This window comes from Amphritea japonica ATCC BAA-1530 (assembly GCF_016592435.1).
Classification (GTDB): Bacteria; Pseudomonadota; Gammaproteobacteria; order Pseudomonadales; family Balneatricaceae; genus Amphritea; species Amphritea japonica.
The window spans coordinates 2936742-2993273 of sequence record NZ_AP014545.1 but is presented as its reverse complement, the minus strand read 5'-3'; the positions used below and the strand labels follow the sequence as shown (position 1 = coordinate 2993273).

The 56532-nt window shown below is 48.7% G+C and carries 57 protein-coding genes and 1 tRNA gene (2 of these 58 running past the window's edge); 36 read left to right on the top strand and 22 right to left on the bottom strand.

Annotated features, from left to right (window positions below; genetic code table 11):
- Positions 1-1067 carry the end of a putative bifunctional diguanylate cyclase/phosphodiesterase gene (locus AMJAP_RS13810; protein WP_019619947.1) on the top strand. Its footprint begins 2461 nt before the window's first position, so 1067 of the gene's 3528 nt are visible here — the last part of the coding sequence; its start codon lies beyond the left edge, outside the window; its stop codon occupies positions 1065-1067.
- 186 nt (positions 1068-1253) lie between these two features.
- Here the strand turns inward: AMJAP_RS13810 and AMJAP_RS13805 are convergent, their stop codons facing one another.
- Positions 1254-1961, bottom strand: coding sequence for a DUF445 domain-containing protein (locus tag AMJAP_RS13805; protein ID WP_019619949.1), 708 nt, complete (start codon positions 1959-1961; stop codon positions 1254-1256).
- Between the two features lie 316 nt (positions 1962-2277).
- Between AMJAP_RS13805 and AMJAP_RS13800 the strand changes: the two genes are divergently transcribed.
- The gene (locus AMJAP_RS13800) at positions 2278-2643 is read left to right on the top strand and encodes a hypothetical protein (RefSeq protein WP_019619950.1); all 366 of its coding nucleotides are present in this window, start codon (positions 2278-2280) and stop codon (positions 2641-2643) included.
- A 213-nt stretch (positions 2644-2856) separates the two neighbouring features.
- Here the strand turns inward: AMJAP_RS13800 and nfsA are convergent, their stop codons facing one another.
- The 4 genes from nfsA to AMJAP_RS13780 are packed head-to-tail and all read right to left on the bottom strand — an operon-like array spanning position 2857 to position 6607.
- On the bottom strand, positions 2857-3594 hold the full coding sequence (gene nfsA, locus AMJAP_RS13795) for an oxygen-insensitive NADPH nitroreductase (protein ID WP_019619951.1): 738 nt from the start codon (positions 3592-3594) through the stop codon (positions 2857-2859).
- A 3-nt stretch (positions 3595-3597) separates the two neighbouring features.
- Positions 3598-4200: an alpha-ketoglutarate-dependent dioxygenase AlkB family protein gene (locus tag AMJAP_RS13790; protein ID WP_026339918.1), complete on the bottom strand. Its 603-nt coding sequence runs from the start codon at positions 4198-4200 to the stop codon at positions 3598-3600.
- Positions 4197-5081, bottom strand: coding sequence for a ribose-phosphate diphosphokinase (locus AMJAP_RS13785; RefSeq protein WP_019619954.1), 885 nt, complete (start codon positions 5079-5081; stop codon positions 4197-4199). Before AMJAP_RS13785 ends, AMJAP_RS13790 begins: the two co-directional genes overlap by 4 nt.
- Positions 5078-6607 carry a thymidine phosphorylase family protein gene (locus tag AMJAP_RS13780; RefSeq protein ID WP_019619955.1) on the bottom strand — a complete coding sequence of 510 codons (1530 nt, stop codon included), beginning with the start codon at positions 6605-6607 and terminating at the stop codon, positions 5078-5080. The genes AMJAP_RS13785 and AMJAP_RS13780 overlap by 4 nt, the downstream gene beginning before the upstream one ends.
- A gap of 216 nt (positions 6608-6823) precedes the next feature.
- Between AMJAP_RS13780 and purU the strand changes: the two genes are divergently transcribed.
- The 4 genes from purU to AMJAP_RS13760 all read left to right on the top strand — a co-directional run bounded on the left by purU (position 6824) and on the right by AMJAP_RS13760 (position 9987).
- On the top strand, positions 6824-7678 hold the full coding sequence (gene purU, locus AMJAP_RS13775; protein ID WP_019619956.1) for a formyltetrahydrofolate deformylase: 855 nt from the start codon (positions 6824-6826) through the stop codon (positions 7676-7678).
- Between the two features lie 125 nt (positions 7679-7803).
- Positions 7804-8211: a CBS domain-containing protein gene (locus AMJAP_RS13770; RefSeq protein WP_019619957.1), complete on the top strand. Its 408-nt coding sequence runs from the start codon at positions 7804-7806 to the stop codon at positions 8209-8211.
- 131 nt (positions 8212-8342) lie between these two features.
- Positions 8343-9266: a DnaT-like ssDNA-binding domain-containing protein gene (locus AMJAP_RS13765; RefSeq protein ID WP_019619958.1), complete on the top strand. Its 924-nt coding sequence runs from the start codon at positions 8343-8345 to the stop codon at positions 9264-9266.
- A complete protein-coding gene (locus tag AMJAP_RS13760) occupies positions 9184-9987 on the top strand; it encodes a replication protein P (RefSeq protein ID WP_169336931.1) in 804 nt (267 codons plus the stop codon). Before AMJAP_RS13765 ends, AMJAP_RS13760 begins: the two co-directional genes overlap by 83 nt.
- Before the next feature lie 48 nt (positions 9988-10035).
- Here the strand turns inward: AMJAP_RS13760 and AMJAP_RS13755 are convergent, their stop codons facing one another.
- Positions 10036-11118 (bottom strand): DUF3549 family protein, encoded by a 1083-nt coding sequence (locus tag AMJAP_RS13755; protein ID WP_019619960.1) that lies wholly within the window; start codon positions 11116-11118, stop codon positions 10036-10038.
- A 372-nt stretch (positions 11119-11490) separates the two neighbouring features.
- Here AMJAP_RS13755 and AMJAP_RS13750 point away from each other — a divergent pair, with 372 nt between their 5' ends.
- The 4 genes from AMJAP_RS13750 to AMJAP_RS13735 are packed head-to-tail and all read left to right on the top strand — an operon-like array spanning position 11491 to position 13756.
- Complete coding sequence (locus AMJAP_RS13750) at positions 11491-12192, top strand: DUF1538 domain-containing protein (protein ID WP_026339919.1); 702 nt, start codon at positions 11491-11493, stop codon at positions 12190-12192.
- A complete protein-coding gene (locus tag AMJAP_RS13745; RefSeq protein WP_019619962.1) occupies positions 12192-12998 on the top strand; it encodes a DUF1538 domain-containing protein in 807 nt (268 codons plus the stop codon). Before AMJAP_RS13750 ends, AMJAP_RS13745 begins: the two co-directional genes overlap by 1 nt.
- A gap of 9 nt (positions 12999-13007) precedes the next feature.
- The gene (locus AMJAP_RS13740; protein WP_019619963.1) at positions 13008-13358 is read left to right on the top strand and encodes a P-II family nitrogen regulator; all 351 of its coding nucleotides are present in this window, start codon (positions 13008-13010) and stop codon (positions 13356-13358) included.
- A complete protein-coding gene (locus AMJAP_RS13735; protein WP_019619964.1) occupies positions 13355-13756 on the top strand; it encodes a CBS domain-containing protein in 402 nt (133 codons plus the stop codon). The genes AMJAP_RS13740 and AMJAP_RS13735 overlap by 4 nt, the downstream gene beginning before the upstream one ends.
- A 21-nt stretch (positions 13757-13777) precedes the next feature.
- Here the strand turns inward: AMJAP_RS13735 and AMJAP_RS13730 are convergent, their stop codons facing one another.
- The gene (locus tag AMJAP_RS13730; protein WP_019619965.1) at positions 13778-14104 is read right to left on the bottom strand and encodes a YqcC family protein; all 327 of its coding nucleotides are present in this window, start codon (positions 14102-14104) and stop codon (positions 13778-13780) included.
- Complete coding sequence (locus tag AMJAP_RS13725) at positions 14104-15456, bottom strand: class II 3-deoxy-7-phosphoheptulonate synthase (protein WP_019619966.1); 1353 nt, start codon at positions 15454-15456, stop codon at positions 14104-14106. The genes AMJAP_RS13730 and AMJAP_RS13725 overlap by 1 nt, the downstream gene beginning before the upstream one ends.
- 216 nt (positions 15457-15672) lie before the next feature.
- Here AMJAP_RS13725 and AMJAP_RS13720 point away from each other — a divergent pair, with 216 nt between their 5' ends.
- A complete protein-coding gene (locus AMJAP_RS13720) occupies positions 15673-16050 on the top strand; it encodes a carboxymuconolactone decarboxylase family protein (RefSeq protein WP_019619967.1) in 378 nt (125 codons plus the stop codon).
- Here AMJAP_RS13720 and AMJAP_RS13715 read toward each other — a convergent pair.
- The 4 genes from AMJAP_RS13715 to AMJAP_RS13700 form a co-directional block, all read right to left on the bottom strand.
- Positions 16047-16493, bottom strand: coding sequence for a DUF6942 family protein (locus tag AMJAP_RS13715; protein ID WP_019619968.1), 447 nt, complete (start codon positions 16491-16493; stop codon positions 16047-16049). The two genes, AMJAP_RS13720 and AMJAP_RS13715, sit on opposite strands and share 4 nt — an antisense overlap.
- Positions 16493-17407, bottom strand: a complete 915-nt coding sequence (locus AMJAP_RS13710) for a LysR family transcriptional regulator (protein WP_019619969.1) — start codon at positions 17405-17407, stop codon at positions 16493-16495. Before AMJAP_RS13710 ends, AMJAP_RS13715 begins: the two co-directional genes overlap by 1 nt.
- A gap of 116 nt (positions 17408-17523) precedes the next feature.
- Positions 17524-18429 (bottom strand): ornithine carbamoyltransferase, encoded by a 906-nt coding sequence (gene argF / locus AMJAP_RS13705; RefSeq protein WP_019619970.1) that lies wholly within the window; start codon positions 18427-18429, stop codon positions 17524-17526.
- A gap of 41 nt (positions 18430-18470) precedes the next feature.
- On the bottom strand, positions 18471-19655 hold the full coding sequence (locus AMJAP_RS13700) for an aspartate aminotransferase family protein (RefSeq protein WP_019619971.1): 1185 nt from the start codon (positions 19653-19655) through the stop codon (positions 18471-18473).
- Between the two features lie 301 nt (positions 19656-19956).
- Here AMJAP_RS13700 and grxD point away from each other — a divergent pair, with 301 nt between their 5' ends.
- Together grxD and AMJAP_RS13690 are read left to right on the top strand one after the other, a co-directional pair.
- Positions 19957-20289: a Grx4 family monothiol glutaredoxin gene (grxD, locus tag AMJAP_RS13695; protein WP_040403932.1), complete on the top strand. Its 333-nt coding sequence runs from the start codon at positions 19957-19959 to the stop codon at positions 20287-20289.
- A 164-nt stretch (positions 20290-20453) separates the two neighbouring features.
- The gene (locus tag AMJAP_RS13690; protein ID WP_019619973.1) at positions 20454-21056 is read left to right on the top strand and encodes a peroxiredoxin; all 603 of its coding nucleotides are present in this window, start codon (positions 20454-20456) and stop codon (positions 21054-21056) included.
- A 310-nt stretch (positions 21057-21366) separates the two neighbouring features.
- Here AMJAP_RS13690 and rnt read toward each other — a convergent pair whose 3' ends face one another.
- Complete coding sequence (gene rnt, locus AMJAP_RS13685; protein WP_019619974.1) at positions 21367-21987, bottom strand: ribonuclease T; 621 nt, start codon at positions 21985-21987, stop codon at positions 21367-21369.
- A gap of 396 nt (positions 21988-22383) precedes the next feature.
- On the opposite strand from rnt, the gene AMJAP_RS13680 reads away from it, so the two are divergent.
- From AMJAP_RS13680 to AMJAP_RS13670, 3 genes are all read left to right on the top strand, one after another.
- Positions 22384-23232, top strand: a complete 849-nt coding sequence (locus AMJAP_RS13680) for a flagellar protein MotY (protein WP_019619975.1) — start codon at positions 22384-22386, stop codon at positions 23230-23232.
- A gap of 149 nt (positions 23233-23381) precedes the next feature.
- Complete coding sequence (locus tag AMJAP_RS13675) at positions 23382-24602, top strand: argininosuccinate synthase (protein ID WP_026339922.1); 1221 nt, start codon at positions 23382-23384, stop codon at positions 24600-24602.
- A gap of 145 nt (positions 24603-24747) precedes the next feature.
- A complete protein-coding gene (locus tag AMJAP_RS13670) occupies positions 24748-26337 on the top strand; it encodes a tetratricopeptide repeat protein (RefSeq protein WP_019619977.1) in 1590 nt (529 codons plus the stop codon).
- Positions 26338-26367: 30 nt separating this feature from the next.
- Here the strand turns inward: AMJAP_RS13670 and AMJAP_RS13665 are convergent, their stop codons facing one another.
- On the bottom strand, positions 26368-26721 hold the full coding sequence (locus tag AMJAP_RS13665) for a hypothetical protein (RefSeq protein ID WP_019619978.1): 354 nt from the start codon (positions 26719-26721) through the stop codon (positions 26368-26370).
- A 252-nt stretch (positions 26722-26973) separates the two neighbouring features.
- Here AMJAP_RS13665 and AMJAP_RS13660 point away from each other — a divergent pair, with 252 nt between their 5' ends.
- From AMJAP_RS13660 to AMJAP_RS13630, 7 genes are read left to right on the top strand one after another with little or no spacing between them, the layout of a single operon-like run.
- Positions 26974-28011, top strand: a complete 1038-nt coding sequence (locus tag AMJAP_RS13660; RefSeq protein ID WP_019619979.1) for a hydroxymethylglutaryl-CoA reductase — start codon at positions 26974-26976, stop codon at positions 28009-28011.
- Positions 28011-29042 carry a type 2 isopentenyl-diphosphate Delta-isomerase gene (gene fni, locus AMJAP_RS13655; protein ID WP_019619980.1) on the top strand — a complete coding sequence of 344 codons (1032 nt, stop codon included), beginning with the start codon at positions 28011-28013 and terminating at the stop codon, positions 29040-29042. The genes AMJAP_RS13660 and fni overlap by 1 nt, the downstream gene beginning before the upstream one ends.
- Before the next feature lie 15 nt (positions 29043-29057).
- The gene (locus AMJAP_RS13650) at positions 29058-30224 is read left to right on the top strand and encodes a hydroxymethylglutaryl-CoA synthase (RefSeq protein ID WP_019619981.1); all 1167 of its coding nucleotides are present in this window, start codon (positions 29058-29060) and stop codon (positions 30222-30224) included.
- Positions 30225-30236: 12 nt separating this feature from the next.
- A complete protein-coding gene (locus AMJAP_RS13645; RefSeq protein WP_019619982.1) occupies positions 30237-31238 on the top strand; it encodes a mevalonate kinase family protein in 1002 nt (333 codons plus the stop codon).
- The gene (gene mvk, locus AMJAP_RS13640) at positions 31228-32169 is read left to right on the top strand and encodes a mevalonate kinase (protein WP_019619983.1); all 942 of its coding nucleotides are present in this window, start codon (positions 31228-31230) and stop codon (positions 32167-32169) included. Before AMJAP_RS13645 ends, mvk begins: the two co-directional genes overlap by 11 nt.
- Positions 32156-33166, top strand: a complete 1011-nt coding sequence (mvaD, locus tag AMJAP_RS13635) for a diphosphomevalonate decarboxylase (protein ID WP_019619984.1) — start codon at positions 32156-32158, stop codon at positions 33164-33166. The genes mvk and mvaD overlap by 14 nt, the downstream gene beginning before the upstream one ends.
- A 4-nt stretch (positions 33167-33170) precedes the next feature.
- Positions 33171-35531 (top strand): DNA polymerase II, encoded by a 2361-nt coding sequence (locus AMJAP_RS13630; protein ID WP_026339923.1) that lies wholly within the window; start codon positions 33171-33173, stop codon positions 35529-35531.
- A gap of 665 nt (positions 35532-36196) precedes the next feature.
- On the opposite strand, the gene AMJAP_RS13625 is transcribed toward AMJAP_RS13630, so the two are convergent.
- Positions 36197-36586: a GFA family protein gene (locus AMJAP_RS13625; protein WP_019619987.1), complete on the bottom strand. Its 390-nt coding sequence runs from the start codon at positions 36584-36586 to the stop codon at positions 36197-36199.
- Positions 36587-36919: 333 nt separating this feature from the next.
- On the opposite strand from AMJAP_RS13625, the gene AMJAP_RS13620 reads away from it, so the two are divergent.
- On the top strand, positions 36920-37117 hold the full coding sequence (locus AMJAP_RS13620) for a putative motility protein (RefSeq protein WP_019619988.1): 198 nt from the start codon (positions 36920-36922) through the stop codon (positions 37115-37117).
- 49 nt (positions 37118-37166) lie between these two features.
- Here the strand turns inward: AMJAP_RS13620 and AMJAP_RS13615 are convergent, their stop codons facing one another.
- The 5 genes from AMJAP_RS13615 to AMJAP_RS13595 all read right to left on the bottom strand — a co-directional run bounded on the left by AMJAP_RS13615 (position 37167) and on the right by AMJAP_RS13595 (position 44456).
- Entirely contained in the window at positions 37167-40376 is a 3210-nt protein-coding gene (locus tag AMJAP_RS13615) for an EAL domain-containing protein (protein ID WP_019619989.1), read from the bottom strand.
- Positions 40373-41383 (bottom strand): cytochrome-c peroxidase, encoded by a 1011-nt coding sequence (locus tag AMJAP_RS13610; RefSeq protein ID WP_019619990.1) that lies wholly within the window; start codon positions 41381-41383, stop codon positions 40373-40375. The genes AMJAP_RS13615 and AMJAP_RS13610 overlap by 4 nt, the downstream gene beginning before the upstream one ends.
- Before the next feature lie 150 nt (positions 41384-41533).
- Positions 41534-42226, bottom strand: a complete 693-nt coding sequence (locus AMJAP_RS13605) for a LutC/YkgG family protein (RefSeq protein WP_019619991.1) — start codon at positions 42224-42226, stop codon at positions 41534-41536.
- On the bottom strand, positions 42223-43641 hold the full coding sequence (locus AMJAP_RS13600; RefSeq protein WP_019619992.1) for a LutB/LldF family L-lactate oxidation iron-sulfur protein: 1419 nt from the start codon (positions 43639-43641) through the stop codon (positions 42223-42225). Before AMJAP_RS13600 ends, AMJAP_RS13605 begins: the two co-directional genes overlap by 4 nt.
- Before the next feature lie 11 nt (positions 43642-43652).
- Positions 43653-44456 (bottom strand): (Fe-S)-binding protein, encoded by an 804-nt coding sequence (locus AMJAP_RS13595; protein WP_019619993.1) that lies wholly within the window; start codon positions 44454-44456, stop codon positions 43653-43655.
- 145 nt (positions 44457-44601) lie between these two features.
- On the opposite strand from AMJAP_RS13595, the gene AMJAP_RS13590 reads away from it, so the two are divergent.
- The 10 genes from AMJAP_RS13590 (at position 44602) to AMJAP_RS13545 (ending at position 53040) form a co-directional block, all read left to right on the top strand.
- Positions 44602-45297, top strand: a complete 696-nt coding sequence (locus AMJAP_RS13590) for a FadR/GntR family transcriptional regulator (RefSeq protein ID WP_019619994.1) — start codon at positions 44602-44604, stop codon at positions 45295-45297.
- Positions 45298-45459: 162 nt separating this feature from the next.
- Complete coding sequence (thrS, locus tag AMJAP_RS13585; RefSeq protein ID WP_019619995.1) at positions 45460-47379, top strand: threonine--tRNA ligase; 1920 nt, start codon at positions 45460-45462, stop codon at positions 47377-47379.
- A gap of 4 nt (positions 47380-47383) precedes the next feature.
- Entirely contained in the window at positions 47384-47941 is a 558-nt protein-coding gene (infC, locus tag AMJAP_RS13580) for a translation initiation factor IF-3 (protein ID WP_446680456.1), read from the top strand.
- Positions 47942-48044: 103 nt separating this feature from the next.
- On the top strand, positions 48045-48239 hold the full coding sequence (rpmI, locus tag AMJAP_RS13575) for a 50S ribosomal protein L35 (protein ID WP_026339926.1): 195 nt from the start codon (positions 48045-48047) through the stop codon (positions 48237-48239).
- 40 nt (positions 48240-48279) lie between these two features.
- Entirely contained in the window at positions 48280-48633 is a 354-nt protein-coding gene (gene rplT / locus AMJAP_RS13570) for a 50S ribosomal protein L20 (protein ID WP_019619998.1), read from the top strand.
- Between the two features lie 84 nt (positions 48634-48717).
- Positions 48718-49701: a phenylalanine--tRNA ligase subunit alpha gene (gene pheS, locus AMJAP_RS13565; protein WP_019619999.1), complete on the top strand. Its 984-nt coding sequence runs from the start codon at positions 48718-48720 to the stop codon at positions 49699-49701.
- A gap of 88 nt (positions 49702-49789) precedes the next feature.
- Positions 49790-52180, top strand: a complete 2391-nt coding sequence (pheT, locus tag AMJAP_RS13560; protein WP_019620000.1) for a phenylalanine--tRNA ligase subunit beta — start codon at positions 49790-49792, stop codon at positions 52178-52180.
- An 18-nt stretch (positions 52181-52198) separates the two neighbouring features.
- Positions 52199-52495 carry an integration host factor subunit alpha gene (gene ihfA, locus AMJAP_RS13555; RefSeq protein ID WP_019620001.1) on the top strand — a complete coding sequence of 99 codons (297 nt, stop codon included), beginning with the start codon at positions 52199-52201 and terminating at the stop codon, positions 52493-52495.
- The gene (locus AMJAP_RS13550) at positions 52482-52844 is read left to right on the top strand and encodes a MerR family transcriptional regulator (RefSeq protein ID WP_019620002.1); all 363 of its coding nucleotides are present in this window, start codon (positions 52482-52484) and stop codon (positions 52842-52844) included. Before ihfA ends, AMJAP_RS13550 begins: the two co-directional genes overlap by 14 nt.
- Before the next feature lie 119 nt (positions 52845-52963).
- Positions 52964-53040: transfer RNA gene (locus tag AMJAP_RS13545), tRNA-Pro, on the top strand.
- Positions 53041-53244: 204 nt separating this feature from the next.
- Here AMJAP_RS13545 and rarD read toward each other — a convergent pair.
- Positions 53245-54156 carry an EamA family transporter RarD gene (gene rarD, locus AMJAP_RS13540; RefSeq protein WP_019620003.1) on the bottom strand — a complete coding sequence of 304 codons (912 nt, stop codon included), beginning with the start codon at positions 54154-54156 and terminating at the stop codon, positions 53245-53247.
- Entirely contained in the window at positions 54146-55153 is a 1008-nt protein-coding gene (locus tag AMJAP_RS13535) for a hypothetical protein (RefSeq protein WP_019620004.1), read from the bottom strand. The genes rarD and AMJAP_RS13535 overlap by 11 nt, the downstream gene beginning before the upstream one ends.
- Positions 55154-55296: 143 nt before the next feature.
- Here AMJAP_RS13535 and AMJAP_RS13530 point away from each other — a divergent pair, with 143 nt between their 5' ends.
- Both AMJAP_RS13530 and AMJAP_RS13525 read left to right on the top strand, forming a co-directional pair.
- A complete protein-coding gene (locus tag AMJAP_RS13530; protein ID WP_019620005.1) occupies positions 55297-55761 on the top strand; it encodes an Lrp/AsnC family transcriptional regulator in 465 nt (154 codons plus the stop codon).
- A 160-nt stretch (positions 55762-55921) separates the two neighbouring features.
- Positions 55922-56532, top strand: the 5' portion of a protein-coding gene (locus AMJAP_RS13525; protein ID WP_019620006.1) for a YeeE/YedE family protein. It continues 541 nt past the right edge of the window; the window shows 611 of its 1152 coding nt (coding positions 1-611); its start codon is at positions 55922-55924; its stop codon lies beyond the right edge, outside the window.

Below are 56532 nucleotides of genomic sequence, written 5' to 3'. Positions count from 1 at the left end.
TCGGCGGCGATGAGTTTATTATCATGCTGACAGATCTGGACGTTAATTCAGAGGTTGCGATGAGCCAGATTAGTAATCTGAGTGAAAAAATACTTGAAGCGCAAAATCAATATTACACTTTTTCAGGTTTCAATCACCACAGTACTCTGAGTATTGGCGTTACAGTGTTTTCTGATAATAATAAGGTTGGCATTGATCAGCTTTTACAGCAGGCTGACCTGGCTATGTATCAGGCAAAGGCCGCAGGTAGAAATACGATTCGTTTCTTTAATCCGAAAATGCAGGAAGCGGCGAGCCGGCGAGCTCAACTTGAGACTGATCTGCATCTGGCGATTGAGAATAAGCAATTTCAGCTTTACTACCAACCGCAGGTGGATTCTGATGGTGCTGTGATTGGATCTGAAGCGTTGATACGCTGGAATCATCCGGAGCGCGGTATGGTCTCACCACTGGATTTTATATCTGTGGCTGAAGAGACGGGGCAGATTCTATCTATCGGTCTATGGGTTCTGGAAGAAGCTTGCCAACAGCTGAAACGATGGGAAGATGCTGGTTTTGGCGCTTTAACCGTTGCTGTGAATGTCAGTGCCCGCCAATATCAGCATCCAGACTTTGTAGCGGCTGTAATAGAGATCCTTGAGAAAACCGGTGTCAAGCCTGGCAGTTTGAATCTAGAGCTGACGGAGAGCGTTTTATCTAACAATATTGATGATGTTGCTAATAAGATGTGGCAGCTGGGTGCACAAGGCATAGGCTTCGCACTCGACGACTTTGGTACCGGATACTCCTCTCTGAGTTATCTAAAGAAATTGCCACTTAACTATCTGAAAATTGATCAGACCTTTGTCCGTGACCTACTCACTGACCCAAACGATACGGCTATCGCACAGACAATTATTGCTTTGGCCCAAAGCATGAGTCTTAAGGTCATCGCAGAAGGTGTCGAAACTGAAGCGCAAAGACAACGGCTTCATGAGTTTGGGTGTCATATCTATCAGGGTTACCTGTTTGGTAAGCCTGTACCTGCTGAAGAGTTAAAGTTAGAAGAGTTTATGATTCAGGATTAACCTTTATGTCAGATAATTTTCTCTTGGACGGGAACTCTGATGAGGGGGTTGGTTTGTAGAGTGATGAATGACCAGAGCGCAATGCTGTCAGGTATGCCGTTCTGGCACTTTGTCGGGGTTTGTAACTATCAGATCAGTTGTGCTCAGACTGTCGCTGTTAAACAGTGACAGTCTGTTAACTCTGCATTACAGACGTAATATTGCCGCGACGAAACCGATCAGTCCGCCGAAAACACCGCCCCAGACGACCAGCCAGCCAAGGTGTTCACGTATCATTCGTTGTACGATCTCTTTCACCAGCTGAGGTGTTAGTTCACTAATACGCTGCTCTACAATAGTTTCCACTTTGGCTTGCATCTCTTCCATGACGTCTGGGCTTTCCAGTTCATCGCGAAGCATAGCGATGAAGTGCTCATCCCGGGTCATCTCTTCAATGGAGGATTTGATCTTATCCACAAAGGGTTCACGCATCGGTTCCAGAGCCTGAGTGCCACCGACCATAGCTAACATACCACCGAATGAGGAGTCTTGAATGACTTCTATCAGTGAGTCAAAGGTAGGTGAGAAGTCTACTTTTTCAATGACGGGCGCCAGATGCAAATCTGGTTGTGTCCCATTTTCTGCACTCAGGAAGCGTTCGATATTATCCTTAGTAAAGAACTGCTCCATCATTAACGCTTTAATGCCGAGTTTGAAATCCTCAAATCGGGCCGGAATAACACCTGAGCCGTAAAGTCCCGGTACTTTCTCAAATAACATATACACCGCTAACCAGTTGGTCAGAGCACCAGACAGTGCAAATAAACCGATGGTGAGTACTATGTCATTATTAACAACGATACCGGCGATCACTGCGATAAGCGCCGCCAGGTTAGTCAGTAGACTTTTGTTCATGAAAAAGGGTCTCAATATATGCTTTGCCGCATCATATAAGGAGAGGATGTCGTTTTAAAGTTATTAGGCAAAAACAGTATAACAGTGGTGCTGTTCTTGTTATTCAGAGGCTGTCAAGTTCAGATAGTATGATGAGGAAAATGAGATTGCGTTAGTTGCTTTGTTGACGCAATGATAGAAGACTGTCGCTCGTAGAGCGGGAAGGGTTAAATAGGAAAATTAGTAATTAATAAATATGAATTGTTGCACTGCAGCATAAAGCGCTATACCATCACCCTATCAATTAAATTCTTACATTCCTATATGGGTATAAATCATGTTTAACAACATTCCTGCTGCTGACTTCTCTGCTTTTGGTGCTCCAGTTCAAAAACTGATCGAGCTAAACACAGCAACCTTTACTAAGGCATTAGAGCTTCAGAAAGCTGCTGCTGAGAAGCAGATTGCTCAGGCACAGGCTGATTTTCAAGCCCTGTCAGCAATCAAAGACGTTGAAGCGCTAACTTCTTTTGTTTCCCTGAAGTCTGAAGAGGCTAAGGCGAACCTTGAAGCGCTTAAAGCTGAAGCTCAGGCATCTGCAGAAAGCACCAAGGCTTACTTTGCTGAAGTTCAGGCTATCCTGACTGAAAGCACTGCTTCTGTAGTACCTGCTGCTAAAGCGCCTGCAAAAACAGCTGCTTAATTTACGCTGCTTTTAAAAAGCTCCTATCAGAAATGATAGGAGCTTTTTTGTGTCTGGATTATAGTGATAAATCAATGGGGTGGCGTGATTGGTTTGATTGCAGGAATGGTTAGTCTACAGCTACAAGCGGACATCAGATGCCCTGATTTTTCTAAACTGCGTAGCTGTGCGTTAGCCTCTGGCCGCTTCAGAATTAAGATTTTCCAGAAAACCTTACTTCAATAAAAAACCTTTATCTTTCAAAAACGGCAACATATGTGGTCGCGCTTCTTTTACCAGCATGCCGGACATCTGTTCGCTCCAGGTCATCTCTTTATTGCCGCCAGTGCGGGTGCGATAGTAGTCACTGACTAACTTGTCATATTCGGTGATGGTTGCCTGATCGCTGCTGTCGTTATAGCTGTCTTGTTTAAGAACAACGTCGACCGGCAGGCGGGGTTTAACTTCCGGATTCTGGTCTGGATAGCCCAGGCAAAGCCCAAACACAGGATAAACCAGTTCAGGCAGGTCGAGTAGTTCTGATACCCGGGCGATCTGGTTACGGATGCCGCCAATATAGACCGCGCCTAATCCGAGGGACTCTGCGGCGACGGTAAGGTTCTGAGCAAACAGGCCGACATCAACGGTGGCGGTAATGAACTGTTCCGTAAAGCCTGAATTAATCGCAGCATCATTCATTTCGCAGGCTAGTTTGTTACGCTGCATATCAGCACAAAGTACAAGAAATACAGGGGCTTCGCCAACGTAGGCTTGTCCACCGGAGCATTCAACCAGTTGTTCACGTTTGCTCTGATCATTCACCTGAACAACGGTACATGCCTGAATAAAGCTAGAAGTCGCGGCTGACTGACCGGCTTGAACCAGAGTGTTGATAATCTCCTGAGTGATCGGCTGGTCAGTAAATTTACGGATTGAACGGTGGCTGTTCAACAGGTCTATAACGGCGTTCATCGATTATTCCATCTCTGTATCGGTGGTGTAGGTCCATCGGAAGGTCAGATTGATTCGTCCCTCTGATGGCCGGCGGGTTTTGGGCACGCTGTGTTGCCAGTTATGTTGTAATTGCCCCGCCATTATCAGCAGGGAGCCACTGTTGAGCAAGTATTCCTGTGGGGAAATCGTTTTATCAAACCGGTGACGGAAGAGAAAACGGCGTTGCTGCCCCAGGCTCAATGAGGCGATGACTGGATTTTTACCGAGTTCGGGCTCATCGTCACTGTGCCAGCCCATGCTGTCCTGACCATTTCGATAGTAGTTGATCAGGACCGAGTTGAAACGATGTCCGCTGAGCACTTCTATGCGCTGTTTTATCGTTTTAATTAAAGGGTGCCAGGGCGCACTTTTCAGGCTTAGCCCCGAATAATGGTACTTAATGCCTGGATCACCCTGAAAGCACTGGAGGCGGGGAATGTTGACGCACTTGCCAAACATTTTTATCTGATCTTGCCGCCAGTTAAGCTGCTGTACCAATGTCAGGAAGAGGCGGTCTGCCTCTTCCTGATTGATGAAGAGTGGGTAGAGCTGTAGTTCTCTCTGGGAGATCGTTGTGTGACTCATTCCTTCAGAAGTTTTTGGGTCGCTACCGCGATTGCAGGGGCTATCTCAATCACACTGCTTGGGTGCACAATACAGCGGCTGGTGGCCACATTCGCAATCGATTCAAGTTGTTGATAAGCATCACCTGCAAAGATGCCATGTACCGCAATACAGGTGGCTTTAGGCATGCCCGCTTCTTTAAGGTGGATGACCGTCTCCATCATGGTGCGTCCGCTGGAAATAATATCATCGACTAAGACCGGCGTATGGTTGAGCCAGCGTTCGACCTCAGGCAGTGTGACCTCAACGTCATAGTCACCGAGTCGCGTTTTGTTGAGTACCTGGAAGGGAGCGTCGGCTAGCTTAGCTACCTCAGAAACCCACTGTTCGCTTTCACTATCGGGGCCAATTAATAACGGATTCTGTATATGATCTTTGATCCAGTCGGCAATTAATGGTGCGGCATGCACAACTTTGGAAGGAATATTATAGATTTCATCCAGAGTTTTGTAGCGGTGTAGATGTGGGTCTACGGTAACTAAAAAATCAAGGTGTTCAGAAATGAGTTTGGCAAATGGGCGTGAACTCACAGACTCGCCATCATGAAACTGCTTATCCTGGCGCATATAAGCCAGGTAGGGGGTGATCAGGCCGATTTTTTGTGCCCCCATCTCTCTGAGGGTTGTGGCCAGCAGTAGCAGTCTGAGTATTTTGTTGTCTGGTTGATAAAGGTTACACAGAATGACGACATTGTGGTCTTTACATTCGGTTATAACCCGAAGGTAAGTCTCCTGGTCTGGAAAACGACGCAGCTCCAGTTCGCCCCGGCGGGCGTCGAGCTCATCGCACAGCTGAGCTTCCAGTACAGGATCAGATTCCAGGTTGATCAGGATGGTTTTCATGTGTCAGTTACCTCGGAGGTCAGGCAGATAATGTCCGGATGACTTTCGAGAAAGTCGACCGCATAGTTGAGTTCGCCAGAGCTTTCAGCGTGGATAGTCAGTAACGGGTCTTGAGGGTGAACCTGTTGGCCGAGCTTGGCGTGTATCTCGACGCCTGCGGTAAGGTCGATCGGTGCGCCCGCTAGTTTTGCCACCTGAGCCAGAAGACGATTGTCGATCGATTCAACACGGCCGGCTTTTTCGGTCATGAGTTTGTATAGATAAGATGCTTCACCGGGCTGCTTCATACCGCCCTGGGCGTTACAGATCGACGCAAATTTTTCCCAGGCCAGTCCTGTCTCCAGGATGCTAGTGGCTTTATCTGAGCCGGTTCCCGGAGTTGCGGTGCCGGACATTTCCAACATCGCCCCAGCCATGGTGAGCGCTCTCTGTTTCAAGTCTTGGGGAGCATCGGTGTCATTTTGTAATACGGCCATCACATCTTTCGCTTCAAGGGTAGGCCCGATGCCGTTACCGACGGGCTGGCTGCCGTCGGTATAGAGAATCTGAATTTTAATGCCAAGCCGTTCGCCAACGGTCATGAAGGAATTGGCCAGTTTATCGGCGGCTTCCTGAGAGCGAACTTTAGCTGTGGGGCCAACTGGAATATCGATCAATACATGGGTAGCACCGGCGGCGATCTTTTTTGATAGTACAGAGGCGATCAGCTGGCCTTCGCTATCAATATCTAATGCCCGTTCAACCTGGATAAGAATGTCGTCTGAGGGGCTGAGACGAACAGAGCCGCCCCAGGCAAGGCACGCACCTTCCTGTTTGACGACTTGCTTCATCTGTTCCAGTGTCAGACTAACATCGGTCATGGTTTCCATGGTGTCAGCCGTGCCAGCGGGTGAGGTGATCGCCCGTGATGATGTTTTTGGCATCGTCAGACCGCTGGCGGCCAGAATGGAGACAACGATGGGGGTGGTTCGGTTGCCGGGGAGTCCGCCGACACAATGTTTGTCAATGACCAGAGGTTCCTCCCAGTCAATACGACTGCCGGAGTCGATCATCGCCTGGGTCAGTGCCGTAATCTCGGTATCATTGAGTTTGTCATCACCGCAGGCCGTAATAAACGCTGCAATATGAACGTCAGCGTAACGTCCATCGACGATGTCGTTGATGATCTCCTGAAATTGCGATTTATTCAGTGAATGACCGTAAACTTTAGCGCGCACATGAGAGAGTGACTGGACGGGCCGTGGGTGGGAAAGCCAGACGTTATCATCGGTGTTTAAGTGAAGTCTGAGCCAGGCTGATTCAGAGAATCCGATCTGGCCGCGGCGTAGCATTTCGCCGGTGATAATATTCAGGGTGGCGATAATTTTATTGTGTTCCGTGTGAACCAGTACTCTTGATAGTGCCGAGAATCCTTCTGAACGGCAGACCGGGCTGTCGGCTCTAAGGTAGATGATAGGTTCCTGACGGGTGTCTATACCCAGTCTGCGTGCCTGCAACGTTGTTGCTCGTTCAGGGGTGGATATCATATCAGCTGTGCTCCCTCTTCAGGCGGTTGCCTGGCTGCCATCGCTAATGAGAGTTGTTCTTATATGTTAGCGCTACCATTGGTTATAGCAGAGATTGTTGGGGCCTGTACATGATCTGGGTACTTATTCTGGGTCTTCAGAATAAGCAGGTGGCGTGAACCCTGAGAGCTGATAGAATGTTGCCTCTCAGTTTACAGACAGATAAAGAAGGACATCATGGAACGCAGATTCAGACTGGTACTGGCTTGCCCGGATCGCTTGGGTATCGTCGCAATGGTAAGTAATTTTATCTCCAGTCACGGTGGCTCTATTGCTGATGCCAATCAGCACTCCGATAGCTCCAACGGTTGGTTCTTTATGCGGGTTGAGATTGTTTCTGCATCGGTAAATTTTAGCCGTGAGCAGCTGATCGAGCAATTCACGCCGATCGCCCAGTCATTTAATATGCAGTGGGAACTGTCTGATTCATCTCAACCTAAAAAAGTCATACTGATGGCGAGCAAAGACTCCCATTGTCTGGCTGATTTACTCTATCGTTATCACGAAGGTGAGCTGGATTGTGAGATCCCTTGTGTGATCTCTAATCATGATGATCTGCGCAGCATGGTCGAATGGCATGGTATTCCCTATCACCATGTGCCGGTGGATAAAGAAGATAAACAACCACACTTTGATAAAGTGCATCAGCTGATTGTTGAACATCAGGCCGATACAGTGGTGCTGGCGCGTTATATGCAGATTTTGCCGAGTAGCGTGTGTGATCTTTATCGTCATAAGATTATCAATATTCACCATAGTTTTTTGCCCTCGTTTGCGGGTGCAAAGCCATACCATCAGGCGCATGAGCGAGGGGTTAAGCTGATCGGAGCCACCTGCCATTATGTGACTGAAGAGCTGGATGCCGGACCGATCATTGATCAGGATGTAGTGCGTGTTAGCCACAGAGACCAGCCTGAAGAGATGGTTCGTCTGGGTAAGGATGTGGAAAAAACAGTTTTGTCCCGTGGATTACGCTGGCATCTGGAAGATCGGGTATTGGTACATGGAAATAAAACGGTGGTATTTAACTAATATCCCTTTGTACGCCTAATTGATAGATCCTGGACAGTGTTTTGTATCGCTCTCCTGGGCTAAGATAATACAAAACAGGGCCGACAGGCCTGCAATCACCCTGATATCCGGTTGGAGGATACTCAATGCTGCGATCTGTAAAAGCCAGCGATTATATGGCTGAAAAGCTGATAACCTTTACCCCTGAAACCGATCTGTTTGAAGCGATTAACTTATTGCTGCAATACCGTATTACCGGTGCGCCGGTGATTAGTCAGGAAGGTGAATTGGTGGGGTTGTTATCTGAGGCGGACTGTCTTAAAGCAATTCTGACACTGACTTATCATGAGGAAGAGATGGGTGGTCGGGTTGGCGATTATATGTCTCCTGAGGTTTACACTATTGCTTATGATGCCGATATTATTTCTGTGGCAGAGGAGTTTATAAACAATGGCAGACGTCGCTTACCGGTAGTAAAAAATGGTAAACTAATCGGCCAGATCAGTCGCCGGGATGTATTGCGTGCGGTAGAGCAGTTCGCACAAGACGGCTGATTAGCTAGCTTAATAAATGTGAGATGAGGGCCACCTCGTAGATCCATCGCCGCATCTTTTGAGATGTTTTGATGGTTCCACTGGGTGGCTTTGTTCTCTTTAGCCTTTACGTTTTATATTATGGAATCACTATGAGCTTCCGCTTTCCGGAAAAACCCGTACTGTTTTATCCTTCGCTGGCACGTACGGCAGGCTCCGATGAAGCGATTCTTCTGGCCTTGTATCAGGAGTATATCCAACTGCACGGCCTGCCAGATCCGTCAGGTCATCTGGCCGCTGTGCTTAGCCGGGAAGAGTGGGTGTCGCTGGCAAACTTCTGGGATGAAGATCAGCTGGCAATTGTGACCAATAGTCTTGTTTCACAAAGTTATATACAGGCATCTTTTGGGCATGGCGGTGCAATAAAAATCACCCTGATCAGCGAGCAGACAGCGGCTGAGTATAAGGGGGCTTCGCAAGGTTATACTCAGGATGGAACTCATGTGCCTGAGCATATTGAACCTGTTGTTGTTCAGGAGCTGCCCGTTGTGGAACAGCCTCCGGAGCGGAGCGAGATTAGTCGCCGGGTACATCAGGCTCAACCCAGAAAGTTAGGCCCGGCACCAACGTTTGGCGGCAGTATTGGCTGGTCAAAAAGCCGTCAGATAACGCCTAGTTGCGAAACAACCTCAGAAAATGATTTCGCAACCCGCTTGAATGAAATTGAGCAGAAAAATCAGAAACTGCATACGATGTTTCTGGGTTGGCGGCCGTCTCAAACGTTGTTGGATATGTTGCCCCGGCATAGTATTCCTGCTGATTTTGCCGATAATTTACTGGATGAATTCGTGCTTTACTGGCTGGATAAAGACCGTAAAGAGTCGAACTGGGATCAGAAATTCCTTGCTTGGGTCAAGCGGGAATGGGTTAATAAACAGACACGTGACGCGCGCAAAAAGCGGGCGGACCAAGGTACTAATAAAGGTGTAAACCATGAAAACGCCCGCCCAGATAATAGGGAAAAGCGCCAGCGGGTTACCGCAGCCATCATGGACATCAAGGACACCGACTGGTAATCCTGATGCCACAGCCGAAGCTGCGGCAATTACAACCGAAACTAAAACACTGGTGAATATGATTTTTGCCCGCTTTATGGCGATATACGGGCATAAATTTAAGAGTTGTTTTGAAACTCAGGATGAGATCCGTATCGCTAAACGAGAATGGGCGCTGAGTATTCAGGGTTATGGTGAAGCGGAAATGGTGTCAGCGATTAACCGTTGCAAAGAAACCCTGGCGTGGATGCCAACCATCTCTGAATTTCTGACCATCCTTAATGAGCAAAGTGGAGATTTTGGACTTCCTCCTGCGAGAATTGCTTATGAGGAAGTATGTCGCTATGCCGATCATCCGACAGCACATGACTGGACTCATCAGGCGCTTTATCATGCTGGCAAAGCCACCGGCTGGTTTCGTCTGCGCAGTGAAAGTGAAGATAGGATTTTTCCGGATTTTCGTTATAACTATCAGGTTATCTGTCGCCGGGTGCGGGCTGGAGAAGATCTCTCAGTAGAAGTCCCCGTAGCGTTAGAAGATAAGAGTGATAATACGCTGGTGGAATTTATTCAGCGCTGGGGAGATGAGCAGAACCTGAGTTCTGAAAAGGCCAGTACACTACTGTTTTATCTGACCAAACCTGCCGGAACGGAGGTTCGCGAGCGATTTCGTCAGGCCAGCCAGCAACGGGCTGAAAGCTGGGGCTTGAGTATTAAACTGCCGGATGATTATCAGGCATAAAAAAGCCCCGGATTCGGGGCTTTTTTATGCCTTGAAGAGTAGTACTGGTTATAGAAACCCATCCCCAAACATCCCTCCAATCGCTTGGCTGAGTTCTTCGCTACGTTCAGGAGACCTGAACTGCTGCAATGTCAGCGCTCTTAGCGTCGGGATAAACATCAGGTCTGCCATGACCCGGTTAAAGCATTCCTGACCTGTTTGATTGATGGCCAGCTTTTCTAAGAACAGCTTAAGCAGCTCAGGATATTGCAAACTTGCCCAGCAGCGGCTGGCTAGAGCAGCAATTACTTCCGCTTCGGTGCCATAACCACTGTTAAGTACGGCGGTCAGGGCTGCGATTTTCTCATCAGTCTCAGGGCATTGGGAGACCGCTCTGAGTAATGCGCCGATTTGATTCGCTGAAACTTGTTCCTCAGACACGACGGTATTTAACTTAAGCAGTATTGATTGTGTGAGTGCTGTGGCGGGCTGGATATGCTCAATAAAAGTGGCAGCCGCTTCAAGGGGTGTGTCCGGTAGCTGATTGAATATTGAAGCTAGCTTTTCTTCATTGCTCACTTTCCCTGATTCACCCTGGCAGCGAATGACATAATCAGCAATTCCCTGGTATCCCAGTGTATTCCAATCGCTTAGATCAGATTTACCATGAAAATATGACCGGGCGGTGTCGTAGAAGCTCGAAGCCGGTTGTCGTGTAGTCAGTGTTGCTGTCGCGTGAAACGCGGCCATTTTTTCCTGATCAGGGGTGAAAGAGAAGGGGTTGTCCTTCAGTGCATCACGGTATTCAGTTGCGTCAGCGGGCTGGTCTAACGGAGCTTTACCCATGCTATTGCTCAGGTTTTGTAGTAAGCGGTTAAGGAAATCGTCCCGTGCGGCCTGTACCAGAAAGCCCTGTTCATCCAGCGGCAGTTTAAGAAACCATACGACGTTCTCTTCTGCCCGTTTAGGATTCCACATAAGCACAGCCACCCAGGCCTGATGAAGAAAGGGCTTTGGATAGGGAACATGGCCCATCTCCATCTGACGAAAACTGTCAGGCGATAGCTTGCTGATGCAGCGGCCCATATCAAAGATGCGGAATTGTGCATCAGTTTGTCGAATAAAATCGGTCAGTGTTTCAAAGTGTGCCATGGGGGTGCCTGATAGAAAAAAACTGCGGCTATTTTAACAGTGCAGGCACTGCAGATACAGTGCCTGCTTTCGCTATTCATGATGCGAAATGTCATTTGCAAACTGAGGCAGCAGGTTTGTGATGTCAGTCCATTGGACTTGCAGAGGGGCTTCGGTGTAGAAATAGCTTTTTGCACCCAAATTGGTACTGAAATTGCTGTAGATTTTGGGCTGTTTTTTATATCATTATCCTATCAGTAAAAATTAATATTCTGCTGTTTCTTGTTCATGCGCATATACGCTGTAAAAGAGCGTTATGTAGTGACAGTGGAAACGATTTATCGGTTAAAGGGAGCTCTTTTGAGTAACGTTTTTGTCGCCCTGGGGCGTTCAATGGCAGGGAGTTTGAGAGACCTTTTGCCAATAGTGGTTGTGATTGGTTTCTTTCAAGTGGTGGTACTGCAGCAGTCGGTTCCCGATCTGTTTGGGTTATTAACCGGTTTACTCTGCGTGGTGGCGGGTCTTACCTTCTTTATTTATGGTCTCGAGATGGGGCTCTTCCCTATCGGCGAAGTGCTGGCTCATTCATTTGCTCGTAAGGGTAGTTTGTTCTGGCTACTCATCTTCTCCTTCTCTTTGGGTTTTGGTACGACGGTGGCTGAACCGGCGTTGATTGCCGTGGCGGCTGAGGCCGCGAGTGTTGCCGCTGAAGGTGGAATGATTGATGCAACGGAGGAGGCGATGAAAAGTTATGCCTCAGGCCTGCGATACACCGTCGCGGTTTCGGTCGGTCTGGCTATTGTGATCGGTGTGATTCGAATCCTTAAAGGCTGGCCGATCCATTATATGATCGCTATCGGATATGTTCTGGTCGTTGTTATGACTGGCTTTGCCCCGCAAGAAATTATCGGTATTGCTTACGACTCCGGAGGAGTGACTACCTCAACGATTACTGTGCCGTTGGTTACGGCTTTGGGGGTTGGGCTGGCGTCTTCCATTGAGGGACGTAACCCGATGATCGATGGCTTCGGTTTGATCGCTTTTGCCTCTTTGACGCCGATGATCTTTGTAATGGCCTATGGGATGGTGATCTGATGGAAACATTGTCACAGTTGTTCACTATTTTGTTGTCCACGATCAAAGATGTAATCCCAATAGTCGTTATTATCTTTGGTTTTCAGCTCTTGGTGATTCGGCGGCCGATTCCGCATCTTAAAAAAGTGTTGTTTGGTTTCGCTTATGTCATTGTTGGGCTCGCGTTATTTTTACTGGGGCTGGAAAAAGCATTGTTCCCGGTAGGCCGCTTGATGGCACAACAGCTAACGGACCCAGAATTTATCCGAGGCAGTATGTCGGCGGTTGGAGAGGTCTTGCACTGGTCTGACTATTATTGGGTTTATATTTTTGCGTTTGCTATTGGTGCCAGCACCACTATTGCAGAACCCTCTTTGATCGCTGTAGCGATAAAGGCCAATGAAGTATCTGGCGGTGCTATCGGTGTTTGGGGGTTGCGTCTTGCGGTAGCGCTGGGTGTTGCTGTGGGTATTAGTCTGGGGACATTTCGGATCGTCACCGGTTATCCTATTCACTGGTTTATTATCACCGGCTATATTTTTGTGGTGATACAGACCTTTTTTGCTCCCAAACTTATCGTGCCCCTGGCTTATGACTCGGGTGGTGTAACCACCTCGACGGTAACGGTCCCGTTGGTAGCAGCATTAGGTCTGGGGTTAGCGAGTACGGTACCCGGGCGTAGTGCATTGATCGACGGCTTTGGTTTGATCGCTTTCGCCAGCCTTTTCCCGATGATTACGGTAATGGGTTACGCACAGATTACTGAAATGGTTGCTGCTCGTGCTAAACGCAAGCAGCAACATGAAGAGATGGTTAATGAGGAATAGGACAGGAATATGCACTTCAAGCTATTAGTAGTGTTTGTTGAAGATTCCAAAACCGATAAGGTGATGAAGGCAGCTCGGGAAGCGGGTGCTACTGGCGCTACCGTCATCAACAATGCCCGGGGTGAAGGGGTTACTAAGAACAAAACGTTCTTTGGTTTATCGTTGGAAAGTCAGCGGGATGTATTGTTATTCATTGTTGAAGAGCACTTGAGCCGAAAAATCCTGGAAACAATTTCTATTGTGGCTGATTTTGATGAGAAGCCAGGACAGGGTATCGCTATTCAGCTTGATGTCGAAGATGCTGTCGGGGTTGCCCATCAGATAGAAACCCTGACAAACTTAGTCGAGGAAGAGTTATGAGTGACCGTAAAGTGATTCGGGTCAAAGATGTGATGGCGCAGGATTACGCAATGGTGGATGGCTTGATCACCATTAAAGACGCAATCCGTATCTATAAAGAACAGAAAGTGTCGGCGTTACTGGTTAATAAACGCCATGATAATGACGAGTACGGAATCTTGTTGCTGTCGGATATTGCTAAAAAAGTACTGGCACAAGATAAGGCGCCTGAGCGTATGAACGTCTACGAGATCATGACCAAGCCGGTTATCGGTGTCGATCCTGAAATGGATGTGCGTTACTGTGCGCGTCTGTTTGATAACTTCGGTTTGGCAACAGTGCCGGTGTTTGATAAGGGTGAGGTGCTGGGTGTCGTTGGTTATAACCAGATCGTTCTGGACGGCTTGCTTACCGAGTAAGGTTGTTGCTGTATGGCGATCTTAGTGTGACTTGCTGAGAAGCTGGTCGAGTGCTGAAAAGTAGTCGATCAGTTTGTCACTTTTAATCTTGGCATTCAGAATGACTTCTTCTGCCATTGGGGTGATGTTACTCCCCTGTGGTAATCTCTGCTTTAACTCAATCATCTGCTTGAAACGTGGCAGCATCAACCATTGTACCCATTCCCAGAAGCTCAGAGTATCGATACAAAAAGGCTGAGTACTTTGCAGAGCTGAAGCCGAAGGTGGCGTTGCGGACCAGAGTGACCAGGCCCGCATCTCGGCTTCCAGCTTTACTAATAGCTGATTCAGCTCTGCATGCTGGTTCATTACGGTTTACGGGCCTGCTTTAGAGTATCCGCAATCAGAAATGCCAGTTCCAGAGCTTGATCGCCATTTAGACGAGGGTCGCAGTGGGTGTGGTAGCGATCCCCTAATCCCTCTTCAGTGATCTGGTATGCACCGCCCACGCATTCGGTAACGTTCTGGCCAGTCATTTCGAAATGTACGCCGCCTGCGTATGTACCTTCCGCGCGATGAACTTCAAAGAATCCTTTCATCTCTTTCAGTATGCTGTCGACGCTTCGGGTTTTATAACCGCTGCTGGCTTTGATCGTATTGCCATGCATCGGGTCAGAACTCCAAACTACGTTACGGCCTTCCTCTTTTACCCGGCGGGCAAGGGGAGGTAGCATCTCAGTGATAGAGTCTGCCCCCATCCGGCTGATCAGCGTTAGCCGACCAGGCATGTTTGTAGGATTCAGGGTATCGATGAGTTGAATCAGTTCATCCGGCTTCATGCTCGGACCCACTTTAACTCCAATTGGGTTTTCAACACCGCGCAGGAATTCGATATGCGCACCATCTAACTGACGAGTGCGGTCACCGATCCAGAGCATATGCGCAGAGCAATCGTACCAGCGACTTGTCAGGCTATCCTGGCGGGTAAGTGCTTGCTCATAGTTCAGGAGAAGCGCTTCGTGAGAGGTATAAACCGAGGTTTCTTTCAGCTGGGGTACATTGCTGCTGCGGATGCCGCAGGCTTCCATAAACGCCAGAGTGTCATCGATCTGATCGGCCAGGTGCTGATACTTTTCACCCTGAGGGCTTTTCTTAATAAAGCCCTGGTTCCATTGATGGACTTTGTGTAGATCAGCAAAACCACCCTGTGCAAACGCGCGCATCAGGTTTAGTGTTGATGTGGATTGGTTGTAAGCCTTAATCAGGCGGTATGGATCAGGCTGACGGGCAGATGCGTCAAAAGCGATATCGTTGATGATATCACCGCGATAACTTGGTAGCTCTATTCCATTAACGGTTTCTGTGCCGGCAGAGCGTGGTTTGGCGTACTGGCCAGCGATACGGGCAACTTTTACGACCGGGCAGCTTCCGGCAAACGTCATTACGACGGCCATCTGTAGCATGACCTGGAAAGTATCCCGAATATTAGTCGCACTGAACTCAGCAAAGCTTTCAGCACAGTCTCCACCCTGAAGCAGGAAGGCATCTCCGGCTGCTACATCGGCTAATTGCTTGTGCAGCGAACGCACTTCACCCGCAAAAACCAGTGGGGGGAGTTGGGATAGTTCGTTCTCTACCTGTTGAACTGCAGCTGAGTCCTGATATTCAGGTTGTTGCAGAATAGGTTTGCTTTTCCAGCTGTCGGGTGACCAAGTGTCCATCAGTAAAGTACCGCTATAAAAGTAAAAATTCAGAGGCAGTAGTGTAGCTCTGATCCTCTTTTCAGGTAAGGGTTGATGGATAAAAAAAGCACACTTTTCACGGGGTGAAGGGTGATGAGTGTGGATTATTGGACTGTTGCTGAGAGATCAGTAGTATGTCATCCCAATAGTTGCAGTTGTTTCTAATCAGTAGTTTTGAAAGTGTTGAGGGATTTTATGTCTGAGCAAGATAAGCAGAATGGTTTAAAGGTTCGCACTGAGGTGATGGGTGAAGCCTTTGTTCAAAAAGCGATTGAAAATACAACGGAGCTGACTCAGCCGGTTCAGGACTGGATTAATGAGCACGCCTGGGGAAGTACCTGGCAGCGAGAAGGCTTGCCGCGAAGTACCCGATCACTGGTGACTATTGCGATGCTTGCTGCGCTCAAAGCACCGGCTGAGCTTAAAGGTCATGTTCGGGGGGCGCTGAATAATGGCTGTACAGTAGAAGAGATCCAGGAAGTGCTGCTGCACTCCATTGTCTATTGTGGTGCTCCTGCGGCACAGGAAGCGTTTCGTGCCGCTAAAGAGGTGCTGGATGAGTGGGAAGGCTAGTCTTTATTTGATGCGTGGATGATCGGTCTGAGCTGGTCTATCAGGTGATTGGGGAATTGCCGGTAATCTGGATAAGGTGTCAAAATAATGTTGCCTTGCCGTAACAGTCGATTGCTCTCTTCAAGGGGTGAAAATTGCTCCGGATTCAGCCCCAGGCGCCCCCAGCTGGCTTTGCCTGCCACAATCTGGAGTTGCTTTCCCGGAAGTAACTGGTCACTAAAAATGATCGCTTCATGCTGTTTCAGTAACAGCTGATCACGGTAGTTGCGCCAGTCTGTATCCGGGCATTGCAGCTTTGCCAGAATGATCAGAATTTTACGCCAGTGGTTTCCATTCAGCTCGCACAGAGCGCCATAGTCCAGCGGGTTGTTTGTATTAACCAGCGGCGGGGTCGGCAGGTAAAGCAGGGTAGTTGCCTGTGCGGAATTGCCCAGTTGTTGCATCAGGCGGATTTGATACCGCTGAGGTTGCGGAAGGTGATCTCTTTTGCGGTATTCAGGAAGTCGACCATAAAATCAGCATCTTTTTGATCTTCTCGAATCGCCGCGTAGAGGGTGCACCATACTCCTTTATCGCCCAGTGGACGTGAAGTGATGTAATCCTGCTCAATATACTGGTGGATCGCCCAGTTAGGCATGGCGGATACGCCTCGGCCGCTGGCAACTAACTGCATAATCATGACAGTTAGCTCAGATGTCCGTAGCTCACCTGGATCAATACCGGCAGGATCGAGGAAGTGCTTAAAGACATCCAGACGTTGCGGATCGACGGGGTAGGTGATCAGGGTTTGCTGCTCGAGATCTTGTGGTTGAATTACTTTTCGGGCTACCAGTTGATGTTGCTTACTTAACGCCAGTACTGACTCGTAAGAGAACAATGGAATATAGGTGATGCCGTTACGAGGCTCCGGATCTGCAGTGATGACCAGATCAATATCGCCGCGTGCCAGTGCCGGCAGAGGCTGAAAACTGAAACCGGTGGTCAGGTCCATCTCTACTTCAGGCCAGTTTTGACGGAAATGGTCGATGGTGGGCATGAGCCAGTCGAAGCAGCTATGGCACTCGATACAGATATTTAACCGACCGGCTTCGCCACCGGCCAGGCGGGCGATATCCCGTTCAGCATTGCGAATCATCGGTAACACATCATCAGCCAGAGTCAGTATCCGCTGGCCAGCACTGGTAAAACAGATGGGCTTGGTTTTGCGAATAAACAGAGAGCAATCGAGGCGATCTTCAAGATCTTTAATCTGATGAGACAGTGCTGATTGGGTCAGATGAATGCGTTCGGCAGCTTCTACCAGACTGCCTGAGTCCCTCAGTGCAGAAAGTGTCTTGAGATGTCGAAGTTCGATCATGCCGTCATGCCTCAATAAATGTGCGTTTGAAACAGAGTATAGTATGAATTTCACTCATGCGGGATCTTTGAGTGATATAGAGCCTGCTGGGGTGCAGGCTCTATCGGCAATGAGCTCTACTTTATCAGTAGAAACTCCAGCAGCGCTTTTTGCGCGTGAAGGCGGTTTTCCGCTTCATCAAATACAACTGAGCGTGGATCGTCCATCATCTCTGCACTGACTTCTTCGCCGCGATGGGCTGGCAGACAGTGCATGAAAATAGCGCTTTCATCCGCCTGATCAAGCAGTTCGGTGGTCACCTGGTAGCCTGCAAATGCTTGCTCTCGCTCTTTTTGTTCCTCTTCCTGGCCCATTGAAGCCCAAACGTCGGTAACGATAAGGTGGCTGCCTTGTACGGCTTCTTCCGGTGTGCGGAAGATAGTTACCCGGTCACTGTTGGTCGCAACCAGCTCAGGATCAGGATCGAACCCTTCAGGGCAGGCTATCTGGAGTTTAAAATCGAACTGGCGGGCGGCATTAATGTAGGAGTGACACATATTATTGCCATCACCTATCCAGCTGACGGTTTTACCTTTGATATCACCCCGGTGCTCGAGAAACGTCTGCATATCGGCTAACAGCTGACAGGGATGATAGTCATCGGTGAGAGCGTTGATGACCGGTACTTTTGAGTTGGCGGCAAAGCTGGTAACAGTTTCGTGCTCAAAGGTACGAATCATAACTGCGTCGCACATGCTTGAAATCACTTTTGCACTGTCTTCGATAGGTTCGCCACGGCCAAGCTGGGTGTCTCGTGATGAGAGAAACAGAGCGTGTCCGCCAAATTGAGCCATGCCTGCCTCAAAAGAGACCCGTGTACGGGTGGATGATTTTTCAAAAATCATCGCCAGAACCTGGTTTTTTAAAGGTTCGTAAATTTCGCCGCTGTTGCGGATCTGTTTTAATTCAACCGCTCTGTGAATCAGCTTGTTAAGCTCGTCAGGGGTTAAATCCAGCAGTGTTAAGAAGTGTCGTGTTGTCATAGTTCAGTGGGCCTGAATAAACAGGCCTTGCTCAGATTCTGTTATTCGTCAGCCATGTAGACTTTGATAATGCGGGATACTGTATTGACCAGTAGCTCCGCTTCGGTGTCGCTCATAATAAGAGGCGGTAGCATACGTACCACTTTGCCACCACCGGTAACGTTGAGTAGTACGCCTTTAACCTTAGAAAGAACCGCTAGTTCGGAGCCCGCTTCGCTTAACTCAATCGCAATCATCAGGCCTTTGTTGCGAATCTCTTTAACGTAGGATGCATCACCTAGTTGAGCGCGGAAGCCATCAGCAATCATGTCGCCCAGTTTGCCAGCGCGCTGGTCTAACTTTTCATCTGTGATGGTATCGACGACTGCCAATGCAGCGGCGCAGCATAGTGGGTTGCCGCCATAAGTTGAACCATGGGTGCCAGGTACCAATACTTCGGTCGCTTTACCCCGGGCCAGACAAGCTCCGATTGGGACACCGTTACCCAGGCCTTTAGCGGTCGTAACGACATCGGGAAGGATGTTGTTCTGCTGGTATGCAAAGTAGCTTCCGGTCCGCCCATTACCTGTCTGCACTTCGTCGAGCATTAATAGCATGTCGTTTGCATCACAGAGTTCGCGTAGTTGATTCAGGTAGTCATCGGCTGGAATGATAACACCGCCTTCCCCCTGAATAGGCTCAACAAGAATGGCTACAACGCTGGCGTTGTTGGCAATAATATTCTTTACTGCGTCGACATCGTTATAGGGTGCACGTACAAATCCGCTGACCAGTGGTTCAAAACCGGCCTGAGCAGAACGGTTGCCTGTAGCGCTCAGGGTAGCCATAGTCCGGCCGTGAAAAGAGCCTTCCATGACGATAGTGGCAGGCTTGTCGATGCCTTTGGCATGTCCGTAACGACGCGCCAGTTTTATGGCTGCCTCGTTTGCTTCAGCGCCGGAGTTGCCGAAGAATACGTTGTCCATACCGGAGATCTTTGTCAGCCGTTCAGCCAGTAGCTCCTGATTGGGTATGGTATAGAGGTTGGATGTATGAATGAGCTGGCTAGCCTGCTCACTGATAGCTGTAGTGACGGCTGGATGTGCATGGCCCAGACCGCATACTGCGATACCGCTGAGTGCATCCAGATATTTGTTGCCGTCAGTATCAAACAGCCAGCAGCCTTCGCCGTGATCAAATGCTACTGAAAGACGCGAGTAAGTATTCATAACGGGCTGTATAGACATCATTGTCCCTCTATGTAACGCAAAACGGCAGCTTTTTGAGGCTGCCGAACGGAAAACCAGCCATTCTATGTACTTGCCAGACAATAAGCAAGATAGAGAATGTAACTTGAGATTTAGTATGCTTGCCCCCATATAGTTTCAGATACCGTTTTTCTAATCAGCGTATCTTTATAAGGCTGAGTATTAATGCTGAATTTTTTCAGTTATACCTGAGTAAATTAATCAGGTTTATGTTAGAATTTCGACACTAAAATTGATGTATGCCGGACTTCTGGCGACCAGTAAAAACATAGGTAGGTTTATGAGCGTTGTAGATACTATTAAAGAGCAGATTGAGTCCAACGATATCCTCTTGTATATGAAGGGGACTCCCCGTTTCCCTCAGTGTGGCTTCTCTTCCCGTGCGTCTGAAGCGATTATGTCTTGTGGGGCTCGCTTCGCATTTGTCAATATTCTGGAAAGTCCGGAAATCCGTGCGGAACTCCCTAAGTATGCAAACTGGCCAACCTTTCCGCAGCTGTGGGTTAAGGGAGAGTTGATTGGCGGTTGCGACATTATTGCTGAGATGGCGGCGAACGGAGAGCTCAAAGAGCTGATTGATACTGTTGTCGTTGAAGATGATGCCGCTGAGTGATAGTTGCGGGTCATAGGTATTGTTTATCAGTTGTATAGTTGTCTTTTATTAGTGTTATAAAGTCTCTGCAACTAAGATATCTGTAGAATTTTATGGCATGTTGATTGAGTAATATTTTGCTTATTCATTTAGCGTTTAACGTTTTACTTAAATGGAGATAGAAAATGGGCGTATTAGTAGGTAAGCAGGCTCCGGATTTTACCGCTGCAGCGGTACTGGGTAATGGCGATATTGTTGATGCATATACTTTGTCCGAAGCGACTAAAGGTAAGAAGGCTGTAGTATTCTTCTACCCATTGGATTTTACATTTGTATGTCCTTCTGAGCTGCTGGCTTTTGATCACCGCATTGAAGAGTTCAAAAAGCGTAATGTTGAAGTGATCGGTGTTTCTATCGATTCTCATTTCTCTCACAACGCTTGGCGTAACACCCCTATTGACCAGGGTGGTATCGGTCCGGTTAATTACACGCTGGTTGCTGATATGACTCACAGCATCTGTCAGGCTTATGATGTTGAATCTGAAGGCGGCATGGCTTTCCGTGGTTCATTCCTGATTGATGAAGATGGTCAGGTTCGTCACCAGGTAGTTAACGATCTGCCATTGGGTCGTAACGTTGACGAAATGTTGCGTATGGTTGATGCGCTTGCATTCCACCAGGCTAACGGCGAAGTTTGCCCGGCTGGCTGGACTGAAGGTGACAAAGGTATGGATGCGTCGCCTGCAGGCGTAGCTGCTTACCTGAGCGAGAACGCTGACTCTTTGTAATATTGAAGAGTAGCTGTTAGATAAAAAAACGCGCCTTTGGCGCGTTTTTTTGTGTCTGATGGATGTTACTCGTGGCCCGGAAGAGCTCGCTTTATGTCGGTAGGAGCGGCTTCCAGCCGCGAGCAGTACTAGACGAGTTGATTCGCGGCTGAAAGCCGCTCCTGCAATAAAAACTGTTTTGCTGGTTGTGTGTGGGCTAAAAATTTTGAGCAACGCGTATCGCTTATGCGTTTGGTCTGCTTTTTCTTTACTGGCAAGGACGCAGTCGCGTCTAACCCATAGTTAGTCGCGCAGCGAGGCTCGGATTTTACTATTCGTACCGGTCTTCCATCATCTGCCAGCCGCCCAGGTCTTTCCAGCGGTTCACGATCATGCAGAAAAGCTCAGCAGTTTTCATGGTGTCGTACAAGGCGGAGTGGGCTTGGTTTCCATCAAAGTCGATATCAGCCAGGTCGCAAGATTTTGCCAGTACGGTATGGCCTACGGCCAGGCCGGCCAGCGTGGCAGTATCAAACGTTGAAAAAGGATGAAACGGGTTGCGTTTGATATCGCAGCGTTCAGATGCAGCTGTTACGAAGCCGTGATCAAAAGAGGCGTTGTGACCTACTAAAATTGCGCGTTTGCAGCTGTGTGCTTTGACCGCTTTTCGAATAGGTTTGAATATTTTTTCCATCGCTTCTGCTTCAGGGATAGCGCCCCGTAACGGGTTGTACGGGTCAATTCCAGTAAAGTCCAAAGCGGCTTTTTCAAGGTTGGCGCCTTCGAAGGGCTCGACGTTGAATTCATAGCTTTCATCTATCAGGAGGTTGCCGTCGTCATCCATTGTCAGGGTGACAGCTGCAATTTCCAGCAGAGCGTCTGTCTGGGCATTAAATCCGGCAGTCTCTACATCGATGACAACGGGTAGGTAGCCCCGAAAACGGTTAGACATTGGGTGCTGGTACTGTGCGCTTCTGTTCAATGCAGGTCCTTAGTGGCCGTTTATATCGGCCAAGATATGTGATTTAGCTGTGCTCAAGTGTAAAGACTTGAGTGGGTTTTAACAATTACCTAAGCAAGAGTCAGTCAGCTTATTCATAAAGTGTTAAAGTTTGGGGGTGGGTCAGCACTAAAATAGCCATTTGTTTTGTCATAGTATTTGCAAAGGTCCGGATAATTTTCGAAGCTATCTTTCGTGCATATAGCTGTTTTATTGCTTGCAGGTACTCCACAGAGCGTATGCATCTTTCTAAAGCTTGTCGTCTCTGTGCCGATACAGTGCAGGCCTTTAGAGGAAGGCCGAAGTGCTTATTCTATTCTCTTAATTTCAGATGGATGTCGGTTGTATATGCGCGTTGCCATTTTAGTGTTGCTTTCAGTGATGTCCCTGCCTGTATTTGCGGTCGGTTATGCTGCGTCTATCGAGCAATCTAAGTGGGAACTGGAGGCCTCAAAATTCAGCTGTCGTTTATCTCAGGTAATTCCCTTGTTTGGTGAAGGAGAGTTTAATCATGAAGCCGGGGAGACCGTTCGCTTTATTTTGAAGCCGATGCAGGGGCATGGTTTGAAGGGCAGTGTGCAGTTGCTGGAGGAGGCGTCCCCCTGGCAACCAGGTATAGCGACCCGGCAGATTGGCAAGGTTACCTTTGCTGCTAATGGGTCGATTGCTGTGCCGACAGGATACTCTCAGCAGATGCTGGCTAGCCTGTATCGGGGGAGAAAGCCTACTTTTCTGGCTCAGAACTGGGCTGAAACCGGTGAGTCTGTTCGTATAGGGCTATCGGCAGCTAATTTTCCTCCAGCCTATGCAGCGTATTCAGACTGTATCACAGAGCTATTGCCGGTTAATTATCGCCAAATAGCGCGTACGGCGGTGCTGTTCCCCTCAGCGCAATGGCGGTTGTCTGATTCCACTAAGGCGCGGCTTGATCTGATTGCGATCTATGTTAACAATGATGAGACTGTGAACTCGGTTTATGTCGATGGTCACTCTGATGCTCAGGGGCGTCGACTGGCGAACCGGGATCTATCCAAAAAGCGCGCGGAAGTCGTGGCTGATTATCTGGAAAAGAAGGGCGTGAATCCGGATATGATCACCACCCGATATCACGGTGAACGCTACCCCGTGGCACAAAAGAATGATCGTGCCACCCGTGAGCGGAGTCGTCGTGTGACCATACGCTTAGACCGGGATTAATCGTCCCGTCTTTTATCCATAAAGCCTGTATATAACCCTCTGTAACTCTGGCGTAATCATGGTACAATTGCGCCCTTTCTGATTTTGTGTGTCCGCTAGAGGCTATGTCGCTCTCTACGGGGCTGATTTTGCGTTTGGAGCCTCTCTATATGTCTGATATCAAAAAGGTTGTGCTGGCCTATTCCGGCGGCCTTGATACTTCTGTGATCGTACGCTGGTTGCAGGATACTTATAACTGTGAAGTTGTTACTTTTACTGCTGACCTGGGTCAGGGTGAAGAAGTAGAACCAGCCCGTGCGAAAGCTGAAGCGCTGGGTGTTAAAGAGATCTATATCGAAGATTTGCGGGAAGAATTTGTCCGTGACTTCGTTTTCCCTATGTTCCGTGCGAACACTATCTATGAAGGCGAGTACCTGCTGGGTACCTCTATAGCGCGTCCACTGATTGCTAAGCGCCTGATTGAGATTGCTAATGAGACGGGTGCTGATGCGATCTCTCATGGTGCGACGGGCAAAGGAAATGATCAGATTCGTTTCGAGCTGGGTGCATACGCGCTTAAGCCGGGCGTGGCGGTTATTGCGCCATGGCGTGAATGGGACCTGACCTCCCGTGAAACGTTGATGAAGTATTGCGAAGAGCATGATATTCCGGTCGACTTCTCTAATAAAAAGAAGAAATCACCTTATTCTATGGATGCTAACCTTCTGCATATCTCCTACGAGGGCGATATTCTGGAAGATCCATGGGCTGAAGCTGAAGATGATATGTGGCGCTGGTCTGTGTCACCTGAAGAAGCTCCTGATCAAGCGACCTACATGGATCTGACTTACGAGAAGGGTGATATTGTAGCGATCGACGGTAAGGCTATGAGCCCTGCGACGGTGCTTGAGTACCTGAATAAGGTCGGTGGCGAAAATGGCATTGGTCGTTTAGATATCGTTGAAAACCGTTTTGTAGGCATGAAGTCCCGGGGCTGCTATGAAACCCCAGGGGGCACCATCATGTTGCGCGCGCATCGTGCAATTGAGTCTATCACTCTGGATCGTGAAGCGGCGCATCTGAAAGACGAGCTGATGCCGCGTTATGCGAAAGTTATCTATAATGGTTTCTGGTGGTCCGAAGAGCGTAAGATGCTTCAGCAGATGATCGATGAATCCCAGCGGTATGTGAATGGCGATGTTCGTCTGAAGCTATACAAAGGCAACGTGATTGTTGTGGGTCGTCGTTCTGAAGATACGCTGTTTGATGAAAGCATTGCGACGTTTGAAGATGATGCGGGTTCGTATGATCAGAAAGATGCTGCGGGTTTCATTAAATTGAATGCGCTGCGCATGCGTATCGAAGCGGGCAAAGGTCGCGATCTTTCATAAGTCAGGCTTTGTTGGCTCTATCGATAAAAAAAACCCCGTTATGTCACCATAACGGGGTTTTTTTGTGGCCTAATCCCGTGGCTGTGGCTTTGATAATAGTCTGATTTATATGATACTTTGATATTCATTCCCAAATGTAGAGTTTATGGAAATCAACTACTCAGATAAGAAAGTACTGATTGTTGATAATCGCCTGGAAGATCTTGCTGAACTCAAGATGATCCTGGGGAATATGGGGGTGCCTGACATTCAGGTCGCTTCCTCCGTCAATATGGCTCTGGTGTTGTTGCGGGAGCTGTCGTTTGATCTCTGCTTTGTAGTGTTTGATCAGGGCAAGGACCATAAGAATGGGCTGCAACTGATACAAGAGGCAACAGCAGAAGGCGTCCGCAAGTTCTCTACCATCTTTACCCTTATTGTTGATCCGGAGCGGTCTAAACTTTTGTTTGGCTCATTGGATAGCTCCCCCGATACCTATATATCAAAGCCCTACGCTGAATCTAAGCTACGCTTTCGCATTGAAAAGATTATGCGGATTAGAGAGGTGCTGCTGCCGCTGGAAGAACTGATGGATCAGGGGGAACTACAAGCGGCGCTAGAGATGTGTGGCAAAATGGCTCAGGGATACCCAGGGCTGCATATGTATATCCAGCGACTGCGGGGGATTATTTTACTCGAGCTAGGCTTGTACTCCGAAGCTGTACACCTGTTCGAAACGATTGTTGCTCAGCGAGACCAGCCCTGGGCCAGAGTGGGTCTGGGAATGTCTTTGTGCCATCTGGGCCATTACCTGAGTGCCCGGGATGCGTTGCAACATGTCATAGATGAATCTCATTTTTGTGTTGAGGCTTATACCTGGTTAGCTCGAACATACAAAGCACTGGGAGAGCGGGGTGAAGCGATTGGGCTGCTGCGTAAAGCGATAATGCTGCAATCTACGGTGCCTGAGCTACAGGGTGTTCTTGGTAGTTTGGCGGGGCAGAATCAAGAATGGAATGTTGCAGTAGAAGCGTATAACAACGCTATTCGTTATGCCCGCAATAGCTGTTTTCAATCAGAAGATTATTACTTCAGCCTGGTGGCTGCTTTACTGGCGCGGGATAACTTTGATCGAGAGATTGAAGAACAAGCGATACGTGCTCTCGAAGATGTGGTGTTGGCGTTCCCTGGTGAGCCCATTGTGCAGTTTAAATCCCGTTTGTTGGCGGCGCAGGCTTACCGTCGGTCAGGGGCTTCTGACCGGGCTAATTTGGCCGCCCGTAATGCGTATGACCTTTTTTGCGGCTTAGAGCTGACCGAAAAAGCAGAATGGGTTGAACCATTTCTGGAAGGAATGGAAGGTACTTCTGTTGAGTCAGATGCGCAATCGATGAAGCAACAGGTTAATCGGGATAGCGCTGCCCTGGAGTGGGGGAAATTAAACCTTCAGGGGATGCTGGCTTACCGTAAGAAAGAGTATCGTAAAGCCTTGGGCTTTTTTGTGCGTGCCGATGGTATATTGCCAAATAATCCCAGCCTGACGCTGAATCTGGTGCAGACTGCGCTGGAGCAAGCCCGTCATCCAGGGCCTGAGCGCCATGAGTTGCTACTGCAGTGTGATAATGCGCTATACAGTATTAATTACGGTGCTTTGAGTCTGCGTCAGCAGAAGCGCTACCTTTCTCTATCCGATCGTTGTGCCGAGATGATCCGCTCGATGGCGCAGTTGAAGCATGAAACAGACGTCGGAGCCTGAGCGGTTATGCCGATGTCTGGAAAGTTCAGATTAGATAGTATCGTCGTCGGTTAAAATGAAATTTCCCATTGAGGGCTTAGCCGGCTCGTTATCGTATGCCGAACGCGCTAGTTTTCGCGTCAGCAGCTTCTGTTGAGCCGCTTCGGGAAGGTCGGTAAACAGGATTGTATTTTTTGAAATCAGCAGGTCGATAAGGTCTTCAATAATCCGGCTGACTTCAGAGTCTGATTTTTCCAGAAACTCTTGTGGGCTGCTGGCTTCGCTATTACTCGATAGGAAATGAGCGACTTCCGGGTCGGCTATATCTGCCACGGTTGAGTTTCCAACCGGATGCGTTGACAGAGAAGTAATTTGTCCCTGTTCATTCCTGATTGCGTAGAGCATATGCCTGATTTCCGCTGGTTCTGGTTTATCAAACCCTAAGTATCGCCGGGAAAAATCTGGATGGTCAAGTTTGCGTGGCCAGTTTGGGTACTAAAATCCGGGGGTGATCAGAATTTATAGCCTGACAGGCCTTTAATTGCATATTATCGAGCGGCTATATAAAATCCCCACCAATACGAGCTTCCTGAAGGGGTGCAGAGCGGATCATGCTTTTCTGATCGCGGCAGCCCTTTTTTATTGTGTCGAGAGATTATGAAATCCCATAAAATCCAGCAAGCCCCGATTCCTATGCGCACAGTCGGCCCTATTAAGATTAGCGGGCATGTCCTTAATGAAAAAATTGCTGTGCCATTGGCAACTTACGAAACGCCACTCTGGCCCTCTGTGGGGCGAGGAGCCCGGATCTCGGCTCTGACTGAAGAGGGGATAAAAACAACGGTCATCGACGAGCGGATGAGTCGCTCTATTCTACTGGAAGCGGATGATGCTCTGGAGGCGCTTAAAGCGCTTGAATCGATCAAATCCAGGCAGGAAGATTTGAACGAAGTAGTGGCGACGACCAGTCGCTTTGCTAAGCTGGTTGCCCTGAATAGTCAGATTGTAGCGAACCTAATTTACTTGCGACTAGAGTTCACCACCGGTGATGCGTCGGGTCATAATATGGTGACTAATGCTGCGGATAAGCTGATTCCCTGGTTATTAAAAGAGTACCCGCAACTTCGTTATTCATCTATATCGGCTAACTATTGCTCTGATAAAAAGGCGACAGCTGTTAATGGTATTCTGGGGCGGGGTAAATATGTTGTCAGCGAGATACTGATTCCGCGAGAGCTATGTGAACGTCGTTTAAAAACCACACCAGAAAAAGTGGTTGACCTGAACATTAAGAAAAACCTGATTGGTACAATGATTGCTGGTGGGTTGCGCAGTGCCAATGCGCATTATGCCAACATGCTGCTGGCTTTTTATCTGGCTACGGGTCAGGATGCGGCCAATATTATTGAAGGCTCTCAGGGTATTGTTCATGCAGAGGTACGTAATGGTGACCTGTATTTTTCCTGTACCTTACCTAATCTGATTGTCGGTAGTGTTGGTAATGGTAAAGGGATTGAATTCGTTGAGCAGAATTTGGCAGCGCTGGGATGTAAAGATGATCGTAAACCGGGTGAAAATGCCCGTCGCCTGGCGGCTATTTGTGCCGCGACAGTTCTTTGCGGAGAGCTATCGCTGATGGCTGCTCAGACTAATCCCGGTGAGTTGATGGAATCTCACCTTAAAATGGAACGCTGATGTCTGATCAGACCAACGATCGTAAAATTGAGCATATTCGGGCGATTGAAAATGATCCATTAACCGATCGTGATGGTCGTTACTTTGATCAGATTCGATTGAGTCACCGGGCGTTGCCGGATCTGGCGTTGGATGAAATTGATACATCGGTCGAGTTTCTCGGTAAAAAGCTCAGCTTCCCACTGCTGATTTCATCGATGACCGGTGGCGACCATACGCTGATTAAAACGATTAATCGCAATCTGGCAGAAGCGGCTGAGCGTACGGGTGTTGCGCTGGCAGTGGGGTCTCAGCGGGTTATGTTTACCCAGTCATCGGCCCGTGAGAGTTTTGAGTTGCGGCAATATGCGCCTAGCACAGTGTTGTTGGGGAATATTGGGGCGGTACAGCTGAATTATGGTTTCTCTCTGCAGCAATGTCAGGAGGCTGTCGATCTGTTAGGGGCTGATGGGCTCTATTTACACCTCAATCCTTTACAGGAAGCCGTCCAGCCGGAAGGTGATACTGATTTCTCGGGTCTTCAGGCAAAAATTAAAGCAATCTCAGCCGGGTTGAGCGTGCCAGTGTTATTAAAAGAGGTGGGGGCAGGGCTCTCTCCCCTGGATATTGAAAGCGGTATTTTAGCCGGTATTAAGTGGTTTGATCTGGCTGGCTGTGGCGGTACTTCCTGGAGTCGAATAGAGCATCATCGTGGTGTGAATAGCGGCGATGACCTGGGGCTTTGCTTCCAGGATTGGGGGATTCCAACCCCAGAGGCATTAAAACTGGCTCAACCCTATCAAAATAGTGCAGGTTTCATCGCCAGTGGTGGTCTCAGGGATGGGATTGATATGGTTAAATCTGTTATACTCGGCGCCTCGCTCTGCGGCATGGCCGCGCCTTTCCTCAAACCCGCGATGGATTCTGCGGATTCAGTGGTTCAGGTGATAGAGCAGCGCCGGCGTGAATTCACCACAGCGATGTTTTTGCTGGGCATGCCGGATGTGAATAGTTTATTTATGAATCGGGCTCTCATTCTGGGCGAGCGTTGAGGATTTTAAGTACGTATGTCCGTCGGTATTGATGAAATTAGCTTTTACACCTCTAACTACTTTTTGGATCTGAAGAACCTGGCTACTGTTCAGGAAATCGATGCTGAAAAGTATTATCAGGGTATAGGGCAAGAAAAAATGGGCATGCCTGCCCCGGATGAAGATGTAGTGACTATGGCTGCAAATGCTGCCCTGCCTTTGATAGAGCGGGTTGGCACTGATGCTATTAGCACGGTGATGTTTGCGACGGAGACGGGTATTGACCAGTCAAAGTCTGCAGGTGTCTACGTTCACCGTTTATTAGGGCTCACCCCGAATTGTCGGGTCGTTGAGCTTAAGCAGGCTTGTTATAGTGCAACCGCTGCGATTCAGATGGGCTGCGCCCTGGTCGCTCGCCAGCCGAATCAGAAAGTGCTGGTGATTGCGTCTGATGTTGCTCGTTACGATCTGGATACCTCAGGTGAGGCAACCCAGGGTTGTGGTGCGGTTGCAATGTTAATTACGGCGAACCCTCGCCTGGTCGAACTGGACCCTGAAGTCGGTAATCATACCGAAGACGTGATGGACTTCTGGCGGCCTAATTATCGTTCAACCGCATTGGTTGATGGTAAGTATTCGACTAAAATTTATCTAAAATCGTTGAAATATGCCTGGGAGCACTTCCGTGAAGTCAGTTCGCTGGCCTTTAGCGATATGCAGCATTTCTGTTATCACCTGCCTTTTACCCGAATGGCTCAGAAAGCCCATAAGCATCTGGCGCGTGTTAATAAGAGTAACCTGACACCAGAACTGCTGGATCGCCAGGTTGAAGATACGCTGTTATATAACCGAATTATTGGCAACAGCTATACGGCATCGATGTATATCGGGCTGGCATCATTGCTGGAGAATTGTAAGCACAATCTAGCCGGTAAGCGGGTAGGTTTTTTCAGTTACGGTTCCGGTTGTGTTGCGGAGTTTTTCTCCGGGAAAGTCGTTGCTGGGTATGAGAAGTACCTGCACGGGGATAAGCACCAGCTGATGCTGGCGGCGCGTAGCGAAGTCTCATATGATGAATATCTGAAGCTTTATAATGATATAGATCCGGTTGATGGCGGCGAGCATGTTAAGGCCGAAGGCACGACCGGGCGGTTCCGTCTGGTGGGCATCTCCCATCATAAGCGTGAATATATCTCCTGCTAAGGAGTTCCCTACATGAAGGCGTGTGCCCCGGGTAAGCTGATTCTCAGTGGTGAACACTCAGCAGTTTACGGGGCGCCGGCTATCGCTCTGGCGGTCAACCGATATATCCGATGTAACGCACAACAGACTCAAACCGATGGGCTCAGCTGGCACCTGCCAGAAGCTGGTTGGCAAGGGCACATAAACTGGGCTGATCTGCGCCAGTTAATAAACCGCCTTGACCACCGTTTTAACCTATTTGAATCAGGTGAATTAACGGCCGGTGATATCCTTGAAACACCCCAGCAGTTAGCACTTTATGCGCTGGGTCTGTGTTTGCCTGAAGACTCTCCTGACAGTGGTGTGACGTTAGAAATCTATTCTCAGTTGCCGCTTGGGTCCGGTATGGGTTCCTCTGCTGCTCTGGGTGCTGCTGTTACGTCTCTTGGTCAAAAACTCTTTTCTTCGCCGCTTGATACTCCGGAGCTTTTTCAGCGGGTACGATACTGTGAGCGATTGTGTCATGGGCGTGGTGGCCTTATTGATGCAGCGACAGTGAGTTACGGTGGGTTGGTGCAGGTGATGAAAGGGCAGGTAGAGTCATCATCGCTCCAGCTAGGAGATGGCTGGTATTATATCCACAGTGGCACACCCGAAGTAGGAACCGGTGACTGTGTTGATTCTGTACGCCGCCGTTTCGGAGAGTCCTCGATCTGGCAGGCGTTCAGTACGGTTACGGAACAGCTGACAGCAGCTATTGTACTGGGTGAAAGCCCCGGTGAGTCACTGAGAGAAAATCATCGATTGTTAACGCAGATTGGCGTAGTGCCTGAGCCGGTTCAGCGCTTCATCTATGAGTTGGAACAACTGGGTGGTGCGGCCAAAATCAGTGGAGCTGGCTCAATAAAAGGTGTCGGGGCCGGTGCGCTGATCGCCTATGCGCCGACAATCGATCTGGCTACTCTGTGTGCGCAGTACGGCTATTCATATTTCGCGATTGAAGAAGATAGTGAAGGAGCCCGTCTTGAGGATTAAGGTTACAGCCCCTGGCAGTCTGATGCTAATGGGTGAACATGCGGTTTTATTCGGTCAGCGAGCATTGGCCTGTGCTGTGGATAAGTATATTACGGTTATGCTGACCCCTCGTACCGATCGGGTTGTCACTATCGATTCGGCGCTGGCGCAGTATAGCTCTAATCTTGATAATTTAACTGAAGATCCTTCTCTTAGTTTTGTGCTGGCAGCCATTAAACGTCAGCTAGTTAAACTGCCAGCTGGTTTTGACTTGCAGATCGTATCGGAGTTTTCTCATACTGTGGGATTGGGTTCATCTGCTGCTGTTACCGCTGCGGTGGTTACCGCATTACAGGCTTATATCGGCAGGGAGGCTGTCGATGCCGATTTTCTATTTGATGAAGCACTGGCGGTTGTCCATGAGGTTCAGGATGGGCGGGGTTCCGGAACTGATCTTGTGGCTGCCGTGTATGGCGGAGTAGTTGGATATACTGCGGCGACTGATGATGCAGGCCCGATGATCAAAGCGTTACAGGGGCGGCCTGAGATCAGCTTGTTTTATGTTGGCTACAAGATGAAAACCCCGGATGTTTTGAAATTTGTTGAAGGCAAGGCTCAGCGTTATCCCTGGTTGTACAGTGGTATCTACCGTTTAATGGGGGAGACTACCGAGGAAGCTGAAACAGCGGTTGATAACAGTGACTGGCAGCGTTTTGGTGAACTGATGAATATCTATCAGGGGTTGATGGATGCATTGGGTGTCAATGATAAAAAGTTGGCAGAGATTATCTATACTCTGCGTCAGAACCCCTCGATCACAGGGGCTAAAATTTCTGGCTCCGGCCTGGGGGATTGTGTGATATCTCTGGGTAAACCTGTCGATCTGCCATTATCCTATGAAGAGATACCCGTTTCCGTATCAGCTGAAGGTGTAACCATTGAGCTCATCTAATTCTGTATTCACCAAGCAAAGCGTAATTTCTCAGTATCTTCCGGCATCCGTCAAGCCCATCACAGATACTATTGAGCCAGTCTTTGCCCCAAGCAATATAGCCCTTTGTAAGTACTGGGGTAAACGGGAAGCAGAACTGAATCTGCCTGTTAACAGCAGTCTCTCTATTTCGCTGGCTCATCTGGGAAGTAAAACGGCAATCTCTGTTGCCGAAGAGGATCAGGTATGGCTCAACGGAATACGTCTTTTAGCCGAGGATAAGTTTTCACGTAAAGTGATCGCGTTTATTGACCTGTTTCGTCGTGCTGATGAACACTGTGTCAAAGTCGAAACTGCGAATAATATTCCTACCGCTGCGGGGCTGGCATCTTCTGCCTCTGGTTTTGCGGCCCTGATGCTGGCGGTGGACCGATTCTATGGTCTGGATCTTGACCTGAAAGTGCTGTCAGCATTTGCCCGTATGGGTAGCGGCAGTGCCAGTCGTTCACTCTATGAAGGCTTTGTCGAATGGCAAATGGGGGTACGTGAAGATGGTATGGATAGTTTTGCACTGCCGTTAGACAGCCGTTGGGCTGACCTGCGAATCGGGCTGGTCAAAGTAAGTACCGGAGAGAAAGCGGTGGACTCCCGCTCCGGCATGAACCGCACGGTGGACACTGCTCATCTGTATCAGAGCTGGCCCTTGCAGGCAGCGGCGGATTTGCAACGCTTACATCAGGCGATCACCGATCAGAATTTTACCCTGTTGGGTGAAACAGCAGAGCAAAACGCACTGTCGATGCACGCGACTATGATCGCGTCCTGGCCGCCGTTACTCTATTGGCAACCGGACTCTGTGGCTGCCATGCAAAGTATCTGGCAGGCGCGGGCAGAGGGTATCGAACTATATTTCACCATGGATGCCGGACCGAATATTAAGCTGCTATTTACCGCCGATGCTGAAGCTGCTGTAAAGCAACGCTTCCCTGACCTGGAAATTGTTGCTCCCTTTGGCTGAGCCAGTGCTATCTAATATACCCTCTGAATCCAGCGGCTTTATTCTTACCCGGCAGCAGTTTGATACGCCCGGCGGGATTAGCTTCCAATTCTGGTTAAAAGGTAATCAGGGAGCGTTTCCTGTCACGGTACCTGGCCAGGAGGGGGTTTTCTTCGTGCTCGAAGAGGATCTCCCTCGAATCGAACCGTTGCTCGAACCGATTACAGACTGGCGACTATCACCGTTGCCCCTGAAAGATCTGCAACAACGACCTGTCTGCGGTCTCTACAGCCGCTCACTCAAAGGCTATCGACAACTCTCTGACCGATTGCAAACCTACGCTATTTCGATGATCGAGGAGGATATTCGCCCGGTTGATCGTTTTCTCATGGAGCGCTTTATTCAGGATAGCGCCCGGGTACGGTTTAGTGAAACGTCTGCACAACTTCAACCGACGAATTATGAGCCTCAGCTGACTATGCTGTCGGTGGATATTGAAACCACCATGCGGGCTGACCGGATCTTCTCTATTGGCCTGTACTCGGATCAGCTCAGAAAAGTGTTGATCGTAGGTGAGGGGAAAAATGAACCCTGGTTAGAATACGTTAACGATGAGCGTGCGCTGTTGCAGGCGTTTGTTCGGGAAGTTGAGCAGTATGATCCGGATGTTTTTATCGGCTGGAATGTGGTCGGTTTCGATTTTCGGGTATTGCATGAGCGGGCCAGGCGGCTGCAAGTGCCTTTGAATCTGGGCCGGGATCGAAGCCGTATACAGGTTATTCAATCGGCTAACGGTAAGTGGTTTTGCCGAATTGCCGGACGGGTTGTGCTGGATGGTATCGATACCCTGAAAGGTGCCACGTACCAATTTGAAAGCTTCTCTCTTGAAAATGTCTCTAATCAATTGCTGGACCGGGGTAAATTACTGGGGCATCAACAGGATGAAGGGCTTAATAAAGGGGAAGAGATTCAACAAGTCTACCGGACCGATCCAAGAAAGTTAGCTGAATATAATCTTGAAGATTGTAAGCTGGTCTGGGATATATTTGAACATGCACAGCTGTTGCATTACCTGATTGAGCGCAGCCGACTGACCGGTTTGCCGTTGGATAAAGTCGGTGGTTCCGCAGCCTCCTTTGATAACCTGTACCTACCGCGTTTACATCGTAAAGGCTATGTAGCGCCGGTGTATGCATCGGGTGAATCACAGATGGGTGCTCCCGGTGGCTATGTGATGGAGTCCCGGCCGGGACTTTATAATCAGGTACTGGTACTGGATTTTAAAAGCCTGTATCCGAGTATTATACGGACCTTTATGGTGGACCCTTTTGCCCTGGCAGAAGGTACCGGTACTGAGTGCTGTCCAGATGACCTGGTACCGGGTTTTAATCATGCTATTTTCAACCGTAAAGAGGCGATACTCCCCGGGATTATTGAACGCCTTTGGCAGGCAAGGGATCGGGCAAAAGCTGAGAAAAATACGCCTCTGTCGCAGGCGATAAAGATCATCATGAACAGTTTTTACGGAGTGCTTGGCTCCGATGTCTGTCGTTTCTTTGATCAGCGCCTGTCAGGCTCTATTACCCTGCGGGGGCATGAAATTCTTATCCGTACACAAGAGAAAATTGAGTCTCAATTCGGCTATAAAGTGATCTATGGTGACACCGACTCAGTGTTTGTCTGGTTGGGAGATGATTTCCCTGTGGATAAAACTCAGGAAGAGGGGCTTCGTCTGGAAGCTTTTCTTAACCAGTGGTGGCAGGATGAGGTACAGCAGCGCTTTGGCTTGCCCTGCCATCTGGAACTGGAATATGAAACTCACTATCGGCGTTTTCTGATGCCGACGATGCGCCATTCTGAGAAGGGTACGAAGAAGCGTTATGCGGGTATTCGTCATTTCACCGATGGCAGTGAAGAGCTGGTTTTCAAGGGACTTGAAACGGTGCGTTCTGACTGGACACCATTGGCGCGTCGGGTACAGCGAGAGCTCTACCGTTTGATTTTCAGCGATATGCCCTATAAAGATTATCTGAAGCAGGTGGTTAAGCAGCTGAAAGTGGGGGAGCTGGATGACGAGTTGGTGTATCGTAAACGTCTGCGTCGCCCTCTAGAGGAATACAGTAAAAACCGGCCTCCCCATGTGCAAGCGGCACAAAAACTCTATGATCAGTTATCCGACAGTAAAAGGCTGAACCGTTTTTCTGCCGGGATGCATATTGAATATCTGATCACGGTGAACGGCCCTGAACCGATATCGCTGTTGCGTTCCCCTATCGATTATCAGCACTACCTGGATCGCCAGCTGGTACCGATCTCCGATGGTATCCTGATGTTTCTCGATGATAGCCTTGATGGCATATCTGCTCCTCAGATCAGTCTTTTTTGATCGTTCCCGCTCTTTGATTAAGCTATCGGTGTTTCCGTTCGAGCCCCTCTTTGAAAAATCGATCGTTAATTCTGTATATGGGACGCCCTACAGCATCTGGAAGGAATAAACGATCTCTCTCAGATCTTACGCCTTTAATTTCAGCCAAAGTCTCAATCGACAGCTTCCTGAGACCGAGTGATTGAAGCTCAGTAGGTATCTGGAACTGGTTAAGAATCTGTAAGCAGTTTGAATCACGGCAGATCAGATCCCGCGATCGGGGTGCATTAGTGCCGACTTTAACCCCTCTCCACTTTTCACCTTGTATAAGGCTATATTCGGCTTGTATTGGGGTTGATAGGGGAAGAATAAACAAAAGCCCTGTAATCAGCACTGAAAACGAGTTTGCTTTAGACATAGAGCCTCCACAAAGTTTAATAAGAAGGTGATATTGAAATCGTTCTTCGGCTATTAAATAGGACCAGTGACCGAACAATTCGTTCGTTCCGATTAAACTGCTGAATGTGACACTTTGTAGTAAAAGGCTATAGCCTGTTGAAGCAAAAGATTAATATTCTGAAAGTTCTTCCGGATATGCAGGGGTTGAGTGCATTGCTGCAGTCTTTTATTCAGAGGTCCGATATGAATATACAAAAACTGAGCTGATGAGTGTTCTTTACAGAGTGTTATTCAAACTCCTGATGCTCGGGTAAGTTGTTGTTTATCCTGTACCAGGAGGCCTTCTGAGATAGCCATATATGGCTTTTCTCCTCAGCTCTTGGATCATCGTCCAAAGAGCCTAAGCGCAAAATCAGGTGTTCGGTGTTTTCTCTTTTGGCGTAGATTTGAGTACCGCAATTGGCACAAAAATAACGTTTTTTGCCCTTCGATGATTCGAATGACTTCAGGTGCTCAGTTCCGGATATATCAAAATACTTATCTTCTACTGCGGCAACACTCGAGAATGCTGAACCATGTGCTTTTTGGCACGTATTACAGTGACAGTGAACGATCTTCCCTACCGTACCAGAAATGGTGTATTTCACGTTACCGCAAAGACAGCTACCTGTGATCATTATAACCTCTATAATTGATTGTTAAATGACGCTTATGCAGTCGGACAGCGCCGGTATAACTGAGTTTATATAAGTAAGATAGTGACGCCATACTTAATGGATAGGTTGCTTAGTGAATTGCAGCGTCTAGCCATACATTTTCTTTGTATTGTAGCGCCTGATCATATTTTGTATATCGCGTGTGTGGATCGGTTACTTGAGCTACGTCGTAGGCACTGGGTTTCGGGACTCTATCATAAGTTAATGATCTATAAAAAAGCAGATGTTGAGCGATGAATTGCTCAAGTTTTCTGTTGTTAGCCGATATAACTCATATCGGTTAGGAGTATGACAATGGAAATTACAGCGGCTTCCGCTTCGGCATATCAGCAAGCCTCGTTACAGAATGATGTAGCCCTGGCTGTTGCTGGCAAAGCCAAAGACAATATTGAGTTGCAAGGTGCAATGGCGTTACAACTGCTGGAAAGTGCCGCGATGGCTGCTGTCGATCCTACATCCCCGTTAGGGCAAAGTATCGATATAATGGCTTAACTGCGAAACTTATTATAAACCGCCTGTTGGCGGTTTTTTTTTGCTTAAATCAGATGACGTAGTCGGTAGGAGATTTTGAATACGAGTTGTCCTCTATCTGCCTTATGACATTGGGGAGTTTCTCCGCCGGAACCGGCTTGCTAAACAGAAATCCCTGTATATTCTGACAACCTAGCTGGTGTAAATATTTAAACTGCTCGGTGGTTTCTACGCCTTCAGCTATCAGCTCTAACCCCAGACTCTTTGACATCGCTGTAATAGCATTGACCAGCGAGGCGTCTTCCGCATTGTCAGGCAGATCGCGGATAAAGGCGCGATCGATTTTTAATTTATCAATTGGAAACTGCTTCAGATAGCTTAGCGAAGAGTAACCAGTTCCAAAATCATCGATAGCCAGTTGTGCGCCTAATTCTTTTAGCTGATCCAGCCAACTGATCGCTTCACTTGAACTTTCAAGAAACATGCTCTCAGTAATTTCAAAAATAATGTTAGTTGGGTCTGCCCCGGTTGAGTTGATAATATCAGCGGCTACCTGCGCATTGAACCCAAGGTGGCGCTGGCTGCTGGAAATGTTTACAGAGATGGCGAAGCTACCGATGCCCTGATCTTTCCATGCGCGTAATTGTGCACAAGCCTGTCGGAAAACCCAAAGTCCGATCGGCTGTATCAGTCCGGTATCTTCCGCAAGGGGAATAAACTCTGCCGGGCTGATCAGGCCGTGTTCTGGGTGATGCCAGCGAATGAGAGCTTCTGCTGCGGTGACTTTATGGGTGATGCAGTTATAGATGGGCTGATAGTAGAGTTCAAACTCTTCATGTTCGATTGCATGGCGCATAGAGTGCTCCATGTCCGTGCGGTTTCTAACCCGGTCGCGCATCTCGGCATTAAAAAACTGGTGTTGATTACGGCCATTGTCTTTTGCCAGGTACATCGCCATATCAGCATGGCGTAGCATCGCCTCACCATTCTCGGCATCATTGGGGTAGCAGGATATTCCGACACTTGCTCCAATATATAATGTTCGATTTGCCAGCTGAAAGGGCGGCCGCAATACTTCGATAGCTCTGTCCGCCGTCTGAATAGCATCCTCGGGTGTTGCAATATCGGGCAACACAATGACAAACTCGTCGCCTCCGAAGCGGGCGAGCAGGTCATCTTTACGAATGATACTGGTCAGTCGTTGACTCACTTGCTGAAGCATCTCATCGCCAACGGAGTGGCCTAAGGTGTCGTTTACGGCTTTAAAACGATCGAGATCAATAAAGAGGAGTGCGCAGACAGATTGCTGTTCCTGGCAATACTGTAAGACCCGCTGAAGTTCATGTTTAAGCATGATGCGGTTAGGTAAACCGGTAAGAGCGTCAAAATTGGCTTGTAGTCGGATCTTTTCTTCATCAGCCTTGCGCTGAGTCATATCTGAAAAGACAGCGACATACTGCTCAAGCTGGCCATCGCTATTACGGACCGCAGCAATGGAGAGCCACTGAGGGTAAGCTTCCCCGCTCCGGCGTTTATTCCAGACCTCTCCAGACCAGCTGTCTTTTTGCTCAAGGGTTTTCCACATATCTGAGTAAAAAGTTTTTTTCTGTTTCCCGGATTGGAATACCTGTGGCGTTTTACCAATGACTTCTGTGGAACTGTAGCCGGTTATCTCAGTGAAGGCAGGGTTGACTGAGATAATTTGTGCATCGGGAGAGGTGATCATGATCCCCTCATTGGTGGTTTCAAATACCGCTGCATTCATCCGCAACTGCTCTTCGGTGGCGCGTCGCTCAGTAATATCCTCTTTAACCGCGACGAAATGAGTGATGTCTCCCTGGAAATTCCGGACCGCGGATATCGTTGCGGCTTCCCAGTATAGCTGCCCGTTCTTACGGCGATTCAGGAAAGTTCCCTGCCAGGCTTTTCCCGCCAGCATCTGCTCCCACATCTCCCTGTAATTGACAGGAGATATGTCTCCCGAACTGAAAATGCTGGGCTGCTTTCCTTCAACTTCCTCGAGTGAATAACCGCTTACGTCTTCGGCTTTGGGGTTTATATACTCGATAATGCCGTTGATATCGGTGATGACAACCGCCGCTGGGCTTTGTTCCAGTGCTCTTGAAAGCTTGCGAAGCTCCTGTTCACGCGATCGGATTTTGGTCATATCGACCCGCACCCAGACTTCTCCGCCTTCGTTGGTAGGGCTGTTGCTGCATCGGTAGCAGTCGCCATTCTCTAAAATCTGGAGAGAACGTGGGGTGGCATCGCTGTCATCGGAGTAATGACATTTTTGATCGATGGCGTTCTGGATGACTGATTTAGGTGTGCCAGGTATAAGCAGCTCAGTTATCCAGGGATAGTAGCTGCTAAAGGTGTGGTTACATAAGATGAGCTGGTTATCAGCATCGAACAGAGCGAATGCTTCTTTAATATTATCGACACCATCTTTAAGGCGTTTTTGTGCCTTATTGGTTTGGCTGTGAGAGCGTGTCAGGCGTAAGTACAGAAAGGTCAGCAGAAGAATTAACGTAGCGGTCAGGCCGATCAGAACTGAGTTTAAGTACTCCGTTTGCTTTGCTATTTTGTTTCGGTAGGCCAGATAGGCATTGTAAAGTTGGTTAAACACCGCTCTGTTTGGGATCTGTTTATATGTTTTGAGTAGTTCAGTCAGCCGGGTCTGGGCGTTCAGATTGGTAGTAATATGAGATATCAGGTCGTTTACGCTGGTGCTGCTGTTGGCAGGAAGCTGGCGAAGGTTGGTTTTTATCTCTGCTGCGTCCAGACCGCTTCTAAAAATATGATACTGGTATAGCTGATTAACAATTTCTTTGGCGAGAGGGAGGTTGGCGTTATCATTTTCAGCGATGTCATGCAGCAGCGTTGGCATATAGTTCAGACCGTTGCGCACAATAGCAGCATGGGTTTTAAGCTGCTCTATTAATGCAATCCGTTGCTTCAGGGTGGTGCGGTATTGAGTAAGCTGAGCTTCCAGTTCCGGGGGCAGGTTAATAAACAGTGTTGCAACAGCATTGTCGTTTTCCTGACGCTGAAGTTGAGTAGTCAGCGTGACTAGTTCGTCATAGTTTTGCTGGCCCATTGAACTAATGAGCGATACTTCCAGATCCAGAGCGTTGTCCAGCGCTTGTTGTTGTAAGAGCACTTCAGAACGTCGTTGGTTAGGCTGCGTACTTTCTATTTGAACGATATAGAAAAGCCAGGCAAGTAGCGTTATCGCGATTATTGATGTCAGATACAGGCGGGCTTTAAACCAGATCATTTAGCCAGCTCCGGGTGTTCGCCAGCCAGAGATTCAATAAATGCCTGAATTGCCGACACATGTTCTTTTGGAATATCGCGACCTAGCTGGAAACGGCCCATGATGGTGATGGCGTCTGATAGCTGAGCGATTGAACCGTCGTGAAAGTAGGGGGGCGTCAGGGAAGCCAGTCGCAAACTTGGCACTTTAAACAGGTATCTGTCGGCGGGGTTGTGTGTGTCGGTATAGCGGCCCAGATCGGTTTCATTAATGGCGGTTCCCCGGTCGCGAAAATAGGCAGAAATATCGGTCACTGCGCCGAAGTAAGCATACATGTTACCGCCTACATTTCTGCCTTGATGGCAACTGATACAGCCATAGGATTTAAACAGGCGGTAACCCTGTATCTGTGTTTCTGAGAGAGCGGTTGAATCCCCTGTAATCCAGCGATCAAAGGGTGCATTGAGTGTAACCAGTGAATGCTCGAACTGGATGATGGCGTCTTGTATGTTTTCAATGCTGATGCCATCGATATAGGCTATTTTGAATTGCTCTGTTAAGGGTTTGTCCTGGCTGAGGCGGTTTATTATCTCCAGCCAGTTACTATTCATTTCTACCGGGTTGTGTACCGGGCCACTGACCTGCTCGTTGAGATCTCTGGCCCGGCCATTCCAAAACTGAACGAAATTTAAACTGCTGTTGTACACTGTGGGTGTATTTGCGCTACCGGCTGCCTGATTAACGCCGAAAGATATGGCGCCGGTGTCGGCGCCTCCCAGGCTGAGATTATGGCAACTGGCACAGCTGATACTGTTATCTGATGAAAGCCTTGGGTCGTGGAATAGCACTCTGCCAAGCGCGATTTTGGCCGGGTTTAATGCAAGGTTTGGCTGCAGAGGTGAGATGGGCTCAGAACCCAGATCCAATGCCTGGATTGAGCTGCAGTAGACAATCAGCAATGTACATAAAGCGACAGTGGCTCGTCTCTTGCTGAATAATAACTTTATCTGTCGGGCCAACGACTCCACAAAAGCATCCTTTTGGATATGTTAGAGGGCGGGTATTTTTCCTGTATTAATTCTGTCTGACCAGAACAAGGGTCACTATAACGATAGAAAAGGCAAATAGCCCTATCTTTTTTAAGGATTAGGGCTGTTTCGAAATGGCTTTGCTGCTAATTAGTCGTTAATTAGTAATATGACCAGGTTTTTGGGCCCGTGCGCGCCCATCTGTAGTTTCTGTTCTATGTCGGCACTGCGGGAGGGGCCAGTAATCATATTGACGGTACGCGGCATGCTATTACCGTATTTTTCTCTGGTTTTCTTCCATGCTTCTTCATAGACCCCTACAATCGTTGAGCGATGTAGTATTATCAGGTGGTTATCCGGTAGAAAATTCAGAGTTGTAGGGCTTTGGGATCCGGAGTGAAGCATGATCGTCCCGGTCTCGGCTATTCCGGCAAAGCTTGATGTCAGACTGGCAATATCACCGGCCTGAGCAACGCGTTCCGTACGGGTGATCTGTTGCTGTTCTAATGGGCTCCAATCCATTGTCGTCAGTTCAGAATTACTGGCGCTGATGAGCTGCCTGATACCTTGACTGGATAACCAGTCGGCACATGCCTGCGGCACCTGATCGAGGCTATCAAGCTCAATCAATTCGGCCAGTGCTTCATCGGTCATCGCCTTGAACAGTGCTACCTGTTCAGCAAAGGGTAGTTGTGCTCTGCTGGGAATCAGATTATCTGCTTTGGCGGCGAGTCGATTTGTCACGGCTTGCTGGCGCTGGCTATCATCCTGATTGCGGTTCAGCCCGGTACGGATGTTTCCCAGAATTTCTGCGCGGCTCATGGTTGTATTTGTTCCGCTCATGACTGTTCTCCGTTTTTTTGTTGCTCTTTCCAGGCTGTCATAAAGGTTGTCCCCTGTGGTGCAGGCATATCCCGCCAGTCGGTCCAGCCCCCCGCGAGTGGTAGTTTCTTGATTCTGCCTTTCTTACCAGCCAGGCGTTTCATAAACCAGCTAGCCATGCGGGTGTAAGGTTTATACAGGACAGGACGTTTGGCCATAAATGCCCATCCCGCCAGGCCATAGCGGGCTGCTTTAGGTTGCAGGTGCTTTTGGAATTCATCTTCACGCCAATGTCGCATCAGCTTCGGTAGAGGGATTTTAACCGGGCACACTGATTCGCATTTGCCGCAAAAGGTGGAAGCGTTTGGCAGCATGCCGCCTTTTTCGATACCGATCATCTGCGGTGTCAATACCGAACCCATTGGGCCGGGATAGACCCAGCCGTAGCTGTGTCCGCCGACAGCACCATAAACAGGACAGTGGTTCATACAGGCAGAGCAACGGATACAACGCAACATATCCTGAAATTCGCTGCCGACCATTTCGCTACGGCCATTGTCAACCAGCACGACATGGAAGTTTTCCGGGCCATCCTGATCGCCTTCACGGCGGGGGCCCGTGGATAGAGTGTTGTAAACCGTAAATTCCTGTCCGGTTGCAGAACGTGCCAGCAGGCGCAGGAACAGTGTCATATCTTCCAGTGTCGGCACTACTTTCTCGATCGAAGTGACGACGATATGGGTTTTGGGAAGTGTCTGAGTCAGATCCCCATTGCCTTCGTTGGTAACGATGATTGTTGATCCGGTTTCGGCAACACAGAAATTTGCCCCAGTGATACCCACGTCCGCCGCGACAAATTTATCTCTCAGTACCTCACGAGCTTCCTGCATCAGAACCGCAGGGTCATCTGATTTAGGCCGTTTATGGTGTTCGTGAAAGGCTTCCGACACATCTTCCAGATTCAGGTGTATTGCCGGGGCAATGATATGACTCGGGTGATCTTCTCTGAGCTGAAGGATATATTCACCCAGATCGGTCTCAACCGGTTGAACACCGTTTGCTTCGAGGTAATCGTTCAGGCCGATCTCCTCTGTGACCATCGATTTACCTTTAGTCACGGTTTTTGCGTCGACCTGCTTACAGAGGTCGAGAATAATCTTGTTGGCGTCTTCGGCGGTGCGGGCCCAATGAACCTGTCCCCCATTTTCAATGACTTTACTTTCAAACTGTTCCAGATAGAGGTCCAGGTGCTCAAGAATATGGTTCTTGAGATCGCGTCCCTGATTTCGCAGCTGTTCAAATTCAGGCATTCGATCAACAGCGATAGCGCGTTTTTCAGGAAAGCCGGCTTTTAGGTTGCCGAGCGCTTTTTGTAGATTTTCATCGGCCAGTGCATCATGGGCGCGTTGTTTAAAGAACGGAGTATTAATCTGCATGGTTTCGCTCCTTAAAGTTGTTGTGCGAGATCGTAATCGGCTTCACCGATGGCGGGAATGTCGGCCATCCCGGCGAGGATTTCGACGACATGACGTGCTTCAACTGCTTTTCCTTCGCGTTTGAGCTTGCCTGCCATATTCAACAGACAACCTAAATCACCGCCCAACAGAGTATGGGCACCGGTATTGCTGATGTTATCGGTTTTATTAGAGACCATCCGGTTAGAGATTTCTGGATATTTAACGCAGAAGGTACCACCAAATCCGCAGCAGGTTTCCGCTTCTTCCATCTCCTCAAGTTCAACACCCTGAACCTGCTGTAGCAGTTCTCGTGGTTGCTGTTTAATCCCTAGCTGACGTAGCCCGGAGCAGGAGTCGTGGTAGGTAACCTTATGGTTAAACTGCAACAGCTTCAGTTGTTCCTGCAGGGCGTCTGCACCAATGACATCGAACAGAAAAGAGGTGACTTCAAAGCTGCGGCTTTTCAGATCGAGAGCGCGTTGGTAGTAGCTGTCAGAAGGTTCAAATACCTCAGGGTAATAGTGCAACATGCCGATACAGGAACCCGACGGGCCGACAACATATTCATAGCCGTCGAAGGCATCGATGGTCTGTCGGGCGATATCTGCAGTGGTTTTGCGATCACCGGAATTAAAGGCTGGCTGGCCGCAGCAGGTTTGACGTTCAGGTACTTCAACGGTGCAGCCTGCTTGCTCGAGCAGCTTGACGGTGGCAAAAGCAACAGAAGGGCGAAACATATCTGCCAGGCAGGTTACAAACAGCCCGACGCGGGGGCCCGAAGGTGTATTTGGCATTTGGGTTACCATTTTTTATAGTTGTTGGCTCGATACAGAGGCTCTTAGGCTGCTCTGTTGCTATGAGTAAAGATAGTTAATGACGGCCGGGAAGGAAATGCTACACTCTTAACTGGTCTGACCAAAAGAGCAGGGTTCTCATTGCATGAATCAAAATCTGAGCGATACGCTGTTACAACAATTGAAAGAGAGTTTATTTTCAGGTGAGCTATTGCCTGGGACGGAATTGGAGTCTCAGCGACGTATGTCGGAATCGTGGGGGGTATCCCGTTCTACCGTGCGAGAAGCCGTGGGGCAGCTGGAAGCAGAAGGTTATGTTGAGGTGCGCCAGGGAGGCAAAACCCGGGTGAACAACCTTCTGGAGCCCTATTTCAATATGCCGGTCGAAGGAATGAAGGCGCTGGGGGATAACGCTGAGTTCCAGCGACAGGTTATGGATGTACGGGCGATGCTGGAGGGAGAGGCTGCCTTTTATGCGGCTTCCCGTGCCACAGATATACAACTACAGGCGCTGGATGCAGAATACCAGCAAATGCAAAAACGCGGGCAGGGTGAAACCACGCTGGAGAAGGCTAAAGAAGATCTGCGTTTTCATATGATGATCGCTGAATCATCTCACCATCTACTGATAATCTGTTTTAGTCAGCTGTTCTATACCCGGTTTTTTAACGCAATCTATGGCGTGTTAACCCGTACCCTTAAAAAACACGGTCGATATCCTGATGGTATTCGTGCTCAACATGGTGCCATTCATCAGGCTATTATGGCTCGTGAGGCTGATGCAGCAAGGGTTGCCGCGACTGAGCATATCCTTTATACCCGCCAACACCTGGATGAATAAATCACCGCTGTTTATCGCGCCAGACTCTCTAATCAAATAGCTTTATAGCAGGGCTTTCTGTAGAATACGCCGCCTTAATACTGCTACCTGGTTTGTAGCAGTGACAGAATTTAATACGCTGGCCTCTGGTACTGGTCAGCGTTAAACAGATAGGAAAAAATGATGCCCGTAATTACCCTTCCCGATGGCAGCAAACGCGAGTTTGCTAACGCTGTTACTGTATTTGATGTTGCCGCTGATATTGGCGCTGGTCTGGCTAAGGTTGCCCTGGCTGGAAAAGTAAATGGTGAACTGGTGGATACCTCCCACACCATTACTGAAGACGCTGATCTGGCTATCATTACCCCACGCGATGAAGCAGGGCTGGAGGTGATTCGTCACTCTTGTGCTCACCTGATGGCGATGGCAGTACAGCAGCTGTTCCCGACGGCTCAGGTTACTATCGGTCCTGTCATTGAAGATGGCTTCTATTACGACTTTGCTTACGAGCGTCCGTTTACGCCGGAAGATCTGCTGAAGATTGAAGCGGAAATGAAAAAGTTGGTTAAAGCCAATCATCCTATCTCTCGCTCTTTGATGACTCGCGATGAAGCGGTGAAGTTGTTCAGTGAGAAAGGAGAAAAATATAAAGTTGAGCTGCTGGAAGCGATTCCGGCAGATCAGGATCTGTCCTTCTACTCGCAGGGCGACTTTATTGACCTCTGCCGTGGCCCTCACGCGCCATCAACCGGTCATATTAAAGTATTCAAACTGATGAAACTGGCGGGCGCCTACTGGCGTGGTGACTCTGATAATGAGATGTTACAGCGGATCTACGGTACCGCCTGGGGCGATAAGAAAGACCTTAAAGAGCACCTGCATCGCTTGGAAGAAGCTGAAAAGCGCGATCATCGTAAGCTGGGTAAACAGCTAAACCTGTTCCATCTACAGGAAGAAGCGCCGGGTATGGTGTTCTGGCATCCGGATGGCTGGAAACTGTATCAAACGATCGAACAGTACATGCGTATCAAACAGCGTCAGCATAACTATGATGAAATTAAGACGCCGCAGGTTGTTGAACGTTCTCTGTGGGAAAAGTCAGGCCATTGGGATAAGTTTTCTGAAGAGATGTATACCACTCACTCAGAGAACCGTGACTTTGCAATTAAGCCGATGAACTGTCCTTGTCATGTACAGGTATTCAATCAGGGGCTGCGTTCATACCGGGATCTGCCGTTGCGTCTGGCAGAGTTTGGTTGTTGCCACCGTAATGAGCCATCAGGTGCCTTGCACGGTATTATGCGGGTGCGTGGTTTTGTTCAGGATGATGCGCATATCTTCTGTGCCGAAGATGCGATTCAGAGTGAAGTCGCTAAATTTATCGACTTCCTGCATGAAGTGTATTCTGACTTTGGTTTCTCTGAGATTATCTATAAATTGTCTACCCGTCCTGAAAAGCGTGTTGGTTCTGACGAGGTTTGGGATAAAGCTGAGAAGGCACTGGGCGATGCGCTGGATGCTGCTAATTTAGATTGGGATGAGTTGCCGGGCGAAGGTGCATTCTACGGACCTAAAGTTGAGTTCTCGCTGAAAGATTGCCTGGGTCGTGTATGGCAGTGCGGTACTATTCAGGTCGACTTCTCTATGCCGGGCCGTCTGGGTGCGCAATTTGTTAACGAATCGGGTGATCGTGAGACACCGGTTATGTTACACCGTGCAATTCTGGGTTCATTTGAGCGATTTATCGGTATTCTGATTGAAAACTTTGCTGGTGCGTTACCGACATGGTTAGCACCTCAACAGGTGGCAATTTTGAATATTACGGATAAACAGGCCGATTATTGCCGTGAAGTTGAAGAAAAATTGACTGATATGGGATTCTTTGCCCGTGCGGACTTGAGAAATGAGAAGATCGGCTTTAAAATCCGCGAGCATACAATTCACAAGGTCCCTTATCTGCTAGTAATTGGTGATAAGGAGGTTGAATCCGGGTCCGTTGCAGTACGTACCCGTACCGGTGAAGATCTCGGCACATTGTCGATTGAAGAGTTTTGCGAGCACCTGAAGCAGGATGTAGCTCAGAAAGGCCGCAAAGTACAATAAACAGATTGGAGATACCACTATCAAGCGCGATAACAGAAGAGGGCGTAACGAGCGGAATAAGCCGCCGATTAATGAGAATATCAGCGCCCGCGAGTGTCGGTTGATTGGTCCAGATGGAACACAAATAGGTGTAGTACCTATTAAAGACGCCCTAGAGGCGGCACAAGAAGTTGGCCTTGACCTGGTACAGATTTCTGATTCAGATCCTATCGTTTGTAAAGTGATGGATTACGGTAAATATCTGTACGAAAAGAAGAAAGAAGCGAATGCTGCTAAGAAGAAGCAAACGCAGATGCAGGTTAAGGAAGTAAAATTCCGTCCTAATACGGAAGTAGGGGATTATCAGGTAAAACTACGCAACCTGATACGTTTCCTTGAAGGTGGCGATAAGGCTAAGGTAACACTACGTTACCGCGGTCGTGAAATGGCACACCAGGAGTTAGGCATGCAGCTATTAAACCGGATCGAAAAGGATCTGGAAGAGTTGGGTGTCGTTGAGCAGCGTCCAAAAATGGAAGGCCGCCAATTGATCATGGTCATAGCTCCTAAAAAGAAAAAGTAGTCCGACATAAGCGTAAAACCCGTGCTGACTCTTTATGAGACAGATACGGGTTTTGTTGTTTGTTCGGGTGAAAGATAACTAACGAATGCGTGGGGATTTAGTAATGTCTAAAATGAAATCTTGCAGCGGTGCTGCAAAACGTTTTAAAAAGACTGCGAATGGCTTTAAGCATAAACAGTCTCACACAAGCCACATCCTGACTAAGAAGTCGACTAAGCGTAAGCGTCAGCTACGTCCAATGATGCAAATTGCAGCTGCAGACAAAGCTCTTATTAAGCGCATGCTGCCTTATATCTAAGTCGAAATATTTATAGAATCTAAGTTAGGAAGAAAGAATTATGGCACGTGTAAAACGTGGTGTTATCGCACACCGTCGTCACAAGAAGATCCTGAAAAAAGCTAAAGGTTATTACGGCGCTCGTAGCCGTGTATTTCGCGTAGCTAAACAGGCAGTTATTAAAGCGGGTCAATATGCATACCGCGACCGTCGTCAGCGTAAGCGTCAGTTCCGCGCGCTGTGGATTGCTCGTATCAATGCTGCTGCCCGTATCAATGGTTTGTCCTACAGCCGCTTTATTGCTGGTCTGAAGAAAGCATCTATCGAAATCGATCGTAAGGTGCTGGCTGATCTGGCTGTTCACGAAGCGCAAGTTTTTGCTGCTATCGTTGAAAAAGCTAAAGCTGCACTGTAAGACACCCTTACCTTCTGGTAAGTATTGATCGTTGTGATAGGGGAAGGGTGCAAACTCTTCCCCTATTTTTATTTGGAGCGGTAAATGGAAAACATTCAAATCCTGTTGGCGGAAGGCAAGCAGGCGGCAGAACAGGCTACAAGCGCACAAGATCTTGATCAGGTGCGGGTTCAGTATCTGGGTAAGAAAGGTCATCTTACCCAGCTGTTGAAGGGTCTGGGCGCACTGAGCCCTGAAGAGCGGCCTCAGGCGGGAGCAAAGATCAACGAAGCGAAGCAGGCTTTGCAAGACGTGCTCAATACGCTTAAAGCGAATCTGGAGTCAGCGGCTCTGGAAGCAAAGCTTGCTGAAGAGACGATAGATGTGACTCTGCCAGGTCGTGGTCAGTCTCTGGGTGGTTTGCATCCGGTAACGAAGACGTTACAGCGGATCGAGGAGTTCTTCGCGCGTATTGGTTACAGCGTGGCTGAAGGCCCTGAGATCGAAGATGATTATCATAACTTTGAAGCATTGAATATTCCGTCTCATCACCCTGCACGGGCGATGCACGATACGTTCTATTTTAATGCGAATACCTTGCTGCGAACTCATACCTCGGGTGTTCAGGTGCGCACCATGGAAAGCTCCGAGCCGCCGATCAGAATCATCTGCCCGGGTCGGGTATATCGTTGTGACTATGATCAGACGCATTCACCGATGTTCCACCAGGTTGAGGGTCTGATTGTTGATAAAGACATCAGCTTTGCGGACCTGAAAGGGACGCTGGAGCAGTTCCTGCGTGAGTTCTTTGAGGAAGATGTCAAAGTGCGTTTCCGTCCTTCTTACTTCCCTTTTACTGAGCCATCTATCGAAGTGGATATCGACCGTGGTGATGGTAAGTGGATGGAAGTGCTGGGCTGCGGTATTGTGCATCCGAAAGTATTTGAGTATTCCGGTATCGATCCAGAAGAGTTTACCGGCTTTGCCTTTGGTATGGGGGTAGAGCGTTTGGCAATGCTTCGTTATGGCGTTAATGACCTGCGCCTGTTCTTTGAAAACGATTTGCGTTTCCTAGGCCAGTTTAACTAAGCGCTTTAATTAGGTGCTGGTCTGCTGAGCTTACGGTTGAAATGCAGAAGACGTCGATGAATAGATAAGAATTTTCGGAATCAGAATTATGAAATTCAGTGAAAAGTGGTTACGTGAACTGGTAAATCCGGCGACTGATACACAAGGTATTGCCGACCAGATCACGATGGCAGGCCTGGAAGTTGATGAAGTCCTTCCGGTGGCAGGTGAATTTAGCGGTGTAGTGGTAGGTGAAATCCTTTCAGCGGAGCCGCATCCAAATGCTGACAAGCTGCAGGTGTGTCAGGTCTCTGACGGTGCTGAGCAGTTTCAGGTTGTCTGCGGTGCGCCCAATGCCCGAGCAGGGCTTAAAACGGCTTTTGCCAAGGTGGGTGCCGTATTAAGTTCGCCTGACGGCAGTGACTTCAAAATTAAGAAAGCTAAGCTGCGACAAATTGAATCGTTCGGCATGCTTTGTGCGGATGATGAGCTGGGTATCTCCGATGACCATGGCGGTATCATGGAGTTGGCCACTGATGCACCGGTGGGCACTGATCTGCGTGAGTTTTTAGAGCTGGATGATTTTGTCATCGATGTTGACCTGACGCCTAACCGCGGTGATTGTCTGTCGATAGCCGGTCTGGCGCGTGAAGTGGGTGTGTTGAACAAAGCGCTTGTGACTTATGTGAATGTTGAGCCTGTGGCGCCAACCATTGATGATACTTTCCCTATTACGTTGGAAGATTCAGAAGGCTGTCCGCGCTATCAGGGACGTGTGATCCGTAATGTGAATATGGCGGCGGCAACACCGCAGTGGATGGTACAGAAGCTGCAGCGTTGCGGGATTCGCTCTATCGACCCTGTTGTTGATGTAACCAACTATGTACTGTTAGAGCTGGGTCAGCCGATGCATGCGTTTGATCTGAGCAAACTGAGTGGCGGCATTGTTGTACGTAAAGCAACGCAGGGAGAGAAACTGACCCTGTTAGATGGCAACGAAACAGAACTGAATGATAATACGTTAGTGATCGCGGATAATGATAAGGCGATCGCAATGGCGGGTATCTTTGGTGGCGAAGCGACCGGTGTTACAGCCGACTCTACGGATATTTTCCTGGAGTGTGCTTACTTTAATCCGATTACCATTGCAGGCCGTGCGCGTTCTTATGGCTTGCATACTGATGCTTCCCACCGTTACGAGCGGGGTGTTGACTGGCAGCTACAGAGCCGAGCAACTGAGCGTGCGACTCAACTGTTACTGGATATTGTCGGCGGTGAAGCTGGTCCTGTGGTTGAAGCGGTAGCGCAAGAGAGTCTGCCAACAGCATCAACTGTTACTTTGCGCCAAAGCAAGGTGAATCAGGTATTGGCGTTTGAGATGCCTGCTGAAGAGATCGAAGAGATCCTGACCCGATTGGGTATGCTGGTAGAGCAGAGCGGTGAAGGTGAGTGGACTATTCAGGTACCTTCTTACCGTTTCGATATCAGTATTGAAGTTGATCTGATCGAAGAGCTGGCACGTGTGTATGGTTACAACAACCTGCCGGTTAAAGTGCCGACCGCTGAGCTCAATATGATCGCTCATGATGAGTCTAAAGTGACGCTTAAGAGTGTCCGTAGTCAGCTGGTGGGTCGGGGTTATCAGGAAGCGGTTACCTACAGTTTCATTGAAAAGGGCCTGGCGGCTCAGTTTGATGATAAGCATGAGGCTAAGGCGCTGGCTAACCCGATCTCTGCTGAGATGGCGGTGATGAGAACCTCTATCTGGCCAGGCTTGGTTAAAGCGTTGCAATATAACCAGAATCGTCAGCAGCCCCGTGTGCGGTTGTTTGAGACCGGTCAGCGTTTTCTGCCAGAAGGTGACGAGCTGATTCAGGAGAATGTTGTTGCGGGTCTGATCTGTGGTCCGCGTCAGTCTGAAGGCTGGAGTGCTGACACCGCTGTCGTGGATTTCTATGATCTTAAAAGTGATGTTGAATCTCTGCTTGAGTTGGGTGGCTGTGCTGAGCAATTTAGTTTTGCTGCTGAACGGCATGTCGCTTTGCATCCGGGGCAGTCTGCAGCCATTCTGCGCAACGGTACCGTCGTGGGTTATATGGGCGCATTGCACCCTGAGCTGATTAAGTCTCTGGGGCTGACGGGGCCTGTCTTCCTGTTTGAGATTGTTCAGGCGGTCTTGCTGGACGGTGAGCTGCCACGCTTTAATAACTTGTCTAAGTTCCCTGAGAGTCGTCGTGACCTGGCCCTGCTGGTTGATGAGAAAGTGGCCTTTGCCGACATCCGTAATCTGGCGTTACAGAAAGGCGGTGAGTTCCTTAAAGCAGCGACATTGTTCGATGTTTATCAGGGTAAAGGTGTTGAACCTGGTCAAAAAAGCATCGCTCTGGGCTTGACCTGGCAGCATCCTTCGCGCACTCTTAATGATGAAGAGATCAACGAAGTCATTGATTTTGTTGTGTCTGCGCTGAAAAATGAGTACGGTGCTACATTAAGAGAATAATCAACAGGGGTGTTTCTGATGGGCTCTTTGACTAAAGCAGAAATGGCTGAGCGCCTGTATGAAGATCTGGGGCTTAATAAGCGGGAAGCTAAAGAGATGGTTGAGGCCTTCTTTGATGAGATCCGTATGAGCCTTGCCGAAAACGAGCAGGTAAAACTCTCGGGCTTTGGTAACTTTGATCTGCGTGACAAACGTGAACGCCCGGGACGGAATCCCAAAACCGGTGAAGAGGTGCCTATCTCTGCCCGCCGTGTTGTGACTTTTCGTCCGGGGCAGAAGTTGAAAGAACGTGTAGAGGCTTATGAAGGAGACTGATCTAGTCTCGGATGATCTGCCCAGTATACCCACAAAGCGCTATTTCACCATCGGTGAAGTGGCGCGTTTGTGTGAGCTAAAGCCCCACGTACTGCGGTATTGGGAGCAGGAGTTTGAGCAGATTAATCCGGTTAAACGTAGTGGGCGACGCTATTATCAGCGTCAGGATGTATTGATCATTCGTCAGATACAGGGCTTGCTACATGATCAGGGGTATACCATTAGCGGTGCTCGTCAGTGGTTGAATGGTGATCAGGCGGTTGATGATACCGCTCGTTATAAGCAGCTTTTGAGACAAACGATTACAGAGCTTGAAGATATTCGTAAGCTACTGAAATCCGTGAAGTAAACCTCCAATACTTCCAGTAAGTTTCTTATCAAAAAGTTCTTTTCAGACGCTGAGTGTTGGCGTAATATAGCGACCTCTGTTTGAGGGCTGAACTGTTTGAATGTTTAGTTTCTCATCGTCGGGACATAGCGCAGCCTGGTAGCGCACTACTCTGGGGGAGTAGGGGTCGTGGGTTCGAATCCCGCTGTCCCGACCAACTATTTTAAAAAGCCTGCTATTCAGCGGGCTTTTTTGTGTCTGAATTTTTACTATTTTTAGCCAATATCTGGCCACATACATAACTTTGTGCAATTAGCTTAACTGATGTTAAGAGTGTAGTGATTTCTATGTGGTGATCAGGGTAAGAAAGTGTTGTTTTGTGAGTGTCTTTTGCGCTTTTTAATTCTGTAGTGAGTGTGCACTAATGATTAACTTTTACTAAAGCTGTTCGACGCCCCTGCCAAACGCCTTCCGCTGTGAACATAATTAGCCCTGCCCATATCAGGCAGAAGGTGACCAGACGATCACTATCCAGGGGTTCATGATAGACAGCGACGGCGAGAAAGAAGGCGATACTTGGCGCTATGTACTGGAGTAACCCATTGAGCGTCAGCGTGAGGCGTCGAGCGCCAGCAGCAAAGAAAATGAGGGGCAGGCTGGTAACAATGCCTGCAGCGATGAGCAACCAGGAGGTTTCGGTACTCGCTGACAGGAAGGCTAATTGATCATGCTGTTTCAGCCAGAACAGGTAGGCCAGAGCGAATGGGCTCAGCAGCAGGGTTTCAATCAACAGCCCGGAGAAGGGGTCTATATCAATTCTTTTGCGTAATAGACCATAGATACCAAAACTGCACGCCAGTACCAGCGCAACCCAGGGAAGACTGCCGAGCAGGACGAGTTGATATACCACTCCTGCTGCAGCCATCGATATGGCTATCCATTGTGTTTTGCGCAGTCGCTCACCGAGAAACACCATGCCGAGCAGTAAGCTGATAAGGGGGTTGATAAAATAACCCAGTGACGCTTCAAGGATGCGGTCTTGTCCGACTGCCCAGATAAAAACTAGCCAGTTCAGCGAGATAACGGTGGCTGAAGCAATCAGGCCGACTAATAGTTTTTTCTGGCGTAGATAGTGAATGAACTCTTGCCATTTTCCTGACGCGGCAACGAACAGAGCCAGGAATAGAACCGACCAGATAATTCGATGAGCGACTACTTCGAATGGGCTGACAGAGGCAACGCTCTTAAAGTAGATCGGCACCAGCCCCCACATGCCATAGGCGACGAGTGCAAAGATAATCCCACGGTGCTGTTCCTGAGCCTCAGTTCGCATTCAGGCTTTCCTTATTATCGGTGCTAATAGAGTTATGTAGCCAACGTTGCTGGAAGGCATCGGAGGTATGGTTAAGCCAGCGGGTCATAATGGCAACGAACAGAAAGCTAAAGGCGAGCCGTGCCCATAGAATACCAGACAGATCAGCTCCGAGAGTCATTACCAGAAGGGTGTCTTCAATGACGCTGTGGCACAGGCTAAGCAGGCAAAGCGCTGAAAAGCAGTCTTTGGGGCTGATATGTCCTCCCTGGGCTTCCCGAATCAATAGTCCGCCCCCGAAAGATAGTCCTAATGTGACGCCTATAATCGTCAGTGAAGTTGCCTGGGTGCTGATTCCGAGTAATTTTAACAGAGGCTGTAGTAGCCAGATCATCAGTCGTTCGATATGTATCCAGCGTAGAAAACGCAGCAGGCTCATTAATGCTGTAATGATCAGAATGATCATGGCAAAGCTTTTTAGCTGACTGATTCCCCAGCTGATTAAGCTGTCATCTATTGGGGGTGTTTGCCAGATCAGCTCAACGGGCTGTTGCAACCAGCCGCCATACTGATAGCTCCAATGTAGCATTACGCCCAGCACCAGGGCGGATAGAATGCGGATCAGTAAAGCGACAAGAATCCTGACACCTGCTTTTTGAACGATACGCAGCTCAATTGGCAGGCTGTGAGCGAGTAGCAGCATGCTGCTAAGTACGGTTACTTGTGCGACGGTCAGGTTTTCCTGGGGAGCCAGCTGGAAGAAGATGAGCATGCCGCCATAAATGTTGGTCAGCAGGGTGGTTGTCCATACCAGGCCCATAGAATCGGGGAGGCCAACCAGCTGCATTACCGGCTCCAGAGCCAGACTGATATAGGGGATTGCACCCAGTTCCTCTAATATTTTGACTGCAATTAATACCGGAATCATCAGTTTGAAAAGCAGCATGCAGACATCATAGATCTCCCGGGCAAGGTTGGGGAGGGTGCTAGAGAAAAAATGGTTGGCTTGTTGGTGCATGATGATGTTCCGCTAATGCTGTGATAACAGGGACTAGTCTAAATGAACTTCATGTCTTAAGATTTCAATGATCTCCATAAAACGAAATAATATTTAATATTTTGAGATAATAGTTTTCATTAATTTAATAAAGTGATGGTTTTATGTCATTTGAGCTGGATAGACTCGATCGAAGTATTCTCAATATCCTGCAACTGGATAGCCGAATCAGTAACCAGACTCTGGCTGAACGGGTTGGCTTGTCTCCGCCGGCTTGTTTGCGCCGGGTGCGCCGCCTGAGAGAGGAGGGGGTGATTATGGGGGAAGTGGCGCTGATTAATCCGCGTATGGTGGGTCGTAATATTAATATCATTGTTGAAGTGGAGATGGTCAGGGATCAGCTGGATATCTATGATGCTTTTAAACGGAAAATGGATGGAGCGCCCGAAGTTACTCAATGTTATCAGGTGACAGGGGAGGTTGATTTCCTCTTGATGCTGATGGTTGAGGATATGGAAAGTTATGAGGCCTTTACCCGCAAGTATCTGTCAACGGATGCTAATCTGAGTAAGTTTCGTACGCTGATCTCTCTGCGCCGGGATAAATTCAGTACGGCAATACCGTTATAAGCAGCAACTCTTTCATATCAAATGAATTGGACTAGGACTATTTGTTGATAATCCTGGCTGATATATATCAAGCAGTAATAAGCTTATATCTATATAATGAGCGCTGGTTATTAATTAGACAGTGAGGGCCGCGATAGCGTGGCCTGCGGTTGGTGTAGGTATGAATTTTGAGTGGCTTATTGATTATCTGGGCGAGTCGGAAACCATGGCGTTCGGTGGTCTGGTGTTGGGTTTTATGTTTGGTATTTTTGCTCAGCGAAGTCAGTTCTGTCTTAGAGCAGCTGTTCTGGAGTTTTATCAGGGGAAGTTTGGGCCGAAAGTCGCTATCTGGCTTTTAACGTTTTCGGCAGCGGTGCTGGGGACGCAGATTTTACTGTCGATGGGTGAGTTGGATATCTCTGATTCTCGCATGCTGGCCTCTTACGGTAGTCTCTCGGGTGCTGTTATTGGTGGCGTCTTGTTTGGTTCAGGTATGGTGCTGGCCCGGGGGTGTGGTGCGCGTCTGTTAGTGTTAGCGGCGACCGGTAATCTGCGGGCGCTGTTTTCAGGGCTTCTGTTTGCAACGGCTGCTCAGGCAACATTGCGGGGTATTTTTGCCCCAGCCAGGGACGAGGTAGCGGGTAGTTGGTTACTGCATGATGATGGTGGTCTGGAAGCGCTGTCCTATTTAGGTTTGGGCGAGTATGCCGGGTTCTATATTGGTCTTGTATGTGCGGTAGTCGCGATACTGATCGGGGTGCGAAGCAAGCTGAAGGCCTGGGGGTGGATTGG

Coding starts and splice junctions, on each gene's coding strand:
- nfsA (WP_019619951.1), bottom strand. CDS start 3,594: ATGAACGCCGTTATAGACCTGTTGAACAGCCACCGTTCAATCCGTAAA.
- argF (WP_019619970.1), bottom strand. CDS start 18,429: ATGACAACACGACACTTCTTAACACTGCTGGATTTAACCCCTGACGAG.
- AMJAP_RS13785 (WP_019619954.1), bottom strand. CDS start 5,081: ATGAAAACCATCCTGATCAACCTGGAATCTGATCCTGTACTGGAAGCT.
- rarD (WP_019620003.1), bottom strand. CDS start 54,156: ATGCGAACTGAGGCTCAGGAACAGCACCGTGGGATTATCTTTGCACTC.
- AMJAP_RS13595 (WP_019619993.1), bottom strand. CDS start 44,456: ATGCCAAATACACCTTCGGGCCCCCGCGTCGGGCTGTTTGTAACCTGC.
- AMJAP_RS13760 (WP_169336931.1), top strand. CDS start 9,184: ATGAAAACGCCCGCCCAGATAATAGGGAAAAGCGCCAGCGGGTTACCG.
- AMJAP_RS13620 (WP_019619988.1), top strand. CDS start 36,920: ATGGAAATTACAGCGGCTTCCGCTTCGGCATATCAGCAAGCCTCGTTA.
- grxD (WP_040403932.1), top strand. CDS start 19,957: ATGAGCGTTGTAGATACTATTAAAGAGCAGATTGAGTCCAACGATATC.
- rpmI (WP_026339926.1), top strand. CDS start 48,045: ATGTCTAAAATGAAATCTTGCAGCGGTGCTGCAAAACGTTTTAAAAAG.
- AMJAP_RS13530 (WP_019620005.1), top strand. CDS start 55,297: ATGTCATTTGAGCTGGATAGACTCGATCGAAGTATTCTCAATATCCTG.
- AMJAP_RS13660 (WP_019619979.1), top strand. CDS start 26,974: ATGAAATCCCATAAAATCCAGCAAGCCCCGATTCCTATGCGCACAGTC.
- AMJAP_RS13725 (WP_019619966.1), bottom strand. CDS start 15,456: ATGGACACTTGGTCACCCGACAGCTGGAAAAGCAAACCTATTCTGCAA.
- AMJAP_RS13670 (WP_019619977.1), top strand. CDS start 24,748: ATGGAAATCAACTACTCAGATAAGAAAGTACTGATTGTTGATAATCGC.
- AMJAP_RS13800 (WP_019619950.1), top strand. CDS start 2,278: ATGTTTAACAACATTCCTGCTGCTGACTTCTCTGCTTTTGGTGCTCCA.
- AMJAP_RS13605 (WP_019619991.1), bottom strand. CDS start 42,226: ATGAGCGGAACAAATACAACCATGAGCCGCGCAGAAATTCTGGGAAAC.
- AMJAP_RS13535 (WP_019620004.1), bottom strand. CDS start 55,153: ATGCACCAACAAGCCAACCATTTTTTCTCTAGCACCCTCCCCAACCTT.
- AMJAP_RS13690 (WP_019619973.1), top strand. CDS start 20,454: ATGGGCGTATTAGTAGGTAAGCAGGCTCCGGATTTTACCGCTGCAGCG.
- AMJAP_RS13680 (WP_019619975.1), top strand. CDS start 22,384: ATGCGCGTTGCCATTTTAGTGTTGCTTTCAGTGATGTCCCTGCCTGTA.
- AMJAP_RS13590 (WP_019619994.1), top strand. CDS start 44,602: ATGAATCAAAATCTGAGCGATACGCTGTTACAACAATTGAAAGAGAGT.
- thrS (WP_019619995.1), top strand. CDS start 45,460: ATGCCCGTAATTACCCTTCCCGATGGCAGCAAACGCGAGTTTGCTAAC.
- AMJAP_RS13720 (WP_019619967.1), top strand. CDS start 15,673: ATGTCTGAGCAAGATAAGCAGAATGGTTTAAAGGTTCGCACTGAGGTG.
- ihfA (WP_019620001.1), top strand. CDS start 52,199: ATGGGCTCTTTGACTAAAGCAGAAATGGCTGAGCGCCTGTATGAAGAT.
- AMJAP_RS13665 (WP_019619978.1), bottom strand. CDS start 26,721: ATGCTCTACGCAATCAGGAATGAACAGGGACAAATTACTTCTCTGTCA.
- rplT (WP_019619998.1), top strand. CDS start 48,280: ATGGCACGTGTAAAACGTGGTGTTATCGCACACCGTCGTCACAAGAAG.
- AMJAP_RS13765 (WP_019619958.1), top strand. CDS start 8,343: ATGAGCTTCCGCTTTCCGGAAAAACCCGTACTGTTTTATCCTTCGCTG.
- AMJAP_RS13735 (WP_019619964.1), top strand. CDS start 13,355: ATGAGTGACCGTAAAGTGATTCGGGTCAAAGATGTGATGGCGCAGGAT.
- purU (WP_019619956.1), top strand. CDS start 6,824: ATGGAACGCAGATTCAGACTGGTACTGGCTTGCCCGGATCGCTTGGGT.
- AMJAP_RS13550 (WP_019620002.1), top strand. CDS start 52,482: ATGAAGGAGACTGATCTAGTCTCGGATGATCTGCCCAGTATACCCACA.
- AMJAP_RS13625 (WP_019619987.1), bottom strand. CDS start 36,586: ATGATCACAGGTAGCTGTCTTTGCGGTAACGTGAAATACACCATTTCT.
- AMJAP_RS13745 (WP_019619962.1), top strand. CDS start 12,192: ATGGAAACATTGTCACAGTTGTTCACTATTTTGTTGTCCACGATCAAA.
- AMJAP_RS13750 (WP_026339919.1), top strand. CDS start 11,491: ATGGCAGGGAGTTTGAGAGACCTTTTGCCAATAGTGGTTGTGATTGGT.
- AMJAP_RS13755 (WP_019619960.1), bottom strand. CDS start 11,118: ATGGCACACTTTGAAACACTGACCGATTTTATTCGACAAACTGATGCA.
- fni (WP_019619980.1), top strand. CDS start 28,011: ATGTCTGATCAGACCAACGATCGTAAAATTGAGCATATTCGGGCGATT.
- AMJAP_RS13715 (WP_019619968.1), bottom strand. CDS start 16,493: ATGCAACAACTGGGCAATTCCGCACAGGCAACTACCCTGCTTTACCTG.
- AMJAP_RS13730 (WP_019619965.1), bottom strand. CDS start 14,104: ATGAACCAGCATGCAGAGCTGAATCAGCTATTAGTAAAGCTGGAAGCC.
- rnt (WP_019619974.1), bottom strand. CDS start 21,987: ATGTCTAACCGTTTTCGGGGCTACCTACCCGTTGTCATCGATGTAGAG.
- AMJAP_RS13770 (WP_019619957.1), top strand. CDS start 7,804: ATGCTGCGATCTGTAAAAGCCAGCGATTATATGGCTGAAAAGCTGATA.
- pheS (WP_019619999.1), top strand. CDS start 48,718: ATGGAAAACATTCAAATCCTGTTGGCGGAAGGCAAGCAGGCGGCAGAA.
- AMJAP_RS13615 (WP_019619989.1), bottom strand. CDS start 40,376: ATGATCTGGTTTAAAGCCCGCCTGTATCTGACATCAATAATCGCGATA.
- AMJAP_RS13650 (WP_019619981.1), top strand. CDS start 29,058: ATGTCCGTCGGTATTGATGAAATTAGCTTTTACACCTCTAACTACTTT.
- AMJAP_RS13600 (WP_019619992.1), bottom strand. CDS start 43,641: ATGCAGATTAATACTCCGTTCTTTAAACAACGCGCCCATGATGCACTG.
- AMJAP_RS13780 (WP_019619955.1), bottom strand. CDS start 6,607: ATGATATCCACCCCTGAACGAGCAACAACGTTGCAGGCACGCAGACTG.
- AMJAP_RS13740 (WP_019619963.1), top strand. CDS start 13,008: ATGCACTTCAAGCTATTAGTAGTGTTTGTTGAAGATTCCAAAACCGAT.
- AMJAP_RS13700 (WP_019619971.1), bottom strand. CDS start 19,655: ATGTCTATACAGCCCGTTATGAATACTTACTCGCGTCTTTCAGTAGCA.
- AMJAP_RS13805 (WP_019619949.1), bottom strand. CDS start 1,961: ATGAACAAAAGTCTACTGACTAACCTGGCGGCGCTTATCGCAGTGATC.
- pheT (WP_019620000.1), top strand. CDS start 49,790: ATGAAATTCAGTGAAAAGTGGTTACGTGAACTGGTAAATCCGGCGACT.
- AMJAP_RS13790 (WP_026339918.1), bottom strand. CDS start 4,200: ATGAGTCACACAACGATCTCCCAGAGAGAACTACAGCTCTACCCACTC.
- AMJAP_RS13675 (WP_026339922.1), top strand. CDS start 23,382: ATGTCTGATATCAAAAAGGTTGTGCTGGCCTATTCCGGCGGCCTTGAT.
- AMJAP_RS13710 (WP_019619969.1), bottom strand. CDS start 17,407: ATGATCGAACTTCGACATCTCAAGACACTTTCTGCACTGAGGGACTCA.
- AMJAP_RS13645 (WP_019619982.1), top strand. CDS start 30,237: ATGAAGGCGTGTGCCCCGGGTAAGCTGATTCTCAGTGGTGAACACTCA.